At 56.2% G+C, this 57,671-nt stretch carries 52 protein-coding genes (1 of these 52 only partly in view); 29 read left to right on the top strand and 23 right to left on the bottom strand.

The genetic code is table 11. From position 1 onward, the window contains the following. The first annotated feature begins 162 nt into the window (after positions 1-162). Both BV390_RS16385 and cspE read left to right on the top strand, forming a co-directional pair. Entirely contained in the window at positions 163-453 is a 291-nt protein-coding gene (locus tag BV390_RS16385; protein WP_032690313.1) for an HTH-type transcriptional regulator, read from the top strand. 260 nt (positions 454-713) lie between these two features. Continuing rightward, positions 714-926: a transcription antiterminator/RNA stability regulator CspE gene (gene cspE / locus BV390_RS16380; RefSeq protein WP_004868803.1), complete on the top strand. Its 213-nt coding sequence runs from the start codon at positions 714-716 to the stop codon at positions 924-926. A gap of 101 nt (positions 927-1,027) precedes the next feature. Here cspE and BV390_RS16375 read toward each other — a convergent pair whose 3' ends face one another. After that, positions 1,028-2,647: an ABC-F family ATP-binding cassette domain-containing protein gene (locus tag BV390_RS16375; RefSeq protein WP_085397115.1), complete on the bottom strand. Its 1,620-nt coding sequence runs from the start codon at positions 2,645-2,647 to the stop codon at positions 1,028-1,030. A 378-nt stretch (positions 2,648-3,025) separates the two neighbouring features. Between BV390_RS16375 and BV390_RS16370 the strand changes: the two genes are divergently transcribed. Together BV390_RS16370 and BV390_RS16365 are read left to right on the top strand one after the other, a co-directional pair. Continuing rightward, positions 3,026-3,235 carry a YdgH/BhsA/McbA-like domain containing protein gene (locus BV390_RS16370; protein WP_032690311.1) on the top strand — a complete coding sequence of 70 codons (210 nt, stop codon included), beginning with the start codon at positions 3,026-3,028 and terminating at the stop codon, positions 3,233-3,235. Positions 3,236-3,311: 76 nt separating this feature from the next. Then, positions 3,312-3,500 (top strand): hypothetical protein, encoded by a 189-nt coding sequence (locus tag BV390_RS16365; protein WP_046853345.1) that lies wholly within the window; start codon positions 3,312-3,314, stop codon positions 3,498-3,500. A gap of 97 nt (positions 3,501-3,597) precedes the next feature. Here BV390_RS16365 and glyS read toward each other — a convergent pair whose 3' ends face one another. From glyS to BV390_RS16350, 3 genes are all read right to left on the bottom strand, one after another. Beyond that, positions 3,598-5,667 (bottom strand): glycine--tRNA ligase subunit beta, encoded by a 2,070-nt coding sequence (gene glyS, locus BV390_RS16360; RefSeq protein ID WP_085397114.1) that lies wholly within the window; start codon positions 5,665-5,667, stop codon positions 3,598-3,600. 9 nt (positions 5,668-5,676) lie between these two features. Continuing rightward, positions 5,677-6,588 (bottom strand): glycine--tRNA ligase subunit alpha, encoded by a 912-nt coding sequence (gene glyQ, locus BV390_RS16355; protein ID WP_004126458.1) that lies wholly within the window; start codon positions 6,586-6,588, stop codon positions 5,677-5,679. 137 nt (positions 6,589-6,725) lie between these two features. After that, complete coding sequence (locus BV390_RS16350; RefSeq protein ID WP_032690308.1) at positions 6,726-7,025, bottom strand: YsaB family lipoprotein; 300 nt, start codon at positions 7,023-7,025, stop codon at positions 6,726-6,728. Positions 7,026-7,210: 185 nt separating this feature from the next. Here BV390_RS16350 and BV390_RS16345 point away from each other — a divergent pair, with 185 nt between their 5' ends. Beyond that, entirely contained in the window at positions 7,211-8,206 is a 996-nt protein-coding gene (locus tag BV390_RS16345; protein WP_064385309.1) for an acyltransferase, read from the top strand. 40 nt (positions 8,207-8,246) lie between these two features. Here the strand turns inward: BV390_RS16345 and xylB are convergent, their stop codons facing one another. Further along, a complete protein-coding gene (gene xylB, locus BV390_RS16340) occupies positions 8,247-9,704 on the bottom strand; it encodes a xylulokinase (RefSeq protein WP_085397113.1) in 1,458 nt (485 codons plus the stop codon). Between the two features lie 87 nt (positions 9,705-9,791). Next, entirely contained in the window at positions 9,792-11,114 is a 1,323-nt protein-coding gene (gene xylA, locus BV390_RS16335; protein WP_032690496.1) for a xylose isomerase, read from the bottom strand. A 374-nt stretch (positions 11,115-11,488) separates the two neighbouring features. Between xylA and xylF the strand changes: the two genes are divergently transcribed. From xylF to xylR, 4 genes are all read left to right on the top strand, one after another. After that, positions 11,489-12,481, top strand: a complete 993-nt coding sequence (gene xylF / locus BV390_RS16330; RefSeq protein WP_032696987.1) for a D-xylose ABC transporter substrate-binding protein — start codon at positions 11,489-11,491, stop codon at positions 12,479-12,481. A gap of 64 nt (positions 12,482-12,545) precedes the next feature. Next, positions 12,546-14,087 (top strand): xylose ABC transporter ATP-binding protein, encoded by a 1,542-nt coding sequence (locus tag BV390_RS16325; protein WP_085397112.1) that lies wholly within the window; start codon positions 12,546-12,548, stop codon positions 14,085-14,087. Continuing rightward, positions 14,065-15,246: a xylose ABC transporter permease XylH gene (xylH, locus tag BV390_RS16320; RefSeq protein WP_032696988.1), complete on the top strand. Its 1,182-nt coding sequence runs from the start codon at positions 14,065-14,067 to the stop codon at positions 15,244-15,246. The genes BV390_RS16325 and xylH overlap by 23 nt, the downstream gene beginning before the upstream one ends. A gap of 125 nt (positions 15,247-15,371) precedes the next feature. Then, positions 15,372-16,550, top strand: a complete 1,179-nt coding sequence (gene xylR / locus BV390_RS16315; protein WP_004868824.1) for a D-xylose utilization transcriptional activator XylR — start codon at positions 15,372-15,374, stop codon at positions 16,548-16,550. A gap of 55 nt (positions 16,551-16,605) precedes the next feature. On the opposite strand, the gene BV390_RS16310 is transcribed toward xylR, so the two are convergent. Further along, positions 16,606-17,424 carry a protein bax gene (locus BV390_RS16310; protein ID WP_072000061.1) on the bottom strand — a complete coding sequence of 273 codons (819 nt, stop codon included), beginning with the start codon at positions 17,422-17,424 and terminating at the stop codon, positions 16,606-16,608. Positions 17,425-17,739: 315 nt separating this feature from the next. Here BV390_RS16310 and BV390_RS16300 point away from each other — a divergent pair, with 315 nt between their 5' ends. Further along, the gene (locus BV390_RS16300; RefSeq protein ID WP_032690301.1) at positions 17,740-19,773 is read left to right on the top strand and encodes an alpha-amylase; all 2,034 of its coding nucleotides are present in this window, start codon (positions 17,740-17,742) and stop codon (positions 19,771-19,773) included. 174 nt (positions 19,774-19,947) lie between these two features. Next, a complete protein-coding gene (avtA, locus tag BV390_RS16295; RefSeq protein ID WP_032698568.1) occupies positions 19,948-21,204 on the top strand; it encodes a valine--pyruvate transaminase in 1,257 nt (418 codons plus the stop codon). Between the two features lie 105 nt (positions 21,205-21,309). Here the strand turns inward: avtA and BV390_RS16290 are convergent, their stop codons facing one another. Continuing rightward, entirely contained in the window at positions 21,310-21,798 is a 489-nt protein-coding gene (locus BV390_RS16290; RefSeq protein ID WP_032690299.1) for a 4Fe-4S binding protein, read from the bottom strand. Between the two features lie 199 nt (positions 21,799-21,997). Further along, positions 21,998-22,813 (bottom strand): AraC family transcriptional regulator, encoded by an 816-nt coding sequence (locus BV390_RS16285; protein WP_032696991.1) that lies wholly within the window; start codon positions 22,811-22,813, stop codon positions 21,998-22,000. Positions 22,814-23,065: 252 nt separating this feature from the next. On the opposite strand from BV390_RS16285, the gene BV390_RS16280 reads away from it, so the two are divergent. Continuing rightward, positions 23,066-24,466, top strand: coding sequence for an MFS transporter (locus BV390_RS16280; RefSeq protein ID WP_085397111.1), 1,401 nt, complete (start codon positions 23,066-23,068; stop codon positions 24,464-24,466). A 10-nt stretch (positions 24,467-24,476) separates the two neighbouring features. Continuing rightward, positions 24,477-26,438: a glycoside hydrolase family 127 protein gene (locus BV390_RS16275; protein ID WP_085397110.1), complete on the top strand. Its 1,962-nt coding sequence runs from the start codon at positions 24,477-24,479 to the stop codon at positions 26,436-26,438. A 102-nt stretch (positions 26,439-26,540) separates the two neighbouring features. On the opposite strand, the gene selB is transcribed toward BV390_RS16275, so the two are convergent. From selB to BV390_RS16250, 5 genes are all read right to left on the bottom strand, one after another. Next, a complete protein-coding gene (selB, locus tag BV390_RS16270; RefSeq protein ID WP_085397109.1) occupies positions 26,541-28,379 on the bottom strand; it encodes a selenocysteine-specific translation elongation factor in 1,839 nt (612 codons plus the stop codon). Next, positions 28,376-29,764 carry an L-seryl-tRNA(Sec) selenium transferase gene (selA, locus tag BV390_RS16265; RefSeq protein ID WP_064794036.1) on the bottom strand — a complete coding sequence of 463 codons (1,389 nt, stop codon included), beginning with the start codon at positions 29,762-29,764 and terminating at the stop codon, positions 28,376-28,378. The genes selB and selA overlap by 4 nt, the downstream gene beginning before the upstream one ends. A 106-nt stretch (positions 29,765-29,870) precedes the next feature. Next, on the bottom strand, positions 29,871-30,479 hold the full coding sequence (locus BV390_RS16260; protein ID WP_032696996.1) for a glutathione S-transferase: 609 nt from the start codon (positions 30,477-30,479) through the stop codon (positions 29,871-29,873). 91 nt (positions 30,480-30,570) lie between these two features. Beyond that, positions 30,571-31,707 carry an HlyD family secretion protein gene (locus tag BV390_RS16255; protein WP_032690292.1) on the bottom strand — a complete coding sequence of 379 codons (1,137 nt, stop codon included), beginning with the start codon at positions 31,705-31,707 and terminating at the stop codon, positions 30,571-30,573. 2 nt (positions 31,708-31,709) lie between these two features. Continuing rightward, a complete protein-coding gene (locus BV390_RS16250; RefSeq protein ID WP_032696998.1) occupies positions 31,710-32,066 on the bottom strand; it encodes a DUF3302 domain-containing protein in 357 nt (118 codons plus the stop codon). A gap of 664 nt (positions 32,067-32,730) precedes the next feature. Here BV390_RS16250 and mtlA point away from each other — a divergent pair. The 3 genes from mtlA (at position 32,731) to mtlR (ending at position 36,515) form a co-directional block, all read left to right on the top strand. Beyond that, positions 32,731-34,650 (top strand): PTS mannitol transporter subunit IICBA, encoded by a 1,920-nt coding sequence (gene mtlA / locus BV390_RS16245; protein WP_032690291.1) that lies wholly within the window; start codon positions 32,731-32,733, stop codon positions 34,648-34,650. A 120-nt stretch (positions 34,651-34,770) separates the two neighbouring features. Beyond that, a complete protein-coding gene (mtlD, locus tag BV390_RS16240; RefSeq protein ID WP_032690290.1) occupies positions 34,771-35,919 on the top strand; it encodes a mannitol-1-phosphate 5-dehydrogenase in 1,149 nt (382 codons plus the stop codon). Further along, positions 35,916-36,515 (top strand): mannitol operon repressor MtlR, encoded by a 600-nt coding sequence (gene mtlR, locus BV390_RS16235; RefSeq protein ID WP_032690289.1) that lies wholly within the window; start codon positions 35,916-35,918, stop codon positions 36,513-36,515. Before mtlD ends, mtlR begins: the two co-directional genes overlap by 4 nt. Here the strand turns inward: mtlR and BV390_RS16230 are convergent. Beyond that, positions 36,504-36,728 (bottom strand): hypothetical protein, encoded by a 225-nt coding sequence (locus tag BV390_RS16230; RefSeq protein ID WP_032690288.1) that lies wholly within the window; start codon positions 36,726-36,728, stop codon positions 36,504-36,506. The two genes, mtlR and BV390_RS16230, sit on opposite strands and share 12 nt — an antisense overlap. A gap of 275 nt (positions 36,729-37,003) precedes the next feature. Between BV390_RS16230 and BV390_RS16225 the strand changes: the two genes are divergently transcribed. The 5 genes from BV390_RS16225 to trmL all read left to right on the top strand — a co-directional run bounded on the left by BV390_RS16225 (position 37,004) and on the right by trmL (position 42,073). Continuing rightward, positions 37,004-37,366: a YibL family ribosome-associated protein gene (locus BV390_RS16225; RefSeq protein WP_032690287.1), complete on the top strand. Its 363-nt coding sequence runs from the start codon at positions 37,004-37,006 to the stop codon at positions 37,364-37,366. 530 nt (positions 37,367-37,896) lie between these two features. Further along, positions 37,897-39,552, top strand: a complete 1,656-nt coding sequence (gene lldP, locus BV390_RS16220) for an L-lactate permease (RefSeq protein ID WP_032690286.1) — start codon at positions 37,897-37,899, stop codon at positions 39,550-39,552. Next, entirely contained in the window at positions 39,549-40,322 is a 774-nt protein-coding gene (gene lldR / locus BV390_RS16215; RefSeq protein WP_032690285.1) for a transcriptional regulator LldR, read from the top strand. Before lldP ends, lldR begins: the two co-directional genes overlap by 4 nt. After that, positions 40,322-41,506: an FMN-dependent L-lactate dehydrogenase LldD gene (gene lldD / locus BV390_RS16210; RefSeq protein WP_032690284.1), complete on the top strand. Its 1,185-nt coding sequence runs from the start codon at positions 40,322-40,324 to the stop codon at positions 41,504-41,506. Before lldR ends, lldD begins: the two co-directional genes overlap by 1 nt. Positions 41,507-41,599: 93 nt before the next feature. After that, positions 41,600-42,073, top strand: coding sequence for a tRNA (uridine(34)/cytosine(34)/5-carboxymethylaminomethyluridine(34)-2'-O)-methyltransferase TrmL (trmL, locus tag BV390_RS16205; protein WP_032690283.1), 474 nt, complete (start codon positions 41,600-41,602; stop codon positions 42,071-42,073). Between the two features lie 182 nt (positions 42,074-42,255). Here trmL and cysE read toward each other — a convergent pair whose 3' ends face one another. From cysE to BV390_RS16180, 5 genes are all read right to left on the bottom strand, one after another. Next, positions 42,256-43,077, bottom strand: coding sequence for a serine O-acetyltransferase (cysE, locus tag BV390_RS16200; RefSeq protein ID WP_004106845.1), 822 nt, complete (start codon positions 43,075-43,077; stop codon positions 42,256-42,258). Between the two features lie 80 nt (positions 43,078-43,157). After that, a complete protein-coding gene (gpsA, locus tag BV390_RS16195) occupies positions 43,158-44,174 on the bottom strand; it encodes an NAD(P)H-dependent glycerol-3-phosphate dehydrogenase (protein ID WP_032690282.1) in 1,017 nt (338 codons plus the stop codon). Continuing rightward, on the bottom strand, positions 44,174-44,641 hold the full coding sequence (secB, locus tag BV390_RS16190; protein WP_004868904.1) for a protein-export chaperone SecB: 468 nt from the start codon (positions 44,639-44,641) through the stop codon (positions 44,174-44,176). Before secB ends, gpsA begins: the two co-directional genes overlap by 1 nt. 58 nt (positions 44,642-44,699) lie before the next feature. Further along, entirely contained in the window at positions 44,700-44,951 is a 252-nt protein-coding gene (gene grxC, locus BV390_RS16185) for a glutaredoxin 3 (protein ID WP_004868906.1), read from the bottom strand. Between the two features lie 110 nt (positions 44,952-45,061). Continuing rightward, positions 45,062-45,493 (bottom strand): rhodanese-like domain-containing protein, encoded by a 432-nt coding sequence (locus tag BV390_RS16180; protein ID WP_004868909.1) that lies wholly within the window; start codon positions 45,491-45,493, stop codon positions 45,062-45,064. 245 nt (positions 45,494-45,738) lie between these two features. Here BV390_RS16180 and gpmM point away from each other — a divergent pair, with 245 nt between their 5' ends. The 3 genes from gpmM to BV390_RS16165 are packed head-to-tail and all read left to right on the top strand — an operon-like array spanning position 45,739 to position 49,518. Next, positions 45,739-47,283, top strand: coding sequence for a 2,3-bisphosphoglycerate-independent phosphoglycerate mutase (gpmM, locus tag BV390_RS16175; RefSeq protein ID WP_032690281.1), 1,545 nt, complete (start codon positions 45,739-45,741; stop codon positions 47,281-47,283). A gap of 9 nt (positions 47,284-47,292) precedes the next feature. Further along, a complete protein-coding gene (gene envC, locus BV390_RS16170; protein ID WP_085397108.1) occupies positions 47,293-48,564 on the top strand; it encodes a murein hydrolase activator EnvC in 1,272 nt (423 codons plus the stop codon). A gap of 3 nt (positions 48,565-48,567) precedes the next feature. Beyond that, positions 48,568-49,518, top strand: a complete 951-nt coding sequence (locus BV390_RS16165; RefSeq protein WP_085397107.1) for a divergent polysaccharide deacetylase family protein — start codon at positions 48,568-48,570, stop codon at positions 49,516-49,518. On the opposite strand, the gene BV390_RS16160 is transcribed toward BV390_RS16165, so the two are convergent. From BV390_RS16160 to kbl, 3 genes are all read right to left on the bottom strand, one after another. Further along, positions 49,515-50,312 carry a glycosyltransferase family 2 protein gene (locus BV390_RS16160; protein WP_032697000.1) on the bottom strand — a complete coding sequence of 266 codons (798 nt, stop codon included), beginning with the start codon at positions 50,310-50,312 and terminating at the stop codon, positions 49,515-49,517. The two genes, BV390_RS16165 and BV390_RS16160, sit on opposite strands and share 4 nt — an antisense overlap. A gap of 183 nt (positions 50,313-50,495) precedes the next feature. Then, entirely contained in the window at positions 50,496-51,521 is a 1,026-nt protein-coding gene (gene tdh, locus BV390_RS16155) for an L-threonine 3-dehydrogenase (protein WP_004868917.1), read from the bottom strand. A gap of 9 nt (positions 51,522-51,530) precedes the next feature. Then, positions 51,531-52,724: a glycine C-acetyltransferase gene (kbl, locus tag BV390_RS16150; protein WP_032690278.1), complete on the bottom strand. Its 1,194-nt coding sequence runs from the start codon at positions 52,722-52,724 to the stop codon at positions 51,531-51,533. Positions 52,725-52,937: 213 nt separating this feature from the next. Here kbl and rfaD point away from each other — a divergent pair, with 213 nt between their 5' ends. The 5 genes in view from rfaD to BV390_RS16125 are tightly spaced (at most 8 nt apart) and all read left to right on the top strand, a layout consistent with a single transcriptional unit that may run on beyond the window. Next, a complete protein-coding gene (gene rfaD, locus BV390_RS16145; RefSeq protein ID WP_032690277.1) occupies positions 52,938-53,870 on the top strand; it encodes an ADP-glyceromanno-heptose 6-epimerase in 933 nt (310 codons plus the stop codon). 8 nt (positions 53,871-53,878) lie between these two features. Next, complete coding sequence (rfaF, locus tag BV390_RS16140) at positions 53,879-54,937, top strand: ADP-heptose--LPS heptosyltransferase RfaF (protein WP_032690276.1); 1,059 nt, start codon at positions 53,879-53,881, stop codon at positions 54,935-54,937. Between the two features lie 3 nt (positions 54,938-54,940). Next, complete coding sequence (gene rfaC / locus BV390_RS16135; RefSeq protein ID WP_064794040.1) at positions 54,941-55,912, top strand: lipopolysaccharide heptosyltransferase RfaC; 972 nt, start codon at positions 54,941-54,943, stop codon at positions 55,910-55,912. Next, positions 55,912-56,820, top strand: a complete 909-nt coding sequence (locus BV390_RS16130) for a sugar glycosyltransferase (RefSeq protein ID WP_032690274.1) — start codon at positions 55,912-55,914, stop codon at positions 56,818-56,820. The genes rfaC and BV390_RS16130 overlap by 1 nt, the downstream gene beginning before the upstream one ends. Then, positions 56,798-57,671 carry the 5' portion of an O-antigen ligase family protein gene (locus BV390_RS16125; RefSeq protein ID WP_085397106.1) on the top strand. It continues 299 nt past the right edge of the window, so 874 of the gene's 1,173 nt are visible here — the first part of the coding sequence; its start codon is at positions 56,798-56,800; its stop codon lies beyond the right edge, outside the window. The genes BV390_RS16130 and BV390_RS16125 overlap by 23 nt, the downstream gene beginning before the upstream one ends.

The following is a 57,671-nucleotide window of genomic DNA, read 5'->3' as shown; positions in this document are numbered from 1 at the left end:
ATTAATCATCACCTTATCTGCCGTTTTCACCGCCGAATACCCGTTAAGACGATAGGCTGTCTGCACATAATCACTCCCGTGACTATTCTTTGCGTTTTTTCTGACTATTCTTAATAGGCTTCACTAAATATCTCTTTTGCTGTGTGACAGAAGGAGTTCTCTATGGAATATAAAGATCCCGTGTTTGAACTGCTTAGCAGCCTGGAACAAATTGTTTTTAAAGATATTTCTCAAACGATCGCCCAGCCTCGTAAGCAGACCGCATTTAGCGAGTTTGAACAGCTTCGCAAAGGCACTGGCCTGAAAATTGATGATTTTGCCAATGCCATGGGCGTCAGCGTGGCGATGGTACAAGAGTGGGAGTCGAGACGGGTGAAGCCGTCATCCACGGAGCTCAAATTAATGCGCCTGATTCAGGCAAACCCACAGCTTTCAAGGCAGCTTATCGACTAAAGTTCTATAATAAGAATCAGGTCTGGTTACGGTCCTGTATCGGGACCGTTTTTATTTCTGTGAAAAAAGGTTTGCTATCGCACCGCAAAAATGAGTTAATGCTCGCAGGTTTGATGTACAGACCACAGAGCATTAGTATAGAGTAGTCCTTGAGCGGTTATCATAGATACCCCGGTAGTGAACTTTCCCTTTATAGCTTCAAATCTGTAGTCCAGACCGTATCGCCGAAAGGTTCATTTATTATTTAAAGGTATTTCGCTATGTCCGGTAAAATGACTGGTATCGTAAAATGGTTCAACGCTGACAAAGGCTTCGGCTTCATCACTCCTGATGACGGTTCTAAAGATGTATTCGTACACTTCTCCGCTATCATGAACGATGGCTACAAATCTCTGGATGAAGGTCAGAAAGTTTCCTTCACCATCGAAAGCGGCGCTAAAGGCCCGGCAGCTGGCAACGTAACCAGCCTGTAAGCTTAAATTAAGCTCAGAATTTAAGATCCCTGCCTCGCGGCGGGGATTTTTTTTATCTGATAATAAAGAACCGCCGCTCATCAGAGGGCGGTTTTTTGTCTTCAAAGCGCTGAGAAATGCCAGCCATTCTCCTGCCACGTCAGAGAGTGGGTCAGCCGCAGTCCGCGCAGAAAATCCTCATCATGAGAGACGACAATCATCGCGCCAGGAAAGGTGGCTAAAGCCGACTCAATGGCCCGAACGGAAGCCAAATCAAGATGATTTGTCGGCTCATCCAGCAGCAGAAGCTGCGCCGCTTCACGCCGCCACAGCACGCAGGCCAGCGCGGCTTTAAGCCGTTCGCCGCCGCTTAAAGCCGACAGCGGCAGATTAATTTTATCCGCGCCCAGCTGCAGCCGGGCAAGACGGCTGCGTAATACCCCCGCCTCCAGCGGGGTATCATCAAGATTCAGGTGCGCCATGACCGACAGCGACAGGTCCAGCTGCGTGAGATGCTGATCCAGCCAGGCCGCATGCACCGACATCCGACACTCGCCGGATAGCGGCGATTCCAGACCGATCAACGTTTTCAGCAGCGTGGTTTTCCCACAGCCGTTGGGGCCACGCAACGCCACGCGCAGCGGCCCGTCAAGACGCCAGTCGAGTGGCGGCATGGCAGAGAATGCCAGCTGCAAAGCCTCGAGGACCAACACCTGTTTGCCAGCGGCAACCTGGCTTCCCGGCAGAGTGAACATCACCGCAGCGTCCTCCTCCACCCGCTCACGGGCCTGAACCACCGCGGCATTTAGCGCACTATTTTGCTCCCGGTGCTGGCGATGCAGTGCGCCAGGCCGCTCCTTCGCCGCCCCTTTATATTTTACCCGTTCAAAAGAGGCGATATTCAGCGTATCCACCACGCGCAGCGTCTGAGCAGAACGTCTCTGGCTGGCATCGTGTTCTTTTTGCATCCGCGCACGCGTGCGACGACGCTCGGTAGCGGCATGGTCTAACGCCGCGCGCGCCGCCTGCTGCTCCGCATCGCGCTGCTGTTGGTAATCGGCATAGTTACCGCCGTAGCTTCGCAACGCACCGGGCGTCAGTTCGAGTATGCGCGACATGCGGGCCAACAGCGCGCGATCGTGGCTGGCTATCAACGCTCCGCCGGACCAGCATTCAAGCTGGTGATACAGCCAGTCGCGCCCCTGCCTGTCGAGGTGATTGGTTGGCTCATCCAGCAGCAGGTAATCGGCCGCGGAGAGAAAGGCGCCGCACAGCAGAGCCTTCACCCGCTCCCCGCCGCTCAATGATGATGCGGGTCGGTCAGGCTCGAAATCCGCTAAACCGGCCTGGCGGAAACCTGCGCTCAGGCGATCCGGGAGATCCCAGAAACCTTCGAGGCAATCGACATCGTCAGCCAGAGCCTCACCGCGCCCGAGGCGCTGCAAGGCAGCAAAGTGTGGTCCGTAGCCCAGCAGTGCGGCCAGCGTGGTCTGCGGGGTTATCGTCTGCTGCTGAGCAACACAGGCCAGAGAAACAGGCCGTTCGATATGGCCACCAGAAGGCGCATCGATACCGGCCAGCAGGCGCAGAAGGCGGGTTTTCCCGACGCCATTCCGTCCGACCAGGCCACAGAGGGAATTTTCCAGCGAGATATTCAACGGGCCAAAAAGCGTTTCTCCCGTCGCAAACTGACAGGTGACCTGATGCAAAATAAAAGAGGGGGATTGGGCACAATGGGCCATAAGCACTCCTGAATGAAATTCATACTTCCCCTACAGACGCAGTGCGCCAGCAAGGACCGAATTCAGCAGGTGTGTTTATCCATGTTCAGTGTGCTCTCTGTGAGACGAGGGGTTCGTCGGGGCACAGGATAGCCATACTCACCCCTTCATTTCAAGATTATTTTTTCAGCAAATGCGTTCGGGCTGCGCGGCTCTCCCGCAGCAGGAACGTCAAACGGCCTCGAAATCACCCCGTTTTGCACGCTTAATTTTCATTCTGTTTTTTTGAATGAGATGCGCAAATTGTTCCAATTTTAATCGATCGATAATCGTCCTATTATTTATCACATCAGAGCAACAACGCTCTATACCAAACAAAAACACTTAAGGAATACGACCATGAAATCCATCAAAACTTTCGTTGCAGTTTCTGCCCTTTCTCTGATGTCTTTCGGTGCTTTCGCACAGAGCGTCAGCGCCACCGCCTCCACGCTGGATCGCGCTGAAGCAAAAATTGCCGCCCAGGCCGCAGAACAAGGTGCCTCTTATAAAATTACCAGCGCCCAGTTCAACAACCGCGTGCACATGACCGCCGAACTGACCAAATAACGCAATCTGCTCTTGCCGGGCCGCCGGTGGTTAACCAGACAGGCGACAACGACAACACGATGAAAAGGAAGATAAAATGAAAAATCTCAGCGTGATCGCTGCCCTGTTTCTGGCCGCTTCATTGTCATCCGGCGCCATCGCCGCAGAGCAGCGTCCCGCGCAACCAGAAGCCGGTTCCAGTATGGATACCTCAGTGCATCAGAACCGTATTAACGTCAGCCACGCTTTTGATAAAGAGAGTCTGACCGCGGGGAATTTGCAGTAAATCTGGCCGCCGAAAAGCGTCAGGGGGGCGAGAGAGTCGCCTACCGCCATAAAAAAACCTGCCCTGGGGCAGGTTTTTTGTTATGCAAAACAGGCGATTATTGCAGCAGGGAAATATCCGCCACCTGCAGGAACAGGTCACGCAGTTTCGACAGCAGCGTCAGACGGTTGATACGGACTTCTTTATCTTCCGCATTCACCATCACGTTTTCGAAGAACTCATCTACCGGTTCGCGCAGGGAAGCCAGTTCGATCAGCGCTTCCTGATAACGGCCTTCGGCGAAGAACGGCTGCAGTTTGTCGCGCAGCACGACCAGATGGGTCGCCAGCTTGATCTCTGCGGCTTCTTTTAGCACGGAGGCGTGAACGGCATCATTCAACGTCTCTTCGGATTTCGCCAGGATATTAGATACGCGCTTGTTGGCAGCTGCCAGCGCGGCCGCTTCTTCCAGAGTGCGGAAGTGAGACACCGCTTTCATGCGCGCGTCGAAATCCGCCGGACGAGTCGGACGACGCGCCAGTACCGCCTGGATGGAGTCGACCGTGTAGCCTTCATCCTGATACCAGGCGCGGAAGCGACCAAGCATGAAGTCAATGACGTCATCAACTACGTTGGCGTTAGTCAGCTTATCACCATACAGACGCGCCGCTTCTTCGGTCAGCGTTTGCAGGTCCAGGTTCAGGTTCTTCTCAACGATGATGCGCAGTACGCCGAGCGCGGCACGACGCAGCGCAAACGGGTCTTTATCGCCCTTCGGATGCTGACCGATACCGAAGATGCCCGCGAGGGTATCCATCTTATCGGCAATCGCTACGGCACAGGCCACCGGGTTGGACGGCAGATCGTCACCGGCAAAGCGCGGCTGATACTGCTCGTTCAGCGCCACCGCAACATCTTCGGCTTCACCATCGTGACGCGCATAGTGCATGCCCATGATGCCCTGGGTGTCGGTAAACTCGAACACCATGTTGGTCATCAGGTCACACTTGGAAAGCAGGCCCGCACGCGTTGCGTGGTTAACGTCAGCGCCAATTTGACCAGCAATCCAGCCCGCCAGCGCCTGAATACGGTCAGTCTTGTCGCGCAGCGTACCCAGCTGCTGCTGGAACAGCACGGTTTGCAGACGCGGCAGATGATCTTCCAGACGCTTTTTACGGTCGGTGTTGAAGAAGAACTCGGCATCCGCCAGACGCGGGCGCACCACTTTTTCGTTCCCGGAGATAATCTGCAGCGGATCTTTCGACTCAATGTTGGTAACGAAAATAAAGTTCGGCAGCAGTTTGCCGTCGTTGCCGTAGACCGGGAAGTATTTCTGGTCGCCTTTCATGGTGTAGACCAGCGCTTCCGCAGGGACCGCGAGGAATTTCTCTTCGAATTTCGCGGTCAGCACTACCGGCCATTCAACCAGAGAGGCCACTTCTTCCAGCAGGCTTTCGCTCAGATCGGCGTTGCCGCCAATTTTGCGCGCCGCTTCTTCGGCATCGGCTTTAATTTTGGCTTTACGCTGCTCGTAGTCAGCAATAACTTTGCCGCGCTCCAGCAGAATTTGCGGGTACTGGTCGGCGTTATCGATGGTGAATTCCGGCTCGCCCATAAAGCGATGGCCGCGAATCACGCGATCGGAGGCAATGCCCAGAATGGTTGCCGGGACGACTTTATCGCCAAGCAGCAGGGTCACGGTGTGAACCGGACGCACGAACTGCACGTCGGAGGCGCCCCAGCGCATCAGTTTCGGGATCGGCAGTTTTGCCAGGGACGTGGCCACCATGTTCGGCAACAGCGCTTCTGCGCTTTCGCCTTTGACATGGGCGCGATACAGCAGCCATTCGCCTTTGTCGGTGACCATGCGCTCGGCCTGGTCAACGGTGATGCCGCAGCCGCGCGCCCAGCCTTCGGCCGCTTTGCTCGGTTTGCCTTCCGCGTCGAACGCGGCAGAAACCGCCGGGCCGCGTTTTTCAACTTCGCGATCGGGCTGCGCCGCCGCCAGGTTAGCGACTTTCAGCGCCAGACGGCGCGGAGCAGCGAACCACTCGACGTTGCCGTGAGCGAGGCCAGCGTTATCCAGCTCCGCGGTAAAGTTCGCAGCAAAAGATTCCGCCAGGCTGCGCAGGGCTTTTGGTGGCAGCTCTTCGGTGCCGATTTCCACCAGGAAAGTTTTTTCAGACATGGCCGCCTCTTATTTATTCTTGTTGCACATCGGGAAGCCCAGGGCTTCACGGGAAGCGTAGTACGCTTCTGCCACGGCTTTGGTCAGGGTGCGAATGCGCAGAATGTAGCGCTGACGCTCGGTGACGGAGATGGCTTTACGCGCGTCCAGCAGGTTGAAGCTGTGGGCGGCTTTCAGAATGCGCTCGTAGGCAGGCAGCGGCAGCGGGTTTTCCAGCGCCAGCAGCTGCTGCGCTTCTTTCTCATACTGCTCGAAGCAGGAGAACAGGAAGTCGACGTCTGCGTATTCAAAGTTATAGGTAGACTGCTCCACTTCGTTCTGATGGAACACGTCGCCGTAGGTGGTTTTACCCAGCGGACCGTCGCTCCAGACCAGGTCGTAAACGCTGTCAACGCCCTGAATGTACATCGCCAGTCGTTCCAGACCGTAGGTGATCTCGCCGGTCACCGGCTTACACTCCAGACCGCCGACCTGCTGGAAGTAGGTGAACTGCGTCACTTCCATCCCGTTCAGCCACACTTCCCAGCCCAGACCCCAGGCACCCAGCGTCGGGTTTTCCCAGTTGTCTTCCACGAAGCGGATGTCGTGAATCGTCGGATCCATACCCAGCTCTTTCAAAGACCCGAGGTACAGCTCCTGAATGTTGTCCGGCGATGGCTTAATGACCACCTGGAACTGATAGTAGTGCTGTAAGCGGTTCGGGTTTTCGCCGTAGCGGCCGTCAGTCGGGCGACGGGAAGGCTGAACATAGGCAGTCGCCATCGGCTCAGGCCCCAGCGCACGCAGACAGGTCATTGGATGAGAGGTGCCGGCGCCAACTTCCATGTCCAGTGGTTGAACAATGGTGCAGCCCTGACGAGCCCAGTAATCCTGTAAGGTCAGGATCAGGCCCTGGAAGGTCCTGGTATCAAACTTTTGCATATTATTTCGTGCTGGATACGTGTGGATTTAAAGGAAGGGATCAGTATACCCGCTGGCTGCGAGATATACAGTACGAAACGGCGCTGTTTAAATAAAATTGCCGAAATTAACGCCATCACGCGGCATCAGGGGCCGATTTAGCGCATAGAAAGATGTAAAAACTGACCATCTGGATCGAAAGAACAGATAAAGCGCTCATTCTGCGATGTCAGACCCGACAGCTCGTAGCTCCCCTGGAACTGCTCGAAGTGGCTGACGTCCACCATACGGGGCCCCGTGCTGTAGCGTTTTGCCGCCTGATCCTTGCACAGTTGCTCCATGTTCAGGGTAATTTGCGGCGTAATCCGGGCACGTTGCGCTTTCTGTACCGGCTGAGGCGGCTGTTGGCTGCAGCCCGCCAGCAGGAGCAATAACAGTCCAGAAAAGAAATATTTCATCACTATTTTCCTCAACCGCCTTGTTAGCAAATTGTTATCGTGCAGGTTACGTGAAATTACCGGGGCATTGTGCGAATCTCTCCGCATCTCTACAAGAGCGTCGCGATAAACTCGGAATTTTCCATTGCGATATGGCCGGTCAGGAGGAGTCAGACCCTCTTTAAGCAGGAGCAACTGAGGTATCGATGCAGGAAAAAATAAACTGGATAACAAGTTTGCGCGGCATCGCATGCCTGATGGTGGTGATGATTCACAGCACAACCTGGTATATCACCCACCCTCACTCCATCAGCTTACTGGACTGGGATATCGCCAACCTGCTTAATTCGGCTTCTCGCGTCAGCGTCCCGCTGTTTTTCATGATGTCCGGCTATCTGTTTTTCGGTGAGCGCAGCGCCCAACCGCGACATTTTCTGCGGATCGTACTGTGCGTGGCGTTTTACAGCGCCCTGTCCCTGCTTTACATCACGCTGTTCACCCATATCAATGTGGTGCTGTCGCTGAAACATTTGCTGCAAAAGCCGGTGTTCTACCATCTGTGGTTTTTCTTCGCGATTATCGTCATTTACCTGCTCTCGCCGTTGCTGCAGGTTAAGCAGGTCAGCGGCAAGATGCTGTTGATTCTGATGCTGGTAATTGGTCTTCTGGCCAACCCCAACATGGTGTCGGTCAAGGCCGGCGGCATCGAATGGCTACCGCTCAATCTCTATATCAACGGCGATACGTTTTACTATGTCCTGTATGGCGTGCTGGGGCGGGCGATCGGCATGATGGATACCGATAAAAAGTGGCTCACGCTGCTGTGCGCCGCGCTTTTCGCTACCGCAGTGTGGATTATTTCCCGCGGGACATTGCACGAGCTGAAGTGGCGCGGCGACTTCGGCGATACCTGGTACTTGTATTGCGGCCCGGCGGTGTTTGTCTGCGCGATAACCCTGCTCACGCTGGTGAAGAATACCCTTAACACACGCCCGGTCCCTGCCCTGACGCTGATTGCGCGCCATTCACTGGGGATCTACGGATTTCATGCCCTGATTATTCATGCGTTACGGGCCAGCGGGCTGGAGCTGACGCGCTGGCCGCTGCTGGATATCTTCTGGATATTCGGCGCAGCGTTGGGGGGCAGCCTGCTGCTGTCGACGCTGGTGCAGCGCCTGGATAGCCGACGCCTGGTCAGCTAGCGCGGCGTAAAAGTTAACCCGCCCCATTCGGGGCGGATGTTTATGACGACATCAGAGGTAGAAGCTGCTGATAAATCTGGCGGAACGTTTCGCGGCGCGGCGCATAGTGAGCAACACGCCCGGCATCCGGTCGATGGGCCTGTTCCAGCGGCAGCTGCGGCAGCAGATCTGAAAAAGCCGCCTCTTTATGCTGCGTCAGCTGCGCTAACCGGGCGGCCCCAAGCGCAGGCCCAACGTCGCCACCGGTACGGTAATCCAGCTGCTGGCCACTGATATCAGCCAGCATCTGCCGCCACCAGGCGCTGCGCGCGCCGCCGCCAATCAGAGTGATGCTCTCCGGCGTCACGCCGCAGGCATGCACCACATCCATCCCATCGGCTAATGCGTAACCCACCCCTTCCAGTACCGCACGCGCCAGTTCTGCCGGGCCGTGCTGATGCGTCAGGCCAAAAAAGACGCCTTTAGCATGAGGGTTGTTATGCGGCGTGCGCTCGCCGGAAAGATAGGGCAAAAACCAGATGGGATCGGCATTTTCACGCGCCGATTCCGCCGCCGCCAGCAGCGCAGGAACCGTGCCGAGGCCGGTCAGTTTTGCCGCCCAGTCGAGGCAAGAAGCGGCGCTCAACATCACCGACATCAAATGCCAGCGTCCCGGCAGGGCGTGGCAAAAGCTGTGTACAGCGCTTTCCGGTTTGCTGAGAAACCCGTTGCTGACGGCAAAATAGACCCCGGAGGTTCCCAGGGACAGCATCGCCTGCCCGGCATCCGCCATGCCGACGCCTACCGCACCGGCAGCGTTATCGCCGCCGCCAGCGACCACCAGCGCCTGCGGCATATTCCACGCCTGGGCAATAGCGGGACGCAGCGTTCCCGTCACTTCACAGCCTTCAAATAACGCCGGCATGTTATCGCGGCTCAGGCCGCAAGCGGCGAGCAGCTCATCGCTCCAGTCGCGTTTGGCCACATCCAGCCACATCGTCCCGGCGGCGTCCGACATATCGCTGGCAAATTCACCGGTCATGCGCAGGCGGAGATAATCTTTCGGCAACAGCACCTTATCCACCTGGCGGAAGATATCAGGCTCATGGTGCTGGACCCAGAGCAATTTTGGCGCCGTAAACCCCGGCATCATCAGGTTACCGGCAATTTGCCGCGAGCGGCTTACCGCTTTTTCCAGCTGGACACACTCGTCGCCGCTGCGGCCGTCATTCCACAAAATAGCCGGGCGCAGCACGCGTTGTTGCTTATCCAGCAACGTTGCGCCGTGCATCTGCCCGGCGATCCCCACCGCTTTTACATCGCGCAGCGCGTGCTGTTCAGCCAACGCTTTCATTGCGCGGTCCGTCGCCTGCCACCAGTGCTCGGGGTCTTGCTCGGACCATAGCGGGTGTGGGCGCGATACGGTGAGGGGCGCAGTGTGCGAAGCCAGCACCTCACCTTGCTCATTGAGCAAAATGGCCTTGACGCCCGAGGTGCCCAAATCAATCCCGATGTACATACGGTCTCTCCTTAACAGTGCGCCACGGCTAACCGTGGCGCAAGAAAGCGTGCTCTCACTCATACCCGGCGGCGCCGGGTAGCCTTATTACTTATCAAAGAGATAATGGTTAACCAGGTTTTCCAGCTGCTCCTGATGGCCGCTCTGGTGCTGGGGAGCCAGATTATGCTGCGCCGCGTACTGTGCAATCTCCGTCAGCGTCATCTGCCCTTTCAGGATTTGCTGCCCCAGGTCGCCATTCCAGCCGGCATAGCGTTTCGCGACCCGCTTATCCAGCTCGCCCTCTTCGATCATACGGGCCGCCACTTTCAGCGACAGCGCCATCGTATCCATCGCCCCAATATGACCATAGAACAGATCGTATTTATCGGTGCTCTGACGACGAACTTTGGCATCAAAATTCAGGCCGCCGGTGGTAAAGCCACCTGCTTTAAGAATTTCATACATCACCAGGGCATTCTCTTCCACGCTGTTCGGGAACTGATCGGTATCCCAGCCCAACTGCGGGTCGCCGCGGTTGGCATCCACGGAGCCGAACAGACCCAGCGCAATGGCGGTCGCAATCTCATGGTGGAAAGAGTGTCCGGCCAGGGTCGCATGGTTCGCTTCGATATTCAGTTTGATCTCTTTTTCGAGACCAAACTGCTTGAGGAAACCATAGACGGTAGAGGCGTCATAATCGTACTGATGTTTGGTCGGCTCCTGCGGTTTTGGCTCAATCAGCAGCGTGCCCTGGAAGCCGATTTTATGTTTGTGCTCCACCACCAGCTGCATAAAGCGGCCAATTTGCTCACGCTCCTGGCGCAGATCGGTATTGAGCAGGGTTTCGTAGCCTTCGCGGCCGCCCCACAGGACATAGTTTTCCCCGCCCAGTTTGTGTGTGGCATTCATGGCGGTCACTACCTGAGTCGCCGCCCAGCTGAAAACCTCCGGATCCGGATTGGTCGCCGCCCCTGCGCCGTAACGCGGGTTGGTAAAGCAGTTTGCCGTCCCCCACAGCAGCTTCACGCCGCTCTGTTCTTGCTTCGCCGCCAGTACGTCAACCATCCGGGCAAAATTGTCCAGATACTCCTTCAACGATGCCCCTTCCGGAGAGACATCCACATCATGGAAGCAGTAGTACGGCACATTCAGCTTATGGAAAAATTCAAAGGCGACATCGGCTTTACGTTTCGCCATTTCCAGCGCGTCGCCCGGCTGCTGCCACGGACGATTGAAGGAGCCCACGCCAAACATATCTGCCCCGTTCCAGCAGAAGGTGTGCCAGTAGCAGGCGGCAAACCGCAGATGCTCTTCCATGCGCTTGCCCAGCACCATCTCGTCCGGGTTATAGTGACGGAACGCGAGCGGGTTGGTGGTTTTTGGGCCTTCATAACGAACGCGATCAAGTTGATCGAAATAGGTTTGCATAATGAACTCCATATTCAGGGATGCGGCGGATAACAAGTCATAAGCCAATATAGAATTCATGTTTTGCTTTCCTCAATTACGTTATTTCACACCGCGATTGAGAGAATCCACAAACGTGCGCCAGATCGCACAACTGAATATTATCAACGGCCTCCCCACCTTCGTTTCAATGACATATCAATGATATAGCTATTTTATTTATTTTTAAAAACCAGATCGCGGTCATAAATCAGAAAACAAACTAAATTTCGTAATCCCAAAATAAGCACAGATAATTGCCAGTCTTCCTTTAGCTGTTAAGAATCTACTACGTATCAGGCCGTTTCTTTACCCCGTTCGTCTTATCCTGCACTTTACAAAAAAGGCTGATTATTATGAAGATAAAGAACCTTTGCCTCACGCTCTGTGCTTCGCTCCTGCTGACCAGTATGGCGGGGATGGCGAAAGAAGTTAAGATTGGTATGGCCATTGACGATCTCCGCCTTGAGCGCTGGCAGAAAGACCGTGATATATTTGTCAACAAAGCCGAATCATTAGGTGCCAAAGTATTTGTTCAGTCCGCCAATGGTAATGAAGAAACACAAATGTCGCAAATTGAAAATATGATAAACCGCGGCGTTGATGTTCTGGTTATTATTCCCTACAACGGTCAGGTCTTAAGCAATGTGATTAAAGAAGCCAAACAGGAAGGCATTAAAGTTCTGGCCTATGATCGCATGATCAACAACGCAGATATTGATTTCTATATTTCCTTTGATAATGAAAAAGTGGGCGAAATGCAGGCCCAAAGTCTGGTGGCTAAAACTCCTCAGGGAAATTACTTTCTGATGGGGGGTTCTCCGGTGGATAATAACGCCAAGCTGTTCCGTGCCGGACAAATGAAAGTCCTCAAGCCTTATATCGACGAAGGTAAAATTAAGATCGTTGGCGACCAGTGGGTTGACGGCTGGCTGCCGGAAAATGCATTAAAAATTATGGAGAACGCCCTCACCGCTAACAATAACAAAATCGACGCGGTTGTCGCTTCTAACGATGCCACCGCCGGCGGCGCGATTCAGGCATTAAGCGCGCAGGGTCTGGCGGGGAAAGTCGCCATTTCCGGCCAGGATGCCGACCTTGCTGGCGTCAAGCGCATTATTTCCGGCACGCAGACCATGACCGTCTATAAGCCGATTACCACCCTTGCCACTACCGCCGCTGAAATTGCCGTCGAGCTCGGCAATGATAAAGCGCCGCATGCTGATACCACGTTGAATAACGGACTTAAAGATGTCCCGTCCCGCCTGCTCACCCCGATCGAAGTGAATAAAGACAATATTGAACAGACGGTCATCAAAGACGGTTTCCACAAAAAGAGCGAATTATAATTCCTGACGCCCCTCGCCGGGGCGTCATTCTCGTCCAGCCGGATATCGCTTATGCGGAGCATCTATGTCCTGGTTACTAGAAATGAAAAATATCACCAAAACCTTCGGAACCGTGAAGGCGGTAGATAATATCAGCCTGCGACTTAACGCCGGGGAAGTGGTCTCACTTTGCGGCGAAAATGGTTCTGGTAAATCCACGCTCATGAAAGTCCTGTGCGGAATTTATCCGCACGGTAGCTATGACGGTGAGATTATTTTCGCCGGTGAAACGCTTAAGCCCAATCATATTCGCGACACCGAACGCAAGGGTATCGCTATTATTCACCAGGAGCTCGCACTGGTTAAACACCTGAGCGTTCTGGAGAATATTTTTCTTGGTGCGGAAATCTCCCGCTATGGTCTCCTTGATTATGAAACCATGACTCTGCGCTGCCAGAAGCTGCTGGCGCAGGTGAATTTGACCATTTCACCCGATACCCGCGTCGGCGATCTCGGCCTTGGGCAGCAACAGCTGGTTGAAATTGCCAAAGCGCTCAATAAGCAGGTGCGTTTATTAATACTTGATGAACCCACCGCCTCATTAACCGAGCAAGAAACGGCCATTCTGCTGGATATCATTCGCGATCTGCAGGCCCACGGTATCGCCTGTATTTATATTTCCCACAAATTGAATGAGGTGAAAGCCATCTCTGACACCATTTGCGTCATTCGCGACGGCCAGCATATCGGCACCCGCGACGCCAGCGGCATGAATGAAGATGATGTGATAACCATGATGGTTGGCCGCGAACTCACCGCCCTTTACCCGAACGAGCCGCACGACTGCGGCGATGAAATTCTACGCGTCGAGCATTTAACCGCCTGGCATCCGGTCAACCGGCACATTAAGCGGGTCAACGATATCTCTTTTTCATTGCATCGCGGTGAAATCCTCGGCATTGCCGGGCTGGTCGGCGCCGGGCGTACCGAGGCCGTCCAGTGCCTGTTTGGTGTCTGGCCGGGGCGCTGGGAAGGGAAAGTGTTCATTGACGGTCAACCGGTGGCTATCCACCACTGCCAGCAGGCTATCGCCCACGGTATTGCCATGGTCCCTGAGGACCGCAAAAAAGACGGGATCGTGCCGGTAATGGCGGTGGGTAAGAACATCACTCTGGCGGCGTTAAGTCAGTTTACCGGCCGGCTAAGCAGCCTGGATGACGCCGGGGAGCAGCACTGCATCCAGCAATCCATCCAGCGGCTGAAAATCAAAACGTCATCGCCAGAGCTGGCCATTGGCAGCCTGAGCGGCGGCAATCAGCAGAAAGCGATTCTGGCCCGCTGTCTGTTGCTGAATCCGCGCATCCTGATTCTCGATGAACCCACTCGCGGCATCGATATCGGCGCGAAATACGAAATCTACAAATTGATTAATCAGCTGGTGCAGCAGGGGATCGCCGTCATCGTCATCTCATCAGAACTGCCGGAAGTTCTCGGGTTAAGCGATCGGGTGCTGGTGATGCATGAAGGCAAGCTGAAAGCCAATTTAGTCAATCATCATCTGACCCAGGAACAGGTGATGGAAGCCGCGTTGAGGAGCGAACACCATGTCGAAAAACACGTCGTCTGAGATAAAAATCATCCCGCCCGCCCCTGCCGGTGTGTCTGGATTCAAAGGGCTGAACCTACAGGTTTTCGTGATGATCGCCGCGATTGTGGTGATTATGCTGTTCTTCACCTGGGCTACCGAAGGAGCCTATTTAAGCGCGCGAAACATTTCTAACCTGCTGCGGCAGACGGCGATTACCGGCATCCTGGCGGTCGGGATGGTTTTCGTCATTATTTCCGCCGAGATCGATCTCTCCGTGGGCTCGATGATGGGGCTGCTCGGCGGCGCGGCGGCGATTTTTGACGTCTGGCTCGGCTGGCCGCTACCGTTGACCATTGCGGTCACGCTGGTGATGGGGCTGGTACTCGGCGCCTGGAACGGCTGGTGGGTCGCCTACCGCAAAGTCCCGTCGTTTATCGTCACCCTCGCCGGGATGCTGGCGTTCCGCGGCATTCTGATCGGTATTACCAACGGCACCACCGTCTCTCCCACCAGCCCGGCCATGTCGCAAATTGGACAAAGCTATCTGCCTGACGGCCTCGGTTTCGGCATCGGCGTCATCGGCATGGTGGCCTTTATTGTCTGGCAATGGCGCGGTCGCCTGCGTCGTCAATCCCTGGGATTAACCACACCCGCGCCAACCTCGACGGTGGCACGCCAGAGCATTACTGCGGTTATCGTGCTCGGCGCCATCTGGCTATTAAACGATTATCGCGGCGTCCCCACGCCGGTTCTCATCCTGGCAGCTCTGCTGCTGGCGGGAATGTTTATGGCCACCCGAACAGCCTTTGGCCGGCGAATTTATGCCATTGGCGGTAATCTGGAAGCGGCACGCCTGTCCGGGATTAGCGTTGAACGCACCAAGCTGGCCGTTTTCGCCATCAATGGTCTGATGGTGGCCATCGCCGGTCTGATCCTCAGCTCGCGTCTGGGCGCCGGTTCGCCTTCAGCCGGTAACATTGCCGAGCTGGATGCTATCGCCGCCTGCGTCATCGGCGGCACCAGCCTCGCCGGCGGGGTAGGTAGCGTCGCCGGAGCCGTCATGGGGGCATTTATCATGTCGGCGCTGGATAATGGTATGAGCATGATGGACGTCGCCACCTTCTGGCAGTACATCGTCAAAGGCGCCATTTTACTGCTGGCAGTATGGATGGATTCGGCGACGAAGCGCAGAACATAAGCCAGCTAAAGGGAAGAATGCCCGAATTCTATGCGCTACCACCAGATTTACGCATAAGACGCTTGTCATTATTCGGGCATTGGCCGGTATTGTATGGCCAGAAAGAGAGACCAGGAAAAGAGACTATGTTTGCAAAGCGCCACCGTATTACGCTGCTATTCAATGCCAACAAAGCCTACGACCGGCAGGTGGTCGAGGGGGTAGGAGAATATTTACAGGCATCGCAACAGGAATGGGATATCTTCATTGAAGAGGATTTTCGGGCGCGTATTGAGAATATCAGGGAGTGGCTGGGCGACGGCGTGATTGCTGATTATGACGACCCGGAAATCGAAAGACTGCTGGCCGACGTCGAGGTCCCGATTGTCGGCGTCGGCGGCTCCTACCATCGCCCCGAATGCTATCCCCCGGTGCACTATATTGCGACGGATAACGCCGCGCTGGTCGAAAGCGCCTTCCTGCATCTGAAAGAAAAAGGCGTCCAGCGCTTCGCCTTTTACGGGCTACCCACCTCCAGCGGAAAACGTTGGGCTGTCGAGCGCGAACACGCGTTTTGCCAGCTGGTCGCGAAGGAGAAATATCGCGGCGTGGTTTATCAGGGACTCGAGACCGCACCGGAAAACTGGCAACACGCGCAGAACCGCCTCGCGGACTGGCTGCAAACGCTCCCTCCGCAAACCGGAATTATCGCCGTGACCGATGCCCGCGCCCGTCACGTGCTTCAGGCCTGCGAGCTGCTGCATATCCCGGTGCCGGAAAAGCTGTGCGTCATCGGTATTGATAATGAAGAGCTGACCCGCTACCTGTCACGCGTCGCGCTCTCCTCCGTCGCGCAGGGGACCCGGCAGATGGGTTACCAGGCGGCCAAGCTGCTGCATCGACTGCTGGATAAAGAGCCTCTGCCGCTGCAGCGCCGGCTGGTGCCGCCGATGCGCGTCGTTGAACGGCGCTCCACGGACTATCGCTCGCTCACCGACCCGTCGGTGATTCAGGCGATGCACTATATCCGCAATAACGCCTGCAAGGGCATCAAGGTCGAACAGGTACTGGATGCCGTCGGCATCTCCCGCTCTAACCTCGAGAAGCGCTTCAAGGAGGAGGTCGGCGACACCATTCACTCCATCATTCACCGCGAGAAACTCGAAAAGGCCCGCAGCCTGCTGGTCTCCACCACGCTGTCGATTAATGAAATTTCGCAAATGTGCGGCTATCCATCGTTGCAATATTTCTATTCGGTATTTAAGAAAGAGTACGACGTGACGCCGAAGGAGTACCGGGATCGGCACAGTGAAGTGATGATGTAGAGCCAGTGAGATCGAAAAGAAAAATGCCCGGGGCTTACGCGCCGGGCATTCGCTATTACATATGGGCAGCAATCAGCCGCTGGTTGTCCTGATACATCGCGAAGAGATAGTTGTTGTAGCTCGACCCTTTCGTCGAATAGCCCTTCAGCTTATGAATCATGGTGCTGGCCGTCACTTCCTGATCCGTTTTACGCAGCTGCGCGCGGGATTTACGGAAGGACTTGTATGCCGGATGGGTGTTCAGGTTCGTCACGTAAGCCTGTACAGACTCCTCCACGGAATCAAACTGGGAGTAGCCTTTCATCGCACCGCGGCAGTTTCCGCCGCCGCATTTCATACCAAACAGATTGTTGTTCATGCGCGCCAGTTTGGACGTACCCCAGCCGCTTTCCGCCGCCGCCATGGTCGCCACCATGCTGTTCGGAATGATGTCGACGCGCTCCATCAGCGTGTTCCATGGAATATGGCGGGTGTTGCCAGACCATTTCACTTTATAGCGTGCAGTAATATCCTTCAGGCGCGAGCGCTCTGTCGGTGACCAGCGCGAATCGTATTGCTTGGCAACAAGCCAGTTACGATCGGCGGTAATCACCTGATTTTGTTTAGTAATATAAGGCATTACTGTCCGGAGAAACGCTTTTTTCCTTGGGGTTCCGGAAGGGTATTTTCGCAAATCAGGAAGTGAACTACTCTTTACACTATTGCGAGAATACTCTTGTTTACTGCTTACCTTAACTTGACTACTTTTCTTTACTTGTGAGGCTTTATGACTCGTTGTTGCTGTGTGGGTTGTTGCCAACACACTACCTGAAAATATGCAGGTAAGTAACATGAGTATCGCAGCCCCATATCGTCGCATGGGAATCGATATCATTAGGTCTCCTGGTCGGATTTAATCATTCCAACACCTTGTTTTACGCAAAAAAACGTTAATTGAGTCGCGAATAGTATCAAAAATACCCAGTGAGAGCACTAACAGAAATAGTCCAATTCCTAAAAGCTGTCATCTGAAATCGGTTTCCGCGCCGTCATCAGGGGGCGAAAATGCTAGCGCCGTCTCATTTTTTGCCTGTTTTTTGACCTCTGTCACTCACCCCTTTTTGTCATCCCTGCAAAAGCGCAGGTGGGATGAGTTCATTATCCGGTTTGCCGGGCAAACTGAACAAAAAACCGCTCACAGGACTCCAGAATGAAACTCGCTGCGCTCGCGTCGCTCTTGTTGCCAGGAATGGCCTTCGCCGCCTGGACCACCGCCGATTTCCCGGCCTTTACCGAAGAGGGCACCGGCAGGTTTATCAGTCAAAACGAGGTGGCGAAGGGTACACGTCCGCTACAAATTAATTTTGACCAACAGTGCTGGCAGCCCGTCGGAGCCATCAAACTCAACCAGATGCTGTCCATGGAACCCTGCCGCGGCACCCCGGCACAATGGCGGGTCTTCCGCGAAGGTCGCTACACGCTTGAAGTGGATACCCGCTCCGGTACGCCGACGCTGATGCTTTCTCTGGAGGAAAAAGAGGCGGCGACAGCTTCTGCGCCGCAGCTGCGTCAGTGTCCAAAATGGGATGGTAAGCCGCTAACGCTGGATGTCAGCAAGACCTTTGCCGAGGGTAGCAAAGTCCGTGATTTCTACAGCGGCAATGTCGCCACGGTCAGCGCCGGGAAAATTACGCTGCAGCCGGCCCCCAACAGCAACGGTTTACTGCTCCTTGAGCGGGCAGACACCACCGCCGACGCCCCCTTCAACTGGCATAACGCCACGGTCTATTTCGTGCTGACCGACCGTTTCGTCAACGGCAACCCGGCCAACGACAACAGTTATGGGCGGCACAAAGACGGAATGCAGGAAATCGGCACCTTCCACGGCGGCGACCTGCAAGGGCTGACCAGCAAACTCGACTACCTGAAAGAGTTAGGCGTTAACGCGCTGTGGATAAGCTCGCCGCTGGAACAAATTCACGGCTGGGTCGGCGGCGGAACCAAGGGCGATTTCCCGCATTACGCCTATCACGGCTACTACGCCCAGGACTGGACAAAGCTGGATGCCAATATGGGTACCGAGGAGGATTTGCGTCGCCTTGTCGATGAGGCGCACAAGCGCGGTATCCGCATCCTGTTCGATGTGGTGATGAACCACACTGGCTATGCCACCCTCGCCGATATGCAGGAGTTCAAATTCGGCTCGCTGTATCTGCAGGGCGACGAGTTGAAAAAAACGCTCGGGGAACACTGGACCAACTGGAAACCCGGCCCGGGCCAGACCTGGCACAGCTTCAACGACTACATCAACTTCAGCGATAAAGCCGGCTGGGAAAAATGGTGGGGGAAAAAGTGGATTCGTACCGATATCGGCGACTACGACAACCCAGGCTTTGACGATCTGACCATGTCCCTGGCCTTCCTGCCGGATCTGAAAACCGAATCGACCACCCCTTCCGGGCTGCCGAATTTCTATCAACAAAAGCCTGATACGGCGGCAAAAGTGATTCCAGGCTATACGCCGCGCGATTATCTGACCCACTGGTTGAGTCAGTGGGTACGTGATTACGGCATTGACGGTTTCCGCGTCGATACCGCCAAACACGTCGAGCAGGCCGCCTGGCAACAGTTGAAAACCCAGGCCACTGCGGCGCTGGCGGAATGGAAAAAGGCCAATCCGGATAAAGCGCTGGATAACGCGCCGTTCTGGATGACCGGTGAAGCCTGGGGCCATGGGGTGATGCAGAGCGATTACTACCGCCACGGTTTTGATGCGATGATTAACTTCGACTACCAGGATCAGGCGGCGAAAGCATCAGGCTGTCTCTCCAGTATTGACCTGACCTGGCAGCAGATGGCGGATAAACTGCAGACGTTTAACGTTCTGAGCTATCTCTCATCCCACGACACGCGTCTGTTCCGCGAAGGCGGCAGCACTGCGGCAGAACTGCTGCTGCTCGCGCCAGGCGCGGTACAGCTCTTCTATGGCGATGAGTCCGCGCGGCCGTTCGGGCCTACCGGCTCAGATCCGCTGCAGGGGACACGTTCGGATATGAACTGGCAGGACGTCGAGGGTAAAGCCGCGCTCAGCGTCACCCACTGGCAGAAGCTCGGCCAGTTCCGCGCCCGCCACCCGGCAATCGGGATGGGCAAACAAACCACGCTCTCTATGCCGCAAGGTTACGGTTTCGTCCGTGAAAACGCCGATGACAAAGTCATGGTGGTATGGGCAGGCCAACGATAACCCCTTTTCTGATGGCTCCCCGGTCTCCCCGGGGAGCCTTTACAGAATAAAAAACTAATATCTATCGATAATCCAGCATAAAAATGAAATCCTCGACATTCCTGCCGATTTGCACCGCATCGAGGCTGGCGTTATGGTTATCCACTTTCCAGGAAGACCGATAGATTATCCGCAATGACATTTTCACTTTTCGGCGACAAATTCACCCGTCATTCAGGCATCACCCGCTTGATGGAAGACCTCAATGACGGCCTGCGCACTCCGGGCGCTATTATGCTGGGCGGCGGTAATCCCGCGCAGATCCCGGAAATGAACGAATACTTCCAGACCCTGCTGGCTGACATGCTCGCCAACGGCAAAGCCCTTGATGCGCTTTGTAATTACGACGGTCCGCAGGGAAAAAGCGAGCTTCTGACCGTGCTGGCGCAGATGCTGCGCGAAGAACTGGGCTGGGAGATTGAACCACAGAATATTGCACTAACAAATGGCAGTCAGAGTGCATTTTTCTACTTGTTTAACCTCTTTGCCGGACGCCGTGCGGATGGCACCACCCGCAAAGTCCTGTTCCCGCTGACGCCGGAATATATCGGCTACGCCGACTCGGGTCTCGAAGAGGATCTGTTTGTCGCCACCCGCCCGAATATTGAGTTGCTGCCAGAAGGCCAGTTTAAATACCACGTCGATTTTGAACACCTGCAGGTCACGGAAGAGACGGGGATGATTTGCGTCTCTCGCCCGACCAACCCGACCGGTAACGTGATTACCGACGAAGAGCTGATCAAGCTGGATGCGCTGGCCCACCAACACGGCGTTCCGCTGGTGATTGATAACGCGTATGGCGTGCCTTTCCCGGGAATTATTTTCAGCGACGCCAGGCCGCTCTGGAACCCGAATATTGTACTGTGTATGAGCCTGTCCAAGCTGGGCCTGCCGGGCAGCCGCTGCGGGATCATCGTGGCCAATGAGAAAATCATTACCGCCATCAGCAACATGAACGGGATTATCAGCCTTGCGCCCGGCGGAATGGGGCCGGCGATGATGTGCGAAATGATCAAACGCCATGACCTGCTGCGCCTGTCAGAAACGGTCATCAAGCCGTTCTACTACCAGCGCGTACAGGAAACTATCGCCATTATTCGCCGCTATCTGCCGGAAGATCGCTGCCTGATTCATAAACCTGAAGGGGCGATTTTCCTCTGGCTGTGGTTTAAAGATCTGCCGATCTCCACCGAACTGCTGTACCAGCGGCTGAAAAAACGCGGCGTATTGATGGTGCCGGGCGACTACTTCTTCCCGGGGCTGGATAAACCCTGGCCGCACACCCACCAGTGCATGCGCATGAACTACGTACCGGACCCGGAGAAAATTGAAGCGGGCGTGAAGATTCTCGCCGAAGAGGTTGAGCGGGCCTGGGGCGAAGCGCACGCGTAACGCCTGCTCACAAAGCGTAACCCCGACCTCTTATGGCCTGCCGGACGGCGGGCCATATCGCCCGGCTAAGGCGTATTGGTGCCGCTATCCGGGCCTCTCGCACGCCTACATCGCCAACGCCATTCGCCGACGCCGCTGCGCGCTCAGTCGCTCCAGCTCCGCACCTTCCAGACAGCGCAACGCCTGAGTCGGGCACGCGGCAATACAGGCAGGTCCCTCCGCGCGATGGCGGCATAAATCGCATTTCAGCGCCTGCACGCCCTCCCCGGTCAACATGACGGTTATTGCGCCATAAGGGCAGGCGACCATGCAGCTTTTACAGCCGATACAGCGACGCTGGTCAACGTACCAGGCGGCATTTTCACGTTGAATGGCGTCAACCGGGCAGACATTTGCACAAGGTGCATCTTCACACTGGCGACACAGCGTGGCCGTCGACAGCTCGTCACTTTTCACCACCCGGATACGGGGCGCAAACTGCGGCGCAGAAACCGTGGTACAGCTTTGATCGTGCTGATGCGAGACCACGCAGGCCACTTCACAGGTCCGGCAGCCAATACATTTTTGTGCATCCGCGATGATAAAACGGTTCATCCGCTGCTCCATTGAGGATAAAAAAGCAGCGTGCCAGAAAACGCGGTCCCCGCGCCTTGATCCTGAATGGAATCAGCCCTTTTTTTACCTCTCGCCGGGGAATTTTAGTCATTTGCCTGAGTCTTCCTGCCGTAAGCAATGACGACGGGAAAAGATAGCGCGTATGGCAAAGACGCTTCCCGTCTGGGGGATGCCTCGCCTACGCCGAGTTAATATGCTCCTTACAGTAACGACGCTTCCACGCCGCCGGCGTCAGGCTGGTATGTTTACGGAAAATTTTGCGGAAATAGCCGACATCATTGAAGCCGCATTTCATTGCCACTTCGGTCAGCGACAAGGAGTCGCTGATGAGCAACTTTTCCGCGGCCCTCACCCGTTGGCGGTGCAGCGCTTCAGTGAGCGTCAGCCGAAAAACATGACGATAAACGCGTCCCAGATAATCGGCGTTACAGTGCAGCTCTTTCGCTAAGGTTGAAGCGGAAACCGGTAAATGAAACCGGGTATGAATGATTTGCTGCGCTTTCCACGCCAGCGCATTCCCGGGACTATCCGTTGTCTGCTCGCTTGCGGCTGCCGAGATTTGTTGCAGAATGAGCAGCAGAATCAATTCCAGTGCCGTGCTACGGTGGATATTTTCCTGCTCACGCAAGAATTGCCTGAACAGAGAAATAATATACTGCGGCTCACTCACCCGGGAGTGCTGTGGGATAGACAGCGGCGCTTTGGGAGTCAAATCGCCCTCATCCGGCATCACTTCAAAATGCAACCAGTAGAATTTTAAATCCGCCGGGAACGGGTCAATACCGACATGTGAACGCTGCGGCCAAAGCAGTAAACTTTCTCCGGCATTCACCCTGAATATTTGATTTTCTTCGCGAATCGTTAATATCCCTTTTTCGACAAAAATGAGCTCCCAGGAAAGAAGCCGTCGCGCCGGATGGCTACCAATACCCCGGGAAATAAATAACCCGCCATTTTGTACTTTAATCGGAAGAGACATGGATAATTCAAGCATAGATATTCAATTTCTCGCTTTTTTGCGCCACTTATAACTCTGTTTATATCTGATTATTAACGATAAAAGCGCATCATATCGGATCGAAATCACACTTTTACGATGAAGTCGGAATCGTCATCTTTTTATACTTTTCCCTTCCCTTGTTGGTACCTGTATTTCGTGCAGAATAAATACCGTACTTTGCAAATTACACAATAAAACCCGCGATTAAGTGGGTTATTTTCCGCATATCATCTCCGGGAGTTATTTATGACTTCGGCTCCGATTACGACCAACGATTTGGCACTACGTGCACAAAACGAAAAATTATCCCTCCGTGAAAAAATAGGTTACGGACTGGGCGATGCCGGCGGGACGGTCATTACCTGCCTGATAATGAACTTTCTCACGTTTTTCTATACCGATGTTTTTGGGTTGACGCCCGCATTGGTCGGAACGCTGTTCCTCGCGCTGCGCGTTTTTGACGCCATTTCCGACCCGATCATGGGCGTTCTGGCCGACCGCACCCAAAGTCGCTGGGGACGTTTTCGTCCCTGGCAGCTGTGGATTGCCGTGCCGATCGGCATCATCGGCGTACTGACGTTTACCGTACCTGATGCCAGCATGGGGGTAAAAATCGCCTGGGCATTCGGCACCTATCTGCTGCTGTCGATGAGCTACACCGCGATTAACGTGCCGTACTGCGCGCTGATCAACACCATGACCACTCGCCATAGCGAGGTTATCTCGTGCCAGGCCTGGCGCTTTGTCCTGTGCGGCGTAGCGGGTTTTTTGGTCTCCGTCGGGCTGCCGTGGCTGGTAAAAGCGCTGGGCCAGGGAAATACCGCTCAGGGCTATCAGTATGGCGTTGGCGTACTCTGTGCCATTGCGGTGGTGATGTTCCTGTGCTGTTTCTTCTGGGTTCGCGAACGTGTCTCACTGGATGTGATGGGCAAATTTACCCTGCGCGAACATATTGCCGGGCTGCGCAGAAACGACCAGCTGCTGTTGATGCTGGTGATGTCATTCCTGCTGATCAATGTTTTTAATATCCGTGGCGGCGGCTACATGTACTTCATCACCTACGTCCTTGGCGGTTCAACTGGCTATACCTCCCTGTTTTTCACTATGGTGACCTTTGCCTCTATTTTCGGCGCCGTCATCATCAACCTGTTATCCCGCCGTTTTGATACCGTCACCCTCTACTACTACACCAACCTGGTGTTAGCGGCGCTTGCCGTCGTGATGTGGTTTTTACCCACCGGCCCGGCCTACCAGACCCTGTGGCTGGGGGTGATCCTCGGCAACGGTATTATTCTCGGCTTCACTTTGCCGCTGCACTTCTCGCTGATGGCCTTCTCCGATGACTACGGCGAATGGAATACCGGCGTGCGCTCTTCCGGCATGAACTTCGCCTTTAACCTGTTCTTCATCAAGCTGGCATGGGCCTCCAGCGCCGGCATCATCAGCCTCGTGTTTATTTACGTGGCCTATCAGCCGGGCGCCGATAATCAGACGGCATCATCGCTGGCCGGTATCACCGCAATGGAAACCCTGCTGCCCGCACTTTTCCATCTGCTGCTCGCCTTCGCGATCCGCGCCTGCAAACTCAATAATCCGATGATGGCGCGCATTGCCAGCGACCTGCGCACGCGCCACGTTCAGCCCTAAGGAGTCCGTCATGTCTGTTATGGAAGTCGATCTGCACAAACTGAAAATCACCGATCCATTCCTCGGTCAGTACCAGCAGCTGGTGCGCGATGTGGTGATCCCCTACCAGTGGGATGCGCTTAACGACCGCATCGACGAGGCCGATCCGAGCCATGCGATAGAAAACTTCCGTATCGCCGCCGGGCGTCAGCAAGGCGAATTTTACGGTATGGTTTTTCAGGACAGTGACGTGGCGAAATGGCTGGAAGCCGTCGCCTGGTCGCTGTGCCAGAAGCCAGATAGCGAACTGGAAAAGACCGCTGATGAAGTGATTGAACTGGTGGCTGACGCCCAGTGCGAAGATGGCTACCTGAATACCTACTTCACGGTCAAAGCTCCAGCGCAACGCTGGACGAATCTCGCCGAGTGCCACGAGCTTTACTGTGCCGGGCACATGATTGAAGCTGGCGTCGCCTTCTTCCAGGCCACCGGCAAACGCCGCCTGCTGGAGGTGGTCTGTCGCCTGGCGGACCATATCGACAGCGTGTTTGGCCCCGGAGAACATCAGCTACACGGCTATCCCGGGCACCCGGAAATTGAGCTGGCATTGATGCGCCTGTATGACGTCACCCAGCAACCTCGCTACCTGGCGTTGACGAACTATTTCGTTGAGGAGCGCGGAACACAGCCGCATTTTTACGATATCGAATATGAAAAGCGCGGCAAAACCTCCTACTGGAATACCTACGGCCCGGCATGGATGGTGATGGATAAGCCCTATAGCCAGGCGCACCAACCGATCGCTGAACAGCCTGTCGCCATCGGTCATGCGGTGCGCTTTGTCTACCTGATGACCGGCGTTGCCCATCTCGCCCGTTTAAGCCAGGACGAGGGCAAGCGCCGGGACTGCCTGCGGCTGTGGCAGAACATGGCCCGGCGCCAGCTGTATATCACCGGCGGCATCGGTTCGCAGAGCAGCGGAGAGGCCTTCAGCAGCGACTACGACCTGCCAAACGATACGGTGTATGCCGAAAGCTGCGCCTCCATTGGCCTGATGATGTTTGCCCGCCGGATGCTGGAGATGGAAGCCGACAGTCAGTATGCCGACGTAATGGAGCGCGCGCTGTATAACACCGTGCTGGGCGGAATGGCGCTGGACGGTAAGCACTTTTTCTACGTCAATCCGCTGGAGGTCCACCCAAAATCATTGAAATTTAACCATATTTACGACCACGTGAAGCCCGTTCGTCAGCGCTGGTTCGGCTGCGCCTGCTGCCCGCCGAATATCGCCCGCGTACTCACGTCACTGGGACACTACATCTACACGCCGCATGCAGAGGCGCTCTATATCAATCTGTATATCGGCAACCATGCAGAGATCCCGGTGGGCGATAAGACATTGCGGCTGTGCATCAGCGGCAACTATCCGTGGCAGGAGCAGGTAAAAATCACCATTGACTCCTCCATACCGGTCAAGCATACCCTCGCGCTGCGCCTGCCAGACTGGTGCGATAACCCGCAGGTGACGCTGAACGGCGTGGCGGTTTCACGGGATGTCCGCAAAGGCTATCTGCACATCCACCATCGCTGGCAGGAAGGCGACACTCTGCTGCTAACGCTACCGATGCCGGTGCGCCGCGTCTACGGTAATCCGCTGGTGCGCCATCAGGCCGGCCAGGTCGCCGTACAGCGAGGCCCATTGGTCTATTGTCTGGAACAGGCGGACAACGGCGAACAGTTGCATAACCTGCAGCTGCCGCGTAACGCCCGGTTCAGCGCTTTTGCAGGAAAAGGCATGTTTGCGCATAAGGTGCTTCTTCAGGCGCCGGGTTATAAGCAAACGGCGGAGAATGCGCAAAGCCAGGCGCTGTGGAGTTATGACCACACGCCGGCCACGCGCCAGCCGCAGACCTTAACCTTTGTTCCGTGGTTTAGCTGGGCGAATCGCGGCGAAGGAGAAATGCGCATCTGGGTGAAAGAAACGGACGAATAAACGCGGGAGGTAGTGCCGCGCCCCGAGGGAGTTCAACCTAAACATCCGCGCCGGCGCTACGCTGACCGGGCAGCGCAGGCTGGCCCGGTCGCCTGAAAAGACTTAAAGAAACAAGGCTTTATCGCGCAGAATATGGTCATTACCACGACGGCGGGTAAAGCCAATCCGGTCGAAATATTCAAGAATTTGAATCGCCAGTTTACGCCCGACGTTCAGCGTATCGCGGAAATCTGCCGCGCAGGTTGAACCGCGTAGCTGATCCAACTCGCGGATCATTCTGGCAAAGGCCACGATCCGATCGTTGCGATAATAACGATCTTTGACGATCGCGGTAATCATGCCCTGCTGCGCCGCCTGACGCAGCACCGCGCGCATCAGCGCCTCTTCAACGCCCGCCTCTTTCGCCAGGTCGCGCACCCACCATGGCTCATCGGCAAACAGGTCGGCAACCCGTAGCCAGATGGCCTGCTGCTCCTCGGTAAAGCCCGCTTTGTGTTCCGGCAGATGCAACCATCCGTGATGGCTGTCGATAGTCCCACTGGCGCGCATCTGCTCAATCAGCAGCAGTACCAGCGCTTCGTCCTCCATCGGCAGCGCAATACGCCGCAGACGTTCGCGGCCCGGTCCAGGCTCGTCGCGATGCTGATCGTGATAGCGCGCCAGCGCATCAAGGAGTTTTGTCTGCCAGCGCGCCGCCAGCGCAGGGCTGAGCAGGTTATAACCGGCCTGCAGATAGCCGGCGTTGCGGGTCAGCGCCGCCAGGCCATTTTCGTTCAGCTGACGGGCCCAGGCAAATTCATCCAGACGTACCGCGTCGCGCTGCAGGTGCGTCTCCAGCGCCTGGGCATCATCCGCAGCCGCCGCTAGCGCATGGAGCCACTGCAGATATTCCGCTTTCCGTTTGCCGCGCCGCGGCGGATTTAGCGTCACCACGCGGGCACCCGCCAGGGTAACGCGGGCGGAGATATCGCGCAGCACCAGGCGGTCGTTATCTGCCAGCCACAGCGGAGTATCGAGTACCAGTTCGGCGAGATTCCCCTCCAGCAGCGAGACGCGTCCGGTAATATGGCTGGCGGCATGATGGATATGCAAAGACTGCCATTGCGTCAACGGCGTATGGCACTGTAGTTCAACAATCACCCGTCCGGACGCTTCGGGAGGCTGAACGGACAGCAGCCAGTCGCCGCGATTGAGCGCCTCTTTCTGCGCATCGCCGACAATGTTCAGCGCAATTCGCTGACCGGCCCGCGCCCGGTCGACCGGCTGGTTTTGCGCATGCAGCCCGCGCACGCGCATCGGCTTATCCACCCCGGTCAGCCATAGCGTATCGCCGACGTTGACCTCGCCGCTGAGCGCGGTGCCGGTCACCACCAGGCCCGCTCCTTTTACGGTGAAGGCGCGATCGATAGCCAGGCGAAAACGCTGATGCTGTGGGTGGGTGCGTTCAGGCAGCTGGCGCAGATGCGCGCGTAGCTCGTCGACCCCCCGGTTTTCCGTCGCCGCCGTGGCAAACAGCGTGGCATGGGTAAAGCCAAATTCGGCCAGCACCGCGTCCACCTCGGCACGCACCTCGCTCACGCGCGCCTCATCAACGCGATCGGCCTTAGTCAACGCCACCGTCAGCGACGGCTTTCCCGTCAGCTGCAGGATGGCCAGATGCTCGCGGGTCTGCGCCATCACGCCATCATCGCAGGCCACCACCAGCAGCGCGTGGTCAATACCGCCCACCCCCGCCAGCATGTTAGACAAAAACTTTTCGTGGCCAGGCACATCGATAAACCCCAGCACGCGACCGTCGGGCTGTGGCCAGTAGGCGTACCCCAGATCGATCGTCATCCCGCGTGATTTCTCTTCCGGCAGACGGTCGGCATTAACGCCGGTGATCGCCTGCAGCAGCGTCGTTTTGCCGTGGTCAACATGTCCGGCAGTGGCAATAATCATTGTAATAACATCTCCATAAACCGGGGTTCATCTTCAAGACAGCGCAAGTCCAGCCACAGACGCCCATCGTAAATCCGTCCGATCACCGGGATCGTCAGCCCACGCCAACGGGCCGCCAGCGCCTCCAGCTGACTGCCTCGACCATCGCGCGGCGTAAAGGTCAGCGCCGCCCCAGGCAGACGGTCCACCGGTAGCGAACCGCTGCCAATTTGCGACTGACAGGGCTCCACCCGCACCTCAAACTGCGCGTAATGCGCGGCCAGCAATGGCTGCAGGCGCAGCGCCTGTGCCTGAATCGCCTCCGCCGTGCGGGTCAGCAGGCGTAGCGTGGGCAGCCGATCGGCCAGCGTTTCCGGATGCAGATAGAGCCGCAGAGTGGCTTCCAGCGCGGCAAGGGTCATTTTATCCGCCCGCAGCGCGCGCTTAAGCGGGTGCTGCTGCAGACGGGCAATCATCGCCTTCTCACCAACGATAATCCCCGCCTGCGGGCCGCCCAGCAGCTTATCGCCGGAGAAGCTCACCAGACTGACGCCCGCCGCGATCATCTCCTGCGGCATCGGCTCTTTCGGCAGGCCATACTGGCTCAAATCAACCAGCGAACCGCTGCCCAAATCCGCCACCACCGGAATACCCGTTTCGCGGCCAATCATCGCCAGCTCGGCTTCATCGACGGCCGCCGTGAAGCCCTCGATGCTGTAATTGCTGGTATGGACCTTCATCAATAGCCCGGTATTGTCATTCACGGCCTGGCGATAATCTTTCGCATGGGTGCGGTTGGTGGTACCAACTTCATGCAGGATACAACCCGCCTGGCGCATCACATCGGGAATACGGAATGCTCCGCCGATCTCCACCAGCTCGCCGCGCGAGAGCACCACCTCTTTACCGCCGGCGGTGGCCGCCAGCATCAGCAGCACCGCCGCGGCGTTATTGTTGACGATACAGGCATCTTCTGCACCGGTGATGCGGCACAGCAGTTCCGCCAGCGCCCGATCGCGGTGGCCGCGTCCGGCATCATCCAGGCTGTACTCCAGCGTGACCGGCGCACGCATCGCCTGGGCGACGGCATCAACCGCCGTTTCTGCCTGGATTGCGCGCCCCAGGTTGGTATGCAGCACCGTGCCGGTGAGATTGAACACCGGGCGCAGCGCGCTTTGCAATGTTTGCGCCAGCCGTCGCCCGGTTTCCTGCGGCCAGTCATCGCACCAGCCCGGCAGCGCCTGCTGCTGACGAATGTATTCCCGCGCCTCCTCCAGCATCTGGCGCAGCAGCGTCACCACCTGAGCATGACCATAGCGGGCCAGCACAGCAGAAAAAGCGGGGTCGCGAAGCAAACGGTCGGTGGCCGGAAGCCGGGTGTAAAGCGCACGAATATCGGTAGTCATGAATGGACCTGGCGGTAAGTTATTTACCCCCCTCCCGACGGGAGAGGGAGTCAACAAATCAGCGGTGATTGTAACGTCTCCGGGGGGAAACTGTTACCTGCCTGGGTCAAGTCCTTGGCGGTTCGGTACGGGCAAAACTGGCGCGCTGAAAAAGCGCATCGACCAGCTTAATCAGCTGAGGCCGCGTCGCACACCAGCCGGGCGCAACCCGCCGAAAGTTTAGATAGGCAATCGCGCACGCCGCTGAAATCGTGGCCAGATTGACCTCATCGATACGCAGGCTGCCATCGGCAACATAGGCTTCCAGCGCATCGAGGCCCCGGGTCACTTTCTCCCGCTGGCGCAGCAGCTCGCTTTCTGACTGCTGCGCCGCCGGACGGCTCTTTTCACGCACCAGTGCCTGCGCCGCCTCCATTACGCCGTCGGCCAGGGCCTCCAGCTGGCGCATTTTCAACGCCGCTTTCGGGTCCGATGGCACCATTGCTGGCGCCGCGCCGAGCTGATCGAGGTATTGCGCGATAATGGGAGAGTCATACCAGCATTCGCCGCCGTCGGTGACCAGCACCGGCACCTTGCCCAAGGGATTGTATTGGCCGACGCCGTTCTCGTCGTGGTAGGGAGATTCATTGACGAATGCGAAGGGGAGGTTTTTCTCCAGCAGAATGACGGAGATTTTACGTACAAAGGGACTGGTGTAGCTGCCGATCAGTTTCATTGCCTGCTCCTTTCGCCAACAAAAAAGTAAGTATGGTTCAGGCGCAGGCAAAAGGCAGGTCAGACTTAACGTCAGCCTGCCTTCATCGCAATTAATGATCCAGGTAGAGGTAGTGCATCCAGCTGGTCATGCGTAGCAAGACCTTTCTCATGACCGATACATGGCTGAAGTGGTCAGAATAGACCGCCACCTGGGCATAAATACCGTCCGGCAGCGAGTCGACATCCGCGTTGGGATCCAGCTCAATTGTCGCCAGGACGCCATCGGTTCCCGGTAAGACCGTCAGCGACTGCAATGCTCCTTGCGCCTGGTAAGATCCCCCCGGGACCACCGGAAGAATACTGGTCAGCTTGCCATGGAATACCTGGCCCGGCAGCGCGTTAAAGACCACTTCGGCATCATCGCCTGGCTTCAGTCGCAGCAGCGAGTTTTGGCGGAACTGGGCAACAATCTGCCGTTTTTGTTCCGGGATAAAGACCATCACCGGGCGCAGCGGCAGCGCTGCCGCATAGGTGCCGGGACGGATCAGCACCTGGGTAACATAGCCGTTGCTTGGCGCGCGAATCACGGTCTGGTCGAGGTTATATTTCGCCTCCGTCAACTGCGCGCGCAGACTGACAACCTGCGACTGCTCACCCCCCACCATGCTGTCCAGTTGACTCTGTATCTGCGCCTGCTCGGCAACGGATGCTTTCACTAACGCATCCTGCGCCAGATAGTTTTGCCGGGCGTTATCGATATCGCTTTCAGAGAACGGGTTGACCCGCGCCTGGCTGCCTTTCAGATAGCGCTGGTAGTCCTTGTAGAGCCGATCGCGCTCGGCGGAAACACGTACCGTGTTGGCCTGCGCTTCTGAAAGCTGCGCCTTCAGAGTGTTGATGCTGTGCAGCGCGGTCACCAGATCGGCCTGCAGTCTGTCCACCCGGGCCTGATAACGCACGGGATCAATCGTAAACAGGACATCACCCTTATTAACACGTTGATTCGTTTTATCCGTCACGGTACTGACGATACCGGTCACCTGCGGCGTAATGGGAATAGAAATAACCGCCTTTTGTGCAGTAAATGTATAAGGATGATTATAGTTCATTAATAAAATAAGGGCGCTGACGAGAAATATGCCGCCTAATGCCGCCGTGGCTAAAGTCCACTGGTTAACCGGAATGCGAAATATCTTAAAAACCGCCCATGCAATCGCTACATAGGTCAATACAATTAACAGATCCATGATTAGCGCTCCGGGGTCTCTTTATCTGCGGATGATGGCACCGCACCCAGTCTTTTTTCCAACTCGGCAACGCGTTGTGAAAGCCTTTCGATATCGGGATCGCGTTCAGCTGGAGGAATATGAGATTTCATTCCCCACCCGCGCTCAGGTTGATAGAGCGTGGCCCAAATCCACAGGAATGGCCAGATAACATGCAGCGTAAACAGGCTCACCCACCCGGCGGTATGGATGGCATCAGCGTGGGGATGATTACGTTTTTTGGCCATTAAATAGGGAATATCATGAATTGCAATGATTCCATAAAAGAGAACCAGAAAAACGAAGATCAATACACCCAACGCAAAATAGTTGAGAAACATATGTGCCTCACTAAACACGACGACAGCTCATCAATAATATAAAATGGTAAGCAACCAAATTAATTAATGAAATTTAAGTAAAAGAAAAATACGCTTATAATTTAAGGCCGAGGAGTATTGTTTTTAGTTATTCTCCTTGCAAGTTTTTAAGCGTGACAAAATATATCCTGAAGAACGATATACTTATCTTTACAACTTGAGCTTAAGCCACATGCTGACTTTTTTCCATACGGCCCGCCGATGATGTTTTTTCATTGTGAAGTCTGTGGACCAACGCCAGCCGCAGAGCGAGGGAGCAGAGTTTGCCGGCGATCACATCTGCAAAATTCAACGAATTATTTTTTGTGAACATGATCACAATATAGAGACAAACCAAAAACAATATTATGTGATGTAATTCACATTAATTGCCCTAATCAGGCTAATTTTGACCCATTGTCTTTTTTTTGCACACCAATTTTGTGATGCACATCACTACAAATAGCTGTCAGACACCTATATTCATGTGATCAGAATCACACAAAAACCCACCGACTGGACAGTTTAACCATTCAGTGCCAGATTCGCTTTATCAATCAGGGTCCGGCGACCTCTGCCGCCATATTCACAACAAGCCTCAGGCTTTTAGCCTACGCGATAAGCAAAACAGAAGAAGGGGTGTTTTATGTCATCCGATATCAAGATCAAGGTGCAAAGCTTTGGTCGTTTCCTCAGCAATATGGTGATGCCAAACATCGGCGCGTTTATCGCGTGGGGTATCATCACCGCATTATTCATACCGACAGGGTGGTTACCGAACGAGACGCTGGCGAAGTTAGTCGGCCCGATGATCACCTACCTGCTGCCGCTGCTTATCGGCTATACCGGCGGTAAATTAATTGGCGGTGAGCGTGGCGGCGTCGTCGGTGCCATCACCACAATGGGCGTCATCGTCGGCGCGGACATGCCGATGTTCCTCGGCGCCATGATCGCAGGTCCGCTGGGCGGCTGGGCGATTAAACATTTTGATGGCTGGGTAGACGGTAAGATTAAGTCCGGTTTCGAGATGCTGGTGAACAACTTCTCCGCCGGTATTATCGGGATGATCCTCGCGATTCTGGCATTCCTCGGCATTGGCCCGGCGGTTGAAGTCCTGTCCAAAATTCTGGCGGCGGGCGTTAACTTCATGGTTGTCCATGACATGCTGCCGCTGGCATCTATCTTCGTTGAACCGGCGAAAATCCTGTTCCTGAACAACGCTATCAACCACGGTATCTTCTCGCCGCTGGGTATTCAGCAGTCTCATGAGCTGGGCAAATCAATCTTCTTCCTGATTGAAGCCAACCCGGGCCCGGGGATGGGCGTGCTGCTGGCATACATGTTCTTTGGTCGCGGTAATGCGAAGCAGTCTGCAGGCGGTGCCGCAATCATCCACTTCCTGGGCGGTATCCACGAAATCTACTTCCCGTATGTGCTGATGAATCCGCGTCTGATCCTTGCCGTTATTCTCGGCGGTATGACCGGCGTGTTCACTCTGACTATCCTCAACGGCGGTCTGGTTTCTCCTGCTTCTCCGGGTTCTATTCTTGCGGTGCTGGCGATGACGCCGAAAGGCGCGTACTTCGCTAACATCGCGGCAATTATTGCGGCAATGGCCGTCTCCTTTGTGGTCTCCGCCATTCTGCTGAAAACCAGCAAAGTGAAAGAGGAAGATGATATCGATGCGGCGACTCGTCGCATGCAGGATATGAAAGCCGAATCTAAAGGCGCGGCTACCCCGCTGTCTGCAGGTACCGTAGCTAACGACCTGAGCCACGTGCGCAAAATCATCGTCGCCTGCGATGCCGGCATGGGTTCCAGCGCCATGGGTGCCGGGGTGCTGCGTAAAAAAGTGCAGGATGCGGGGCTGAGCAATATCTCCGTCACCAACTGCGCGATTAACAATCTGCCGCCGGATGTCGACCTGGTGATTACCCACCGCGATCTGACCGAGCGTGCGATGCGCCAGGTGCCGCAGGCCCAGCACATTTCGCTGACCAACTTCCTCGACAGCGGCCTGTACACCAGCCTGACCGAGCGTCTGGTTGCGGCGCAGCGCCATACTGACAACGAAGAGAAAGTCCGCGGCAGTCTGAAAGACAGCTTCGATACCGCCGACACAAATCTGTTCAAGCTTGGCGCAGAGAATATCTTCCTCGGTCGCAAAGCGGCGACGAAAGAAGAAGCGATCCGCTTTGCGGGCGAGCAGCTGGTGAAAGGCGGCTACGTTGAGCCGGAATATGTGCAGGCGATGCTGGATCGTGAAAAACTGACCTCCACCTATCTGGGAGAGTCCATCGCGGTACCACACGGCACGATTGAAGCTAAAGACCGCGTCCTGAAGACCGGCGTGGTGTTCTGCCAGTATCCGGAAGGGGTGCGCTTTGGCGAAGACGAAGATGACGTAGCCCGTCTGGTTATCGGTATCGCAGCACGCAATAACGAGCACATTCATGTGATTACCAGCCTGACTAACGCGCTGGATGATGAGTCGGTGATTGAGCGCCTGACCCACACCACCAGCGTTGAGGAAGTGCTGGCGCTGCTGAAAGGCAACAAAGCGTAAACGGTCCCGGCCACGCCGGGAGACGAATCCCTCTCTCTCTGACTGGAGAGAGAGGGTTCGGGTGAGGGGCAGGCCTCACCCGAACCCTCTCAGGTAAAAACATTAATGAAGGTTAATACTATGAATGCATTACATTTTGGCGCAGGTAATATCGGACGTGGCTTCATCGGCAAATTGCTGGCTGACGCGGGGATCGCTTTAACATTCGCCGATGTGAATCAGGTGGTACTTGATGCCCTGAATGCCCGTCATAGCTATCAGGTTCACGTCGTCGGTGAAAACGAGCAGGTCGATACCGTTTCCGGCGTCAATGCCGTCAGCAGCATCGGCGAGGAAGTGATTGACCTGATTGCCCGCGTTGACCTGATCACCACCGCCGTCGGCCCGGTTGTGCTGGAGCGCATTGCGCCGGCTATTGCGAAAGGGCTGGCGAAGCGTAAAGCGCAGGGGATAACCGCCCCGCTAAACATCATTGCCTGTGAAAATATGGTGCGCGGAACCACGCAGCTCAAAGGCCACGTGTTTAATGCCCTGGCGGAAGAAGACAAAGCCTGGGTAGAAGCCAACGTCGGCTTTGTCGATTCCGCGGTTGACCGTATTGTTCCCCCGTCCGCCTCTGCGACGCATGACCCGCTGGAAGTGACCGTGGAAACCTTCAGCGAGTGGATCGTCGATAAAACTCAGTTTAAAGGCACGCTGCCGGCGATCCCGGGAATGGAATTAACCGACAACCTGATGGCATTTGTCGAACGTAAGCTATTCACCTTAAACACCGGACATGCTATAACCGCCTACCTCGGAAAACTGGCCGGGCACCAGACGATCCGCGACGCGATTCTCGATGAGAACATTCGCGCCGTGGTGAAAGGGGCTATGGAAGAGAGCGGCGCGGTGCTGATCAAACGCTACGGCTTTGATGCACAGAAGCACGCCGCCTACATCCAGAAAATCCTCGGCCGTTTCGAGAATCCGTACCTGAAAGATGACGTTGAGCGCGTGGGTCGTCAGCCGCTGCGTAAACTGAGCGCGGGCGATCGTTTGATTAAGCCGCTGCTTGGTACGCTGGAATATGCTCTGCCGCACGTCAATCTGGTCAAAGGGATCGCGGCGGCAATGCACTTCCGCAGCGAAGAAGACCCGCAGGCGCAGGAGCTGGCAGCCTTGATTAACGACAAGGGCCCCCAGGCTGCGCTGGCACAGATTTCTGGTCTGGATGCAGCAAGTGCCGTGGTGACCGAGGCCGTTAACGACTACAACGCCACCAAATGAGGCAAGACCTGGCGCGGAATGAACCGCGCCCATTACTACTCCTGTCAGATATGCAGGCAATAATGGAAGAAACACAGGCATTTGAAAACCGCGTGCTTGAGCGTCTGAATGCTGGCAAAACCGTACGAAGCTTCCTGATCGCCACCGTCGAGCTACTCACGGAAGCGGTCAATATTCTGGTGCTTCAGGTGTTCCGTAAAGACGACTACGCGGTGAAATACGCAGTGGAGCCATTGCTGGATGGCGATGGGCCGCTGGGGGACCTTTCTGTACGCCTGAAGCTGATTTACGGCCTTGGGGTGATTAGTCGCGCCGAATACGAAGACGCCGAGCTGCTGATGGCCCTGCGTGAAGAGTTGAATCACGACGGAAATGAGTACAATTTTACCGATGATGAGATTCTTGGGCCTTTTGGCGAACTGCATTGCGTGACCGCCCTACCGCCGACGCCGCTGTTTGATGAGAGCGACGAAGAACTGCTGGCAATGCAGAAGCTGCGCTACCAGCAGGTGGTACGTTCAACAATGATGCTGTCTCTGACCGAGCTGATTTCCCGAATCAGCTTAAAAAAAGCCTTCCAGAAATCAACGCTCTGATTCAGGTTCAGACTGATCGCAGGTTGGCCGGTAAAGTTGCCGGTAATACTCCAGCCGATTCAAAAATAGCGCCTCTTTGTTCTGCGGAATCTCCGGTGGCACATGCTGTAAACGCGGGGATTTTTTCAGATACTCCATAAAAGCCTGGCTTGAAGCCATAAAATCAACTGTCTTGTCGATAATACGCGGTACGCCGTCACCGATTTTTGCCATCTCGCCCTCCTGTGTTCAGGGATCATCCTGTAAAGGATTAGCGAAAAGCGAGGTCAGGGTTGAGGAAAACGTGCTGTATTGACGACAGACTTCACAGAGATGAAAAACAGGCCACTCTTAGTCACAATATGATTAACATTCATATAATTATAAATCATTGCCTCTGAGACTTCCGCGGAAAAAACGCCGGATTCTGGATAAATGACTACCCACAACAGAAGTCACAGCACATACTATATGTTGTCGAAATCCCTTTATTAATAGATTAAGTCATCATGAAAGAAGTCGAAAAGAATGAAATCAAGCGTTTGAGCGACCGCCTCGACGCCATCCGCCACCAGCAGGCAGACCTGTCGCTGGTGGAAGCGGCGGACAAATACGCCGAGCTGGAAAAAGAAAAAGCCACCCTCGAAGCCGAAATTATTCGCCTGCGCGAAGTTCAGGGCCAGAAACTGAGCAAAGAAGCACAGAAGCTGATGAGCCTGCCACATCGCCGCGCGATTACCAAAAAAGAGCAGGCCGATATGGGCAAGCTGAAGAAAAGCGTTCGCGGACTGGTGATTGTTCATCCGATGACTGCCCTCGGTCGCGAAATGAACCTCAAAGAAATGACCGGCTTCGCTAAAACCGAGTTCTAAGCTTTTAGCCGCGAGAACCTTCCCCGGTGGCGCTGCGCTGACCGGGCCTACGGGAACGCGTACGCTGGCAGTTGGTGACCGGACAGGCGTATCAGGCGCCGTGTCCGGGAATCCCACGGCCTCCCGACGGCGCTGACCGGAGTGACGGGAATACGTACGCTGGCAGTCGGTGGCCGGACAAGCGTATCAGGCGCCGTGTCCGGGAATCCCACGGCCTCCCGACGGCGCTGACCGGGGCGACGGGAACGCGTACGCCGGCGGTCGGTGTCCAGACAGGCGCTGATTCGCATACCCTTCACATCCATGATTCCCCCACCCCATTGGCCCTACCAATTATTTCTTAAACCACTCAACGGTTCACATATCCATCATTTTTAGTCACAGATATATTGCCTGCCAATAACATTTGGTTAACCATTCGTTGTCGTTAACCCTACAACTAAATTTTGGCTGGGCCAGTTTTACAAAAGATGTGATCTGCAAGGAGCGCAGACTCAGCACCGCATCTTTTTGGCCCGATGGAGACCTGCATGAACCTCTGGCAACAAAATTACGATCCGGCCGGTAATATCTGGCTCTCAAGTCTTATCGCATCGTTACCGATTCTGTTTTTCTTTTTTGCCCTGATAAAGCTCAAGCTCAAAGGGTACCTGGCGGCGACATGGACCGTGGCCATTGCGCTGTCGGTCGCGCTGCTGTTCTATAAGATGCCCGTCGATCGCGCGCTGACTTCCGTGGTCTACGGTTTCTTTTACGGCCTGTGGCCCATCGCGTGGATTATTATCGCCGCGGTATTCGTCTATAAAATTTCGGTTAAGACCGGACAGTTCGATATTATTCGCTCGTCGATTCTCTCGATTACCCCTGACCAGCGCCTGCAGATGCTGATTGTCGGCTTCTCCTTCGGGGCTTTCCTCGAGGGTGCGGCCGGTTTTGGCGCCCCGGTGGCGATTACCGCCGCGCTGCTGGTCGGCCTGGGCTTTAACCCGCTGTATGCCGCGGGGCTGTGTCTGATTGTCAACACTGCGCCGGTGGCCTTTGGTGCGATGGGCATTCCGATTCTGGTCGCCGGCCAGGTCACCGGTATCGACAGCTTTGCTATCGGCCAGATGGTCGGTCGTCAACTGCCGTTCCTGACCATTATCGTCCTGTTCTGGATTATGGCGATTATGGACGGCTGGCGCGGTATCAAAGAGACCTGGCCGGCGGTCATGGTTGCCGGCGGCTCGTTCGCCATCGCGCAGTACCTCAGCTCTAACTTCCTTGGCCCGGAACTGCCGGACATCATCTCCTCTCTGGTGTCACTGGTTTGCCTGACCCTGTTCCTCAAACGCTGGCAGCCGGTCCGTATCTTCCGCTTCGGCGATATGGGCGCCGCCCAGGTCGATCAAACGCTGGCGCGTACCCATTACAGCGCCGGGCAGGTCGTCCGCGCCTGGTCGCCGTTCCTGTTCCTGACCGCCACCGTGACTTTGTGGAGTATTCCGCCGTTTAAGGCCCTGTTTGCTCCCGGCGGCGCGATGTATGACTTCGTTATCAATATCTCCGTGCCGTTCCTCGATAAGATGGTGGCCCGCATGCCGCCGGTTGTCAGCGCCGCCACCCCTTACGCGGCGGTGTATAAGTTCGACTGGCTGTCTGCCACCGGCACCGCCATCCTGTTTGCGGCTATACTTTCCGTCGTCTGGCTGCGTATGAAGCCAAAAGATGCGCTGATCACCTTTGGCAGCACGTTAAAAGAACTGGCTCTACCGATTTACTCCATCGGCATGGTGCTGGCGTTCGCCTTTATCTCTAACTATTCCGGGCTGTCGTCGACGCTGGCCCTCGCGCTGGCGCACACCGGCCACGCGTTTACCTTCTTCTCGCCATTCCTCGGCTGGCTGGGGGTATTCCTGACCGGTTCAGACACTTCGTCTAACGCGCTGTTCGCCGCGCTGCAGGCGACCGCGGCACAGCAGATCGGCGTCTCCGATATTCTGCTGGTCGCGGCCAACACCACCGGCGGCGTCACCGGCAAAATGATTTCGCCGCAGTCCATCGCTATCGCCTGTGCGGCGGTAGGCCTGGTGGGGAAAGAGTCGGACCTGTTCCGCTTTACCGTAAAACACAGCCTGATCTTTACCTGCATGGTCGGTGTTATTACCACGCTACAGGCCTATGTCTTAACCTGGATGATCCCATGATAGTGATGCCCCGGCGCCTCGCAGACGATGTAGCCCGTCGTGTGCGGGCGCTGATTGAAGAACAGAAGCTGGAGGCGGGCATGCGACTGCCCGCCGAGCGCCAGCTGGCCGCCCTGCTTGGCGTCTCACGCAACTCGCTGCGCGAAGCGCTGGCGATGCTGGTGAGCGAAGGCCTGCTGGTCAGCCGCCGCGGCGGCGGGACTTTCGTGCGCTGGCAGCACGAGGCGTGGTCGGAACAGAATATCGTTCAGCCGCTAAAAACGCTGCTCGCCGACGACCCCGATTACAGTTTTGATATTCTGGAAGCGCGCCACGCCATCGAAGCCAGCACGGCCTGGCATGCGGCGATGCGCGCAACTGACGCCGAAAAAGAGCGCATTCGCCTGTGCTTTGAAGCGACCCAGAGCGAAGACCCGGACCTGGCCTCACAGGCTGACGTTCGCTTTCACCTGGCGATTGCCGAAGCCTCGCACAATGTGGTTCTGCTACAAACCATGCGCGGCTTTTTCGACCTCCTGCAATCCTCGGTCAAACAGAGCCGCCAGCGGATGTATCTTGTCCCGCCGGTATTCGCCCGTCTGACTGAACAGCACCAGGCCGTGATGGAGGCCATTTTCGCCGGTGACGCCGAAGGCGCGCGGCAGGCGATGATGGCGCACCTAGGCTTTGTCCACGCCACGATTAAACACTTTGATGAAGACCAGGCCCGCCAGGCGCGCATTACCCGCCTGCCCGGTGACCACAACGAAAATGCCAGGGAGAACCCGTGATGATTATTTCAGCCGCCAGCGACTATCGCGCAGCCGCACAGCGTATCCTGCCACCGTTCCTGTTCCACTACATCGACGGCGGCGCCTATGCCGAGCACACGCTGCGCCGCAACGTTGAAGATCTGTCTGATGTGGCGCTCCGCCAGCGGGTGCTGAAGAATATGTCGGACCTGAGCCTGGAGACCACGCTGTTCAAAGAAAAGCTCTCTATGCCGGTGGCGCTGGCGCCGGTCGGGCTGTGCGGAATGTACGCTCGCCGCGGTGAAGTGCAGGCGGCAGGCGCCGCGGATGATAAAGGCATTCCGTTTACCCTCTCCACCGTTTCCGTCTGCCCGATAGAGGAGGTCGCGCCGACCATCAAGCGCCCGATGTGGTTCCAGCTGTACGTCCTGCGCGATCGCGGCTTTATGCGCAATGCGCTGGAGCGCGCCAAAGCGGCGGGATGTTCAACCCTGGTGTTTACCGTCGATATGCCCACCCCCGGCGCTCGCTATCGTGATGCCCATTCCGGAATGAGTGGCCCGAATGCGGCGATGCGCCGCTACTGGCAGGCGATGACCCACCCGCAGTGGGCGTGGGATGTCGGTTTAAACGGCCGCCCTCACGATCTTGGCAATATCTCCACCTATCTTGGCAAGCCTACCGGTCTTGAGGACTACATTGGCTGGCTGGCGAACAACTTCGATCCGTCTATTTCGTGGAAAGACCTCGAGTGGATCCGCGAATTCTGGGACGGCCCGATGGTGATCAAAGGGATCCTCGATCCGCAGGATGCGCGCGACGCCGTACGCTTCGGCGCCGACGGGATCGTGGTCTCCAACCACGGCGGTCGCCAGCTCGACGGCGTTCTCTCCTCAGCCCGTGCGCTGCCGGCCATCGCCGATGCGGTAAAAGGCGATATCACCATCCTCGCCGATAGCGGTATTCGTAACGGTCTCGATGTGGTGCGCATGATCGCGCTGGGCGCCGATAGCGTACTGCTGGGCCGCGCCTATCTGTACGCGCTGGCCACCCACGGCAAGCAGGGTGTAGCCAACCTGCTGAATCTGATCGAGAAAGAGATGAAGGTGGCCATGACCCTGACCGGAACCAAAACCATCGGTGAAATCAGCCGCGACTCACTGGTTCAGAACGCCGACGCGCTGCATACCTTCAATGCGATGACGCAGGGCAACGCGGCATAATCCCCCCGCCCGGCGCTCACCCACGGGGATGAGGGCCGGGCAAATATCTGCTATTCTGCCCGCGCGATTAAGAGCCTAATGAGACAGGGCAGCATGCTGAACATTGTACTATTCGAACCTGAGATCCCGCCAAATACCGGGAACATCATCCGCCTGTGCGCCAACACCGGCTTCAATCTGCATATTATCGAGCCGATGGGTTTCACCTGGGACGATAAGCGCCTGCGCCGCGCCGGGCTGGATTACCATGAATTCGCCGCCGTTCAGCGCCATCGTGACTATGCTGCCTTCGTGGAAAGCGCCAGGCCACAGCGTTTGTTCGCTCTGACCACAAAGGGCACGCCGGCTCACAGCGCGGTGAGCTATCAGGATGGTGATTTCTTGATGTTTGGCCCGGAAACGCGCGGCCTGCCGGCCAGCATTCTTGATGCCCTGCCGCCACAGCAGAAAATCCGTATTCCGATGATGCCGGACAGTCGCAGTATGAACCTGTCAAATGCGGTGTCGGTGGTGGTGTATGAGGCCTGGCGCCAGCTGGGGTATCCGGGGGCGGTATTGCGCAGTTAGCCTGAGTCATTCCCGGATTGCAAGGCGCTGCGCCTGAGCCAGGCTACCCGATCTCACCGGCCCGTCGCCCGGCTACGCGCAGCGCCAGCCGGGGGAAAGCAGTCCGGCAGCAAATGCCAGAATAGCCGCGCAGGCGCCTGCTCCTCGCTACGTCGGCAGCGCGTTATCGGGATAGCCCGAGTCTAGATACCGTCGCCGTACTCGAAGGTATGGTGAATACCGTTAAAGTGCTGATCCATATCCATCGCCGGCTTGTCGCTCTCTGGCTTACCGACGATACGCGCCGGTACGCCGGCTGCGGTGGTGTGCGGCGGTACGGGCTGTAGCACCACGGAACCGGCGCCAATTTTCGCTCCCCGACCAACTTCGATATTACCGAGGATCTTCGCACCGGCGCCAATCATGACGCCTTCACGGATTTTCGGGTGACGGTCGCCGCTGGTTTTACCGGTACCGCCGAGGGTCACGGACTGCAGAATCGACACGTCGTCCTCAATCACCGCCGTTTCGCCGACCACAATGCCGGTGGCGTGATCGAGCATAATCCCACGGCCAATTTTCGCCGCCGGATGGATATCCACCTGGAAAGAAACGGAAACCTGGTTTTGCAGGAAAATCGCCAGCGCCCGGCGCCCCTGATTCCACAGCCAGTGGCCAATACGATAGGCCTGCAGCGCGTGGAAACCTTTCAGGTACAGCAGCGGCGTGGAGTACTTATCGACCGCCGGATCGCGGGTACGCACGGCCTGAATATCGCAGGCGGCGGAGGCGATCATCTCCGGATCAGCGGCATATGCCTCTTCCACTACCTCACGAATGGCAATAGCGGGCATAATCGGCGACGCCAGCTTATTCGCCAGCATATAGCTCAGGGCGCTGCCCAGATTTTCGTGCTTGAGTAGCGTTGCGTGGTAAAAACTGGCGAGCATAGGCTCACAGTCGGCCAGAGCCCGGGCTTCGGCTTTAATATTGTTCCAGACGATATCCAGTTCTTCACACGGCATTGCTGACTCCAGGCGATAGCAGAATGACCGGCCAGTTCTACGCTGACCGGGTCATCGAGGTGACAAAGGTTCCTTTAAGCTTAATTGCTGCGCTCGTCCTTGCGTGCGCGGCCCAATAAAGTCAATGCTGCCTCGCGCGCAATTTTTCCGCAATACAATACCTGATAAATTTCCTCGGTTATTGGCATTTCGACACCTAAACGCTGTGCCAGAACGCGAACTTCCTTGGTATTGCGATAGCCTTCAACCACCTGGCCAATCTTATCCTGCGCGCTTTGCACATCCATACCCTGGCCGAGCATCATGCCAAAGCGGCGGTTACGCGATTGGTTATCGGTACAGGTCAGCACCAGATCGCCCAGCCCCGCCATCCCCATAAAGGTTTCCGGATCGGCGCCCAGCGCGGTACCGAGACGAGACATTTCAACCAGACCACGGGTTATCAGCGCCGTACGCGCATTGGCGCCAAAGCCGATACCGTCAGACATCCCGGCGCCAATGGCGATGACGTTTTTCACCGCCCCGCCAAGCTGCACGCCGATAAAGTCCGGGTTGATATAGACGCGGAAGCTTTTACCGCAGTGCAGCAAGCGCTGCAGGTCGTCGGCAAATTGCGGCTCCGTGGACGCCAGCGAAATGGCCGTCGGCAGCCCTGCCGCCAGCTCTTTGGCGAAGGTCGGGCCGGAAATCACCGCCAGCGGGATTGTGTCGCCCAGCGCTTCGCGCGCGACATCCTGCAGCAGGCGACCGGTTTCAGCCTCAAGGCCTTTCGTCGCCCAGACCAGGCGCGCATCCGAACGCATCAGCGGTTTAATCTGGCGCAGGACCTCACCAAAGACATGGCTTGGCACCACAACCAGAATGTCGCGGCTGGCAGCCAGCGCGGCAGACAGATCGCTTTCAAGATGCAGCGTGTCAGGGAAAGGGACGTCAGGAAGGAAAGCGGCATTGCAGCGGTCATGTTGCAGCGTCGCGATATGTTTCGGGTCATGGCCCCAGAGCACAACATGGTGGCCATTTCTTGCCAGAGTGATGGCAAGAGCGGTGCCGTATGAGCCGGCACCGATCACAGTCATTGCAGCATTAAGTGCGTTCATCAGGCATCCTGATGTTGTTCGGCACCTTCGCCAGCTTGCTGCTGCAGATAGTTCATGAACAGCGCATCGAAGTTCACTGGCGCAAGGTTCAGTTGCGGGAAGGTACCGCGAGACACCAGGCTGGTAATGCACTCACGCGCATACGGGAACAGAATGTTCGGGCAGTATGCGCCGAGGCAATGCGCCATCTGGTTGCCGTCAATGCCGTCGATGGAGAAGATGCCGCCCTGCTGTACTTCACACAGGAACGCGGTTTCTTCGCCCAGCGCAGCGGTTACGGTTACGCGCAGCACCACTTCGTAGACGCCTTCAGCCAGTTGGCTGGAAGCTGTGTCCAGATCAAGTTTAACTTCCGGCTGCCAGTCTTTCTGGAAAACTTGCGGCGCATTTGGCGCTTCAAAGGAAATATCCTTGGTATAGATACGCTGGATCTGGAAAGTCATTTCGGTGCTGTTTTGTTCTGACATAGTAAAACCCTTTCGTGTTGTCCTTAAATACGCCTACCCGGCCTGGGTGGACGCAAAATTAGCGCAGCAGGGGATCAAGTCCACCACGTGAATCAAGCGCATACAAGTCGTCACAGCCGCCAATGTGCTGCTCATCAATAAAAATCTGCGGAACCGTCGTGCGACCACTGCGTTGAATCATCTCTTCACGCTTCGCGGCATTGCCATCAATCGGCAGTTCATTGAACGTTACGCCTTTGCTGTTCAGCAGTGCTTTCGCACGGATACAGAACGGACAGGTCGCTTTGGTGTAGATATCAATATTGGCCATGACTTCACTCCTGTTTTTACCCGCAGGATGTTACGCCGCAGACAAGGCTGCCCCCCAACGGATCGCCGCAGCGGGGGAAACCTGGCTACGTCATAAAGACGCGGGTAAATTTATTTGCCGCGTACCAGCGGAAGGTTTTCGCCGCTCCAGCCAGCGATGCCTTCTTTCAGTACAAAGACCTTTTCGAATCCGGCTTTATTCAGCGCGCTGGCAGGCTCTTGCGCCTGCATACCGGAACCGTCTACCACTATAATGGGTTGTGCTTTGTGTTTTTCCAACTCACCAACGTTATTTGCCTTGATTTCGGTCGGCAGCAGGTTGATGGAGCCCGCGATATGGCCTTTACGGAAGTCGTCACGCTGACGCAGGTCGACAACCACGGCATCTTCTTTGTTGATCAGACGCGTCGCTTCACCACGGGTAATGACTTTAACTTTCGACATCAGCCCCTTAAAGGTGGTGAACAGCACCGCCACCAGCAGCGCGATCCACGCGATGCTCAGGACGGGGTGACGGCCGACGAATTGCATAATTTCTTGCATGGGGGGTTACAACTCCCGACTAAGTGATAAAAAAACCAGGGAAGGAGTATACCTGTGCATTGCGGCAAATACAGCCAGTGAGCGCGATGTAATGTATTTTCTGCGGCCCGTCACGAAAAAATCCCCTTCCGACGACTTTCATGCGGGCCCGACGCTCTCTTTCTTTGATCTTTCACGGTGCTTTGAACGATTCAGCTGTAGTAAAATTACGCAAATTTTCTGTCTTTGAGCATGAGGTTGTCGCAATGTCGAATTCTAAAAAGCCGATGGTACTGGTCATTCTGGATGGCTATGGCTATCGTGAAGACCAGCAGGATAACGCGATTTATAGCGCGAAAACGCCAGTCATGGACGCATTGTGGGCGAAACGTCCCCATACGCTGATTGATGCTTCTGGCCTGGAGGTCGGTCTGCCGGATCGCCAGATGGGCAACTCTGAAGTGGGTCACGTTAACCTCGGCGCCGGTCGTATCGTTTACCAGGATCTGACCCGTCTTGATGTCGAAATCAAAGAACGCACGTTCTTTGCAAACCCGGTGCTGACCGCCGCGGTCGACAAAGCCGTTGCTGCGGGTAAAGCCGTGCACATTATGGGCCTGATGTCCCCTGGCGGCGTTCACAGCCACGAAGACCACATTATGGCGATGGTAGAGCTGGCCGCTGAACGTGGGGCAGAAAAAATCTACCTGCACGCTTTCCTCGATGGCCGCGACACGCCGCCGCGCAGCGCTGAAAAATCACTGGCGAAATTTGAAGAAAAATTTGCCGCTCTCGGTAAAGGCCGCGTGGCTTCCATTATTGGCCGCTACTACGCCATGGACCGCGACAATCGCTGGGACCGCGTTGAGCAGGCATATGATCTGATGACCCTGGCGCAGGGCGAGTTCCAGGCCGATACCGCCGTTGCCGGTCTGCAGGCCGCTTACGCTCGCGATGAAAATGATGAGTTCGTGAAGGCGACCGTGATCCGTGCCGCAGGCCAGGCCGATGCCGCGATGGAAGACGGCGATGCGCTGATTTTCATGAACTTCCGTGCTGACCGCGCCCGTGAAATCACCCGTGCCTTCGTCAACGCCGATTTCGACGGTTTTGCCCGTAAGAAAGAGGTCAAACTCGACTTCGTGATGCTGACCGAATATGCTGCCGACATCAAAGTCGCCTGCGCATACCCGCCGGCGTCCCTGGCCAATACCTTCGGCGAGTGGATGGCGAAGAACGACAAGACTCAGCTGCGCATCTCCGAAACCGAGAAGTACGCGCACGTGACCTTCTTCTTTAACGGCGGCGTTGAAGAGCCGTTCAAAGGCGAAGAGCGTATTCTGATCAACTCGCCAAAAGTCGCAACCTACGACCTGCAGCCGGAAATGAGCTCCGCCGAGCTGACCGAAAAACTGGTTGCTGCTATCAAGGGCGGTCAGTACGACACCATCATCTGTAACTATCCGAACGGCGATATGGTCGGTCATACCGGCGTCATGGAGGCGGCAATTAAAGCCGTTGAAACGCTGGACAATTGCATCGATCAGGTTGCCAAAGCGGTAGAATCCGTCGGCGGCCAGCTGCTGATTACCGCCGATCATGGTAACGCTGAACAGATGCGCGATCCGGCTACCGGCCAGGCCCATACGGCCCACACCAACCTGCCGGTACCGCTGATCTACGTTGGCGATAAAACCGTAAAAGTCGCCGAAGGTGGCAAGCTTTCCGATATCGCGCCAACCATGTTGTCGCTGATGGGAATGGAAATCCCGCAAGAGATGACTGGCAAGCCGCTGTTCATCGTGGAATAATCCTTCCCCATGAGGGGAAAGGCGACTTATTCAAATACATGGATCGCAACGGCTGTTCGATCCGTCCTTTACGCCAGCGCACTCAGCGCTGGCGTATTGCTGTGCGCCGCACCCGCTCAGGCGGATGACCGCGACCAGCTCAAATCTATTCAGGCCGATATCGCCGCAAAGCAGCGGGCGATCAAGCAACAACAACAGCAACGCGCCTCTCTGCTTGCCCAGCTAAAAGCGCAGGAAGAGGCCATCTCTGCCGCCGCCCGCAAACTGCGTGAAACCCAGGATACCCTGAACCAGCTGAATAAGCAGATTGACGAGATGAACGCGTCAATCGCAAAGCTGGAACGTCAGCGCGCCACTCAGGAGCGTAACCTGTCCGCGCAGCTTGATGCCGCGTTCCGCCAGGGGCCGCATACCGGGATGCAAATGATCCTCAGCGGTGAAGAGGGTCAGCGTAACCAGCGCATGCAGGTCTACTACGGTTATCTTAACCAGGCCCGCCAGGAGACCATCGCCCAATTGAAACAGACGCGCGAAGAGGTCGCCGCGCAAAAGGCGGAGCTGGAAGAAAAGCAGAGCCAGCAGCAGACGCTGGTTTACGAGCAGCGCGCACAGCAGGCAAAGCTGGAACAGGTGCGGAACGAACGTAAGAAAACCCTTTCAGGCCTTGAATCGTCTATTCAGCAAGGTCAGCAGCAGCTGGGCGAAATGCGGGCTAACGAATCGCGCCTGCGCGGTCGGATCGCGCAAGCAGAAGCCGCAGCGAAGGCCCGCGCAGAGCGAGAAGCTCGCGAGGCTCAGGCCGTGCGCGATCGTCAGCAGGATGCATCCCGTAAAGGCACCACCTACAAACCAACCGAAAGCGAGCGTTCGCTGATGTCCCGCACCGGTGGTCTGGGCTCTCCGCGCGGTCAGGCCTACTGGCCGGTTCGCGGAACGTTGCTTCATCGTTATGGCGAACAGCTGCAAGGTGAACTACGTTGGAAAGGGATGGTTATCGCTGCGTCTGAAGGCACCGAGGTTAAGGCAATTGCCGATGGCCGGGTGATTCTCGCCGACTGGCTACAGGGCTACGGCCTGGTTGTGGTCGTTGAACACGGTAAAGGCGATATGAGCCTTTACGGCTATAACCAAAGCGCGCTGGTCAGCGTCGGCACTCAGGTCCGGGCGGGCCAGCCGATTGCTCTCGTAGGCAGCAGCGGCGGTCAGGGCCGTCCGTCGCTCTATTTCGAAATTCGTCGCCAGGGTCAGGCGGTCAATCCACAGCCGTGGTTGGGAAGATAAGTTTTGCTTCAATTTCGCAGAATTGCATTCGCGGTAGCCGGTACGCTGGCTATGGCATCATCGGCATTTGCCGGTAAACTCTCCATTGTTATTGACGACTTTGGCTATCGTCCACAGACTGAAAATCAGGTACTGGCGCTGCCAGCGACCATCTCCGTCGCCGTATTACCCAACGCGCCGCACGCCCGTGAAATGGCGACCAAAGCGCACAATCTCGGCCACGAGGTGCTTATTCACCTGCCGATGGCGCCGCTCAGCAAGCAACCGCTGGAAAAAGATACGCTGCGCCCGGATATGAGCAGTAACGAGATCGAGCGCATCATCCGCGACGCCTATAGCAAAGTGCCGTACGCCGTGGGCCTGAACAACCATATGGGCAGCGCGATGACCTCCAGCCTGTTCGGAATGCAAAAGGTGATGCAGGCCCTGGAGCGCTACAATCTCTACTTCCTCGACAGCGTCACCATCGGTAATACTCAGGCCATGCGCGCGGCGCAGGGTACCGGAGTGAAGGTGATCAAGCGGAAGGTGTTCCTCGATGACACGCAGAATGAAGCCGATATTCGCGTGCAGTTCAACCGCGCCATCGCGCTGGCGCGCCGCAACGGTTCCGCCATTGCTATCGGTCATCCGCACCCCACCACGGTGCGCGTCCTGCAGCAAATGGTCTATAACCTGCCGCCGGATATCACCCTGGTGCGTCCGAGCAACCTGCTGAACGAGCCGCAGGTCGATACCTCAAGGCCGGACAGCGGGCTACCGCCGTCGAAAACGACGCCGCCAACGTCGCCGCGTAATCCGTTCCGCGGCGTGAAGTTCTGTAAGCCGAAGCATCCGCCGGAGCCGGTGTACGCCAGCCGCTTCTTCAGCATCCTGAGCGAAAGCATCAGCCAGAGCCCTCTGGTGCAGTACTACCAGCTGAAATGGCAGGGCTGGGACAACCCAACGAACTAAACGGATCGGGAATCTGTTCGTTTTTCAGCGGCAGATTCCCGTTTATCTTCAAAGGCATACCAGGCTTTAAAATACTTCATAAAACTGTACAGGGTTGCATACAGCCCGGTCACGGCACCCACCTTCCCTTTCCGCCATGCCCCGCTAAACAGATACCACTTAAAAAAAGCGCCAGTCGCGCTGATGATCCCGCGGCCCAGCGAGGGTTTGATCTTCTGATGTTTCACCAGCCGGGTGGTATAACTATTGAGCTTACTAAAGACTTCGTGCAGCGAATAAAAGGTATCGTGACGCACCCGGCCCGGGAGTTTGACGGACCTGACGTGGCCGACCACCTGATCGTCAACCGGGCGGTTATTAAAGGCCGCCGTGGTACGATTGAATAAGCGAACCGGATAATCCGGCGATGAGACGGGATAAATTGTCCTGACGGCTTCGCCAAGCACATACCAGTAACGCGGCAGGCGCCAGGCACAGACAGGGTCGAGATCCTCGCCGGCTTTCAGCCTCAGAATCTCAGCGACAACCTCATTATCGAGAATTTCATCGCTATCCATGCACAGCACCCAGTCATAGCTGGCCAGCGTCGTCGCGTAGTTCATCTGCGCCCCGTGAGCGGTATAGGGGTGATGATGTACCGTCAGCCCAAACTGGCGACAGATATCCAGCGTCGTATCGGTACTGCCTGAATCCACGACAATGCACTCATCCGCCACCTTCAGGAGCGGAGGTAAAACCTGGCTCAGCAGACGGGCAGAATTACAGGTCAGCAAGCATACAGAGAGTTTAAGCATGGTGTTTATAAAATTAAACGGTAGTTAAACGAACTGTATAAACGAATAGGCCAAAAATCGATTTAGAAAAAGTGCGTTCACGATGAAGGATCTGTGAAATGTTATCCAAATCTAAATAAAAAAAAGCGCCCGCAGGCGCTCAGCGTAAAACCCGACCGCAGCCGGGCTGCCGTTTTATCAGATTTAATCCCAGCTCAGCACCACTTTTCCGGACTGGCCGGAGCGCATCGCATCAAAGCCCTGCTGGAACTCATCGATGCCAAAACGGTGGGTAATGATCGGCGACAAATCCAGCCCAGACTGGATCAATGCGGCCATCTTGTACCAGGTCTCGAACATTTCCCGGCCATAAATCCCTTTGATAAACAGCCCCTTGAAGATAACTTTTGTCCAGTCGATGGACATATCCGACGGCGGAATACCGAGCATCGCAATACGGCCGCCGTGGTTCATGGTATCCAGCATGGTACGGAATGCCGGCGGCGCACCGGACATTTCCAGCCCCACGTCGAACCCTTCGGTCATCCCCAGTTCGGCCATCACATCGGTCAGGCTCTCTTGCGCGACATTCACGGCACGCGTCACGCCCATTTTACGCGCCAGACCCAGTCGATATTCGTTCACGTCAGTAATAACCACATTACGGGCGCCGACGTGTTTCGCGACCGCAGCCGCCATGATCCCAATTGGGCCTGCGCCGGATACCAGCACATCTTCACCAACCAGATCGAACGAGAGCGCCGTGTGGACCGCGTTACCAAACGGGTCAAAAATCGACGCCAGATCGTCAGAAATGTTGTCCGGGATTTTGAAGGCGTTGAAAGCCGGAATGACCAGATATTCCGCGAAACAGCCCGGACGGTTCACGCCTACGCCGATCGTGTTACGGCACAGATGTGTACGGCCAGCACGGCAGTTACGGCAGTGGCCGCAGGTAATATGCCCTTCGCCGGAAACGCGATCGCCAATCTTAAAGCCGCGTACTTCCTGGCCGATACCCACGACTTCCCCCACGTACTCATGCCCTACTACCATCGGCACCGGGATAGTTTTTTGCGACCATTCATCCCAGTTATAAATGTGTACGTCGGTACCGCAAATGGCGGTCTTGCGGATTTTGATCAGCAGATCGTTATGGCCGACTTCCGGTTCCGGTACGTCGGTCATCCAGATGCCTTCTTCCGCTTTCAGTTTGGATAACGCTTTCATCTCACGCCCTCAGGCAATCACGCCCAGTTGTTTACCGATGCGGGTAAAGGCTTCTACCGCACGTTCAATTTGTTCAGGGGTATGCGCCGCCGACATCTGGGTGCGAATACGCGCCTGGCCTTTTGGTACCACCGGATAGAAGAACCCGGTGACGTAAATCCCTTCTTTTTGCAGCTCGCGCGCAAAGTTTTGCGCAATCACGGCTTCGCCCAGCATAACCGGGATAATCGCGTGGTCGGCGCCGGCCAGCGTAAAGCCCGCGGCGGTCATTTTTTCGCGGAACAGGCGCGCGTTGGACCACAGGCGATCGCGCAGTTCAGCACCGGACTCCACCATCTCCAGCACTTTGATAGAGGCCGCAACAATCGCCGGGGCCAGCGAGTTGGAGAACAGATACGGACGCGAACGCTGGCGCAGCCATTCAACGACCTCTTTACGCGCGGCGGTATAGCCGCCGGATGCGCCGCCCAGCGCTTTACCTAATGTCCCGGTGATGATATCGACACGGCCCATCACATCGCAGTATTCATGCGAGCCGCGACCGTTTTCACCCACAAAGCCGACGGCGTGGGAATCGTCGACCATCACCAGCGCATCGAACTGATCCGCCAGGTCGCAGACGCCTTTCAGGTTGGCGATCACGCCGTCCATGGAGAATACGCCGTCGGTGGCGATCAGCACGTGGCGTGCGCCGGCTTCACGGGCCTCTTTCAGACGTGCTTCCAGCTCCTGCATATCGTTATTGGCATAACGGTAGCGTTTTGCTTTGCACAGGCGAACGCCGTCAATGATCGAGGCGTGGTTCAGGGCATCGGAAATAATGGCATCTTCCGGGCCTAACAGGGTTTCAAACAGACCGCCGTTGGCATCGAAGCAGGAGGAGTAGAGAATCGCATCTTCCATGCCGAGGAACTCAGCCAGCTTCTTCTCAAGCGCTTTGTGGCTGTCCTGCGTCCCGCAAATAAAGCGCACGGAAGCCATACCAAAACCGTGGCTGTCCATCCCGGCTTTCGCGGCAGCAATCAGCTGCGGATGGTTAGCCAGACCCAGATAGTTATTGGCGCAGAAGTTAATCACATTGCTGCCGCCGACGGTAATATCCGCCTGCTGCGCCGACGTAATAATGCGTTCTTCTTTAAATAACCCTTCCGCACGAGCGGTCTCAAGGCTATTGGTCAACTGTTCGTAAAAATCACCACGCATTGCAACTCTCCAGATTTGGCAAAATTTGGCACATATTACCCAAAGCTATACGCTGATACGAGATGATGCATGCCTGGATGAATTATTTGCAGCATAAATCACGCTCACCACCCCGCTTTTCGGCGAATGGCTGAAGCCTGCTCCATGTGGTGATATGATATGAGTATTCATGTCCGGATTGTCTCTGGACTCCATACTTCAAAGGTTACAGTTATGATCATCGTTACCGGCGGCGCAGGGTTTATCGGCAGCAACATCGTTAAGGCCCTGAATGACAAAGGCATTACCGACATTTTGGTCGTAGATAATCTGAAAGACGGCACCAAGTTTGCTAACCTGGTAGACCTGGATATCGCTGATTACATGGATAAAGAAGACTTCCTGATTCAGGTGATGGCCGGGGAAGAGTTCGGTGAAATTGAAGCCATATTCCACGAAGGCGCCTGCTCTTCCACCACAGAGTGGGACGGCAAGTACATGATGGATAACAACTATCAGTACTCTAAAGAGGTGCTGCACTACTGCCTGGAGCGTCAGATTCCGTTCCTGTACGCCTCGTCGGCGGCAACCTACGGCGGCCGCACCAGCGACTTTATCGAATCCCGTGAATATGAGCAGCCGCTGAACGTTTACGGCTACTCCAAATTCCTGTTTGACGAATACGTCCGTCAGATCCTGCCGGAAGCCGACTCGCAGATCGTAGGCTTCCGCTATTTCAACGTCTACGGGCCGCGCGAAGGGCACAAAGGCAGCATGGCGAGCGTGGCTTTCCACCTCAACACCCAGTTGAATAACGGCGAAAGCCCGAAACTGTTCGAAGGCAGCGATGGCTTCAAACGCGATTTCGTCTACGTAGGCGACGTGGCGGCGGTAAACCTGTGGTTCTGGGAAAACGGCGTATCCGGTATTTTCAACCTCGGCACCGGCCGTGCGGAATCTTTCCAGGCGGTAGCCGATGCCACGCTGGCATACCATAAGAAAGGCAGCATCGAATACATCCCGTTCCCCGAGAAGCTGAAAGGCCGCTACCAGGCATTTACCCAGGCGGATCTGACCAACCTGCGCGCTGCGGGCTACGATAAGCCGTTCAAGACCGTTGCCGAAGGCGTAACGGAATATATGGCCTGGCTCAACCGCGACGCGTAAGACATAACATGAAAATATTGGTGGTTGGCCCGTCTTGGGTGGGCGACATGATGATGTCGCAAAGTCTCTATCGCACGCTCAGGGCGCGCTATCCCCAGGCGATAATCGACGTGATGGCACCTGCGTGGTGCCGTCCGCTGCTGTCGCGCATGCCGGAAGTTAACGAAGCCATCCCGATGCCGCTCGGCCACGGCGCGCTGGCAATCGGCGAACGCCGTAAGCTGGGGCACAGCCTGCGCGAGCGTCGCTACGATCGTGCTTACGTGCTGCCCAACTCGTTTAAATCGGCGCTGGTCCCCTTCTTCGCCAACATCCCGCACCGCACCGGCTGGCGCGGCGAGATGCGCTACGGTCTGCTGAATGACGCGCGAGTGCTGGATAAAGACGCCTGGCCGCTGATGGTTGAACGCTATGTCGCGCTGGCCTATGACAAGGGCGTCATGCGCAGCGCCAAAGATCTGCCGCAGCCGCTGCTGTGGCCGCAGCTGCAGGTTCATGAAGGTGAAAAATCGCAGGCCTGTAGCGCGTTTAATCTCTCAGCCGATCGCCCGATGATCGGCTTCTGCCCCGGCGCAGAGTTTGGCCCGGCAAAACGCTGGCCGCACTATCACTACGCCGAGCTGGCGAAACAGCTTATCGACGACGGTTACCAGATAGTCCTGTTCGGTTCGGCCAAAGATAACGAAGCGGGCAAAGAGATCATCGCCGCGCTGAGCAGCGAACAGCAGGCCTGGTGTCGCAATCTGGCCGGGGAGACCCAGCTTGAGCAGGCCGTCATTCTGCTTGCCGCCTGTAAAGCGGTGGTCAGCAACGATTCCGGCCTGATGCACGTCGCCGCTGCGCTGGACCGCCCGCTGGTGGCGCTGTATGGCCCAAGCAGCCCGGACTTCACTCCCCCGCTGTCACACAAAGCACGGGTGATTCGCCTGATTAGCGGCTACCACAAAGTCCGTAAGGGCGATGCCGCGGAAGGTTATCATCAGAGCCTGATCGATATTACGCCGCAGCGCGTACAGGAAGAGCTAAACGCGCTCCTGCAGGAAAAAACCGATAAAGAGGAAGCGTAGCGGATGCGGGTATTGATCGTAAAAACCTCGTCCATGGGCGACGTCCTGCATACGCTGCCCGCGCTGACCGATGCCGCGCAAGCTTTTCCCGGCATTCGCTTTGACTGGGTCGTCGAGGAAGGGTTCGCCCAGATCCCGTCCTGGCATGAAGCGGTCGATCGGGTGATTCCCGTCGCCATTCGCCGCTGGCGTAAAGCCTGGTTTTCCGCGCCGGTGAAGGCCGAACGCCAGGCCTTTCGCGATGCCGTACGGGCACAGAAATATGACGCGATTATCGACGCCCAGGGTCTGGTCAAAAGTGCCGCGCTGGTCACCCGGCTGGCGCGCGGCGTGAAGCACGGTATGGACTGGCAAACCGCCCGCGAGCCGCTGGCCAGCCTGTTCTACAATCGCCGCCACCATATCGCGAAACAACAGCATGCCGTTGAGCGCACTCGCGAACTGTTCGCCAAAAGCCTGGGCTACGCCCGCCCGGAAAGCCAGGGGGATTATGCCATCGCCCGCCACTTTACCCGCCCGGAAACCGCCACTGCTGTGCCGTACCTCGTCTTCCTGCATGCCACGACCCGCGATGACAAACACTGGTCAGAAAGCCACTGGCAGGCGCTTATCGCCCTGCTGGCCGACAGCGGCCTGCAGATTAAGCTGCCGTGGGGCGCCCCGCATGAAGAAGCGCGGGCCAAACGGCTGGCGGAGGGTCACGACTTTGTCGACGTTCTGCCGCGCATGAGCCTGGAGCAGGTCGCTCAGGTTCTGGCGGGCGCCAGAGGCGTGGTTTCCGTTGATACCGGCCTGAGCCATCTGACCGCCGCGCTCGATAAACCCAATTTTACGTTATATGGCCCCACCGACCCGGGGTTGATTGGCGGTTACGGTAAAAATCAGTATGTCGTACGTCCGGAAAGCGGCAACAGCACCGGGGATATTTCCGCCGCCCGCATCGCGCAGCTGCTGCAATCTCAGGGGCTGATTTAATGGGTTCACTGTACAAGCAAATTTACCGCTACACGCACCCGCGTGCTTTTCGCCATAACGAAAATCTCTGGCCGTATACCAAAATCACCCGGGGCGAAAGCGGTGAAATCCGCACGCTGCAGTACAAAGGTCAAAATATTCCGCTGGTCAGCCTGAGCGCGTTAAAAAACAGCGCGCATGGCGAGGTTTTGTTGACGGCGACCGGCCCCTCTACCCGCGGTATTGATTTTTCACGACTGCCGGAGAGCGTGCCGGTGATGGGCGTCAACGGCGCCTGGTTTCTCTCTGATACGCTGCGGTTTTCGTTCTACACCATTGTCGATATGGAGTTTTACGACAAGCAGCCCGACATTATTCGCTCGGTGATCGGCCAGCCCGATCTTGTGCTGTTTACCACCATGCACGGGATCGCCAAAATCTACGATCGCTATCCGGCCGATCTGCGCTGCCGCCTGGCGCTGATTGAAGACGGCTGCTATAAAATTTACCAGCCTAAGGTCGCCAGCAGCGTGATGCGGAAAACCTATCAGCATATCGAAGCGCTGCGTTTCCACCCTGAGCGTCAGGATATCTGCTTTAGCACCGATATCCGCCACGGGGTCTTTGATGCCGGAACCGTGGTCTACTGGTCCTTACAGATCCTCGCCTGGCTGGGATTCGACACCATTCTTATCAGCGGGCTGGACATGAATAATTTCCACCAACCGCGGTTCTACGAAACACAACAGAATAAACTGCCTTCCTACCTGGCAAACAAAGTGGATGACCTGGTCATCCCGTCCTTTTCGCACGCCGCTTGTGTGCTACAACAAAACCATATTCGGGTCATCAATTTCTCTCAGGAGAGTGCGGTGCCGGAAACGATTTTTGCAAAGGTTTCTTTTGATGCGTACTTTAAAAATAAGTAACTATGCCATTCAGGGTTACTCCCTTTTCTTTCCCTTATTTTTATTTTTCAGCGCTATTTTTTGCATCTCCACCCGGACGAATAACCTGCTCCACCTGTCAATTCTGCTGTTCCTGCTGTCTTTACTGAACAAAGACCATCGCCAGGCGCTGGCGGAGAGTACCTGCCAGCAATGGCCGACCTATGCGCTGCTGGTGCTCTTCTTTGTCTACTATGCGCTCAGCAATCTCTGGGGGCATACGCCGCAACATATTGACTCGCCGCTGACTCACGGGACCTATCTCATCTTCTACCTGTTGCTGCTCGCCACCCTGCTGGGCCATCCCCGCACCCGGCATCTGGCGCTGCTCAGCGTGGTTGCCGGAGTCACCGTGCTGTCTGTCTGGACGCTGGCGATAGACCATACGCTGGTTCTGACCCTGCGCGAAGTCTCACCGGAAAACCCAGGCCCGACCAACGTTATCGACCTGGCAGGATACTGCGGCATCGCCATCTTAATTTGCTGCCTGCTGTTGAAAGAGAAAGCCGGCCATTATCTCTATCTGCCGATCGCTATCCTGCTGGTGATGATGGTCTTTACCCAGAGCCGCGGGCCGATTATCGCCCTGGCGCTGGCCTTCTGCTGCACGCTGCATCTTCAGGTATTTACGCGCCGTAATTTAGCGATCGTCGCCACGCTGGCGGTGGTGCTCGGGCTGGTCTTCTTCCTGACGCCGGTTGGGGACCTGCTGCTAGCCCGCTTTGAGGAGATGGGGACGCAGAGTGGTCTACGTTTCAGCATCTGGCGCCATACGCTTGCGGAAATCGCGGACCATCCCTGGCTGGGCCGGGGGTTCGATTATGGACTCGAAT

The organism is Klebsiella sp. YJ (assembly GCF_002108615.1).
In the GTDB taxonomy this organism is placed as follows: Bacteria; Pseudomonadota; Gammaproteobacteria; order Enterobacterales; family Enterobacteriaceae; genus Klebsiella; species Klebsiella planticola.
Note: the sequence above shows the minus strand (reverse complement) of the source record. Positions and strands in the feature narration are given on the sequence as shown.

What these genes read in the sequence shown, in the direction of transcription:
- BV390_RS16365 (WP_046853345.1), top strand. Translation starts at nt 3,312, where the DNA reads ATGAAAAATCTCAGCGTGATCGCTGCCCTGTTTCTGGCCGCTTCATTG.
- mtlA (WP_032690291.1), top strand. Translation starts at nt 32,731, where the DNA reads ATGTCATCCGATATCAAGATCAAGGTGCAAAGCTTTGGTCGTTTCCTC.
- BV390_RS16285 (WP_032696991.1), bottom strand. Translation starts at nt 22,813, where the DNA reads ATGCTTGAATTATCCATGTCTCTTCCGATTAAAGTACAAAATGGCGGG.
- lldR (WP_032690285.1), top strand. Translation starts at nt 39,549, where the DNA reads ATGATAGTGATGCCCCGGCGCCTCGCAGACGATGTAGCCCGTCGTGTG.
- lldD (WP_032690284.1), top strand. Translation starts at nt 40,322, where the DNA reads ATGATTATTTCAGCCGCCAGCGACTATCGCGCAGCCGCACAGCGTATC.
- selA (WP_064794036.1), bottom strand. Translation starts at nt 29,764, where the DNA reads ATGACTACCGATATTCGTGCGCTTTACACCCGGCTTCCGGCCACCGAC.
- lldP (WP_032690286.1), top strand. Translation starts at nt 37,897, where the DNA reads ATGAACCTCTGGCAACAAAATTACGATCCGGCCGGTAATATCTGGCTC.
- BV390_RS16250 (WP_032696998.1), bottom strand. Translation starts at nt 32,066, where the DNA reads ATGTTTCTCAACTATTTTGCGTTGGGTGTATTGATCTTCGTTTTTCTG.
- BV390_RS16375 (WP_085397115.1), bottom strand. Translation starts at nt 2,647, where the DNA reads ATGGCCCATTGTGCCCAATCCCCCTCTTTTATTTTGCATCAGGTCACC.
- BV390_RS16280 (WP_085397111.1), top strand. Translation starts at nt 23,066, where the DNA reads ATGACTTCGGCTCCGATTACGACCAACGATTTGGCACTACGTGCACAA.
- xylR (WP_004868824.1), top strand. Translation starts at nt 15,372, where the DNA reads ATGTTTGCAAAGCGCCACCGTATTACGCTGCTATTCAATGCCAACAAA.
- BV390_RS16225 (WP_032690287.1), top strand. Translation starts at nt 37,004, where the DNA reads ATGAAAGAAGTCGAAAAGAATGAAATCAAGCGTTTGAGCGACCGCCTC.
- gpmM (WP_032690281.1), top strand. Translation starts at nt 45,739, where the DNA reads ATGTCGAATTCTAAAAAGCCGATGGTACTGGTCATTCTGGATGGCTAT.
- glyS (WP_085397114.1), bottom strand. Translation starts at nt 5,667, where the DNA reads ATGTCTGAAAAAACTTTCCTGGTGGAAATCGGCACCGAAGAGCTGCCA.
- cspE (WP_004868803.1), top strand. Translation starts at nt 714, where the DNA reads ATGTCCGGTAAAATGACTGGTATCGTAAAATGGTTCAACGCTGACAAA.
- glyQ (WP_004126458.1), bottom strand. Translation starts at nt 6,588, where the DNA reads ATGCAAAAGTTTGATACCAGGACCTTCCAGGGCCTGATCCTGACCTTA.
- BV390_RS16290 (WP_032690299.1), bottom strand. Translation starts at nt 21,798, where the DNA reads ATGAACCGTTTTATCATCGCGGATGCACAAAAATGTATTGGCTGCCGG.
- BV390_RS16130 (WP_032690274.1), top strand. Translation starts at nt 55,912, where the DNA reads ATGGGTTCACTGTACAAGCAAATTTACCGCTACACGCACCCGCGTGCT.
- xylB (WP_085397113.1), bottom strand. Translation starts at nt 9,704, where the DNA reads ATGTACATCGGGATTGATTTGGGCACCTCGGGCGTCAAGGCCATTTTG.
- xylF (WP_032696987.1), top strand. Translation starts at nt 11,489, where the DNA reads ATGAAGATAAAGAACCTTTGCCTCACGCTCTGTGCTTCGCTCCTGCTG.
- trmL (WP_032690283.1), top strand. Translation starts at nt 41,600, where the DNA reads ATGCTGAACATTGTACTATTCGAACCTGAGATCCCGCCAAATACCGGG.
- BV390_RS16160 (WP_032697000.1), bottom strand. Translation starts at nt 50,312, where the DNA reads ATGCTTAAACTCTCTGTATGCTTGCTGACCTGTAATTCTGCCCGTCTG.
- BV390_RS16260 (WP_032696996.1), bottom strand. Translation starts at nt 30,479, where the DNA reads ATGAAACTGATCGGCAGCTACACCAGTCCCTTTGTACGTAAAATCTCC.
- BV390_RS16255 (WP_032690292.1), bottom strand. Translation starts at nt 31,707, where the DNA reads ATGGATCTGTTAATTGTATTGACCTATGTAGCGATTGCATGGGCGGTT.
- BV390_RS16230 (WP_032690288.1), bottom strand. Translation starts at nt 36,728, where the DNA reads ATGGCAAAAATCGGTGACGGCGTACCGCGTATTATCGACAAGACAGTT.
- rfaC (WP_064794040.1), top strand. Translation starts at nt 54,941, where the DNA reads ATGCGGGTATTGATCGTAAAAACCTCGTCCATGGGCGACGTCCTGCAT.
- tdh (WP_004868917.1), bottom strand. Translation starts at nt 51,521, where the DNA reads ATGAAAGCGTTATCCAAACTGAAAGCGGAAGAAGGCATCTGGATGACC.
- xylA (WP_032690496.1), bottom strand. Translation starts at nt 11,114, where the DNA reads ATGCAAACCTATTTCGATCAACTTGATCGCGTTCGTTATGAAGGCCCA.
- BV390_RS16370 (WP_032690311.1), top strand. Translation starts at nt 3,026, where the DNA reads ATGAAATCCATCAAAACTTTCGTTGCAGTTTCTGCCCTTTCTCTGATG.
- mtlR (WP_032690289.1), top strand. Translation starts at nt 35,916, where the DNA reads ATGAGGCAAGACCTGGCGCGGAATGAACCGCGCCCATTACTACTCCTG.
- gpsA (WP_032690282.1), bottom strand. Translation starts at nt 44,174, where the DNA reads ATGAACGCACTTAATGCTGCAATGACTGTGATCGGTGCCGGCTCATAC.
- grxC (WP_004868906.1), bottom strand. Translation starts at nt 44,951, where the DNA reads ATGGCCAATATTGATATCTACACCAAAGCGACCTGTCCGTTCTGTATC.
- envC (WP_085397108.1), top strand. Translation starts at nt 47,293, where the DNA reads ATGAGGGGAAAGGCGACTTATTCAAATACATGGATCGCAACGGCTGTT.
- BV390_RS16180 (WP_004868909.1), bottom strand. Translation starts at nt 45,493, where the DNA reads ATGCAAGAAATTATGCAATTCGTCGGCCGTCACCCCGTCCTGAGCATC.
- BV390_RS16300 (WP_032690301.1), top strand. Translation starts at nt 17,740, where the DNA reads ATGAAACTCGCTGCGCTCGCGTCGCTCTTGTTGCCAGGAATGGCCTTC.
- mtlD (WP_032690290.1), top strand. Translation starts at nt 34,771, where the DNA reads ATGAATGCATTACATTTTGGCGCAGGTAATATCGGACGTGGCTTCATC.
- BV390_RS16385 (WP_032690313.1), top strand. Translation starts at nt 163, where the DNA reads ATGGAATATAAAGATCCCGTGTTTGAACTGCTTAGCAGCCTGGAACAA.
- xylH (WP_032696988.1), top strand. Translation starts at nt 14,065, where the DNA reads ATGTCGAAAAACACGTCGTCTGAGATAAAAATCATCCCGCCCGCCCCT.
- selB (WP_085397109.1), bottom strand. Translation starts at nt 28,379, where the DNA reads ATGATTATTGCCACTGCCGGACATGTTGACCACGGCAAAACGACGCTG.
- cysE (WP_004106845.1), bottom strand. Translation starts at nt 43,077, where the DNA reads ATGCCGTGTGAAGAACTGGATATCGTCTGGAACAATATTAAAGCCGAA.
- kbl (WP_032690278.1), bottom strand. Translation starts at nt 52,724, where the DNA reads ATGCGTGGTGATTTTTACGAACAGTTGACCAATAGCCTTGAGACCGCT.
- BV390_RS16310 (WP_072000061.1), bottom strand. Translation starts at nt 17,424, where the DNA reads ATGATATCGATTCCCATGCGACGATATGGGGCTGCGATACTCATGTTA.
- BV390_RS16345 (WP_064385309.1), top strand. Translation starts at nt 7,211, where the DNA reads ATGCAGGAAAAAATAAACTGGATAACAAGTTTGCGCGGCATCGCATGC.
- secB (WP_004868904.1), bottom strand. Translation starts at nt 44,641, where the DNA reads ATGTCAGAACAAAACAGCACCGAAATGACTTTCCAGATCCAGCGTATC.
- BV390_RS16275 (WP_085397110.1), top strand. Translation starts at nt 24,477, where the DNA reads ATGTCTGTTATGGAAGTCGATCTGCACAAACTGAAAATCACCGATCCA.
- avtA (WP_032698568.1), top strand. Translation starts at nt 19,948, where the DNA reads ATGACATTTTCACTTTTCGGCGACAAATTCACCCGTCATTCAGGCATC.
- BV390_RS16350 (WP_032690308.1), bottom strand. Translation starts at nt 7,025, where the DNA reads ATGAAATATTTCTTTTCTGGACTGTTATTGCTCCTGCTGGCGGGCTGC.
- rfaF (WP_032690276.1), top strand. Translation starts at nt 53,879, where the DNA reads ATGAAAATATTGGTGGTTGGCCCGTCTTGGGTGGGCGACATGATGATG.
- BV390_RS16325 (WP_085397112.1), top strand. Translation starts at nt 12,546, where the DNA reads ATGTCCTGGTTACTAGAAATGAAAAATATCACCAAAACCTTCGGAACC.
- rfaD (WP_032690277.1), top strand. Translation starts at nt 52,938, where the DNA reads ATGATCATCGTTACCGGCGGCGCAGGGTTTATCGGCAGCAACATCGTT.